Below are 47,161 nucleotides of genomic sequence, written 5' to 3'. Positions count from 1 at the left end.
CTCAATGTCCAGGAGCCGAAAGTGCTCACCTGCCAGCGGCCACTATCCACTACGGAGTCTGCCGGATGGCTTACTCCCAGCACTCATTAGGAGCCTGCCCATGACGCTCTGGCAGGAGGTGGAGCGGCTGCTCGGCACCGACCCCGAGTACGGCGACGCCGCCGCCGTCGAGCGGCGCGTGCTCGGGCGGCTGCGCGTCGGCCTGGCCCTGCTGGCCGAGCTGACCCCGCACAACGCCGAGCCGGTACGGCGCTGCGCGGCAGCGCCCGACGCGGACCTGCGGGTGCTGAGCCGCGACCCGGTGCTGCGCAGCGCGTTCGAGAGCGACCTGCAGACCCTCACCACACAGGGCCTGCGGACCGTCACCACGCAGGCGGACGACGGCCTGCTCCTGCCCGGCCTGCTGCCCGCCGACGCCGGCTACGCGGTGAGCCGCGCAGCCGCCGGCGGTTACGCGGCGAGTCGCGCGACCGGCGAGCCTTCGCGTTCGGCCTGGGTGTGGACGGAGACGACCCGCGGCACGAAAGATCCCGTCACGGCACGCCTGTGGTCCCTGCTCGACGAGCAGTTCCCCCGAGGGACGGCGGACGTCCCGATCACGCCCTCCGCCGCCGAGCTCGAGATGATCGACGAGGCGGCCGCCCTGCTCGCGGCGCTGATGCCGTCCGTCGGACCGGGCGTCCTCGCCAACGTCGGCATGATCGGCCTCGCGCGCGACGAGGGCGAGGACGGGCCGCTGCACTCCGTGTCCGGCGGCGACCGATTCCCCGCCACGGTCTTCATCGCCCCCGAGAAGCTGCAGAACGTCTGGGACGCGGCGGGAGCGCTGCTGCACGAGGCGCTCCACCTCGCCCTCTTCGAGATCATCCGCTGCGGCGCCGTGGTCTTCGACCACGTCGACGCCACCGCCGACGTCGTGCCGATCCCGTGGCGGCGCGAGGCCTGGTCGCTGATGCGGGTGCTGTTCGCCCTGCACGTGTACGTCCACCTCGCCGTCTACCACGGCCTGGCCCGCTCGGCGAGCCCCGAGATCACGAGCCGGTTCGGAGAGCCACCCGCGGACGCCGCACTCAGCCGCGCGACCTTCGGCGGCGCCCGCTACGCCACCCCCGAGCTGCGCGCCCGCCACCTCGCCGAGCAGCTCGCGCAGCGCTCCGGCCTGTTCACCGGCTACGGCCACCAGCTCATCGCCTGGCTGGTCAAGGCGCTCGACCTGCTCGCACCGCCCACGCCCGGAGGCGGGGACGGCACGACGTACCAGGCCGTCGCCCCCGTCGCCGCCGTGCCGATGCCCGAACAGCGCCGCCTCGTCGTGGCCCTCGCCGATCCGCCACGCGTGCGCTGGCTCAACCCGGCCGCCTGGCTCGTCTACCGCCTGTGCGACGACCGGGACAGCGCGGCGATCATCAAGGAGTACGCCGAGTCGGTCGCCGGCGTCGTCCCGCCCGCCGAGGCACTCCACCAGGCCGGCACGGCTTTGCGGGCGCTCGTGGACGACGGCCTGGTCGTCGCCCGCCACCTGTCCGGGTGAACGCGAACGGGGGCTCGATGGGATCAAGGGCGGTCGCCGCGGTGGTCGTCACGCGTATCCGAACATGTCCGTGAGGTGGCCGAAGCGGGCGTCGAACAGGGCCGAGTGACGGGCGGTGAACACCTCGCGCCACGCGCCGATCCGGCCCTTGTGGAAGGTGAACGACCGGCGGTCGAAGAGCTCGCCCACCACGGCCTCGGGGTCGGCGTCCGTGCCGGCCCAGCCGGCCACCCGCTCCACCGCGGCGAGCTGCCGGGCCCTGCTGCCGCCTCCCTCGGGGCCCGCCAGCTCCTCGAAGGCGACCTTGCAGACCTGCGGGTGGTGGTACCAGCTCACCGCCGCCTCGTAGTCGTGCAGCAGCGGGATCGTGGGATCGGTCAGCATGTACGTGATGCGGCTCTCCATGTCGGGCAGATTCGCGAGGATCGGCCCGAAGACGGCCGACTCGGGAAACCGCCGGAAGGTGATCCCGCTCTTCCCCGAGAAGAAATTGGCCATGGACACGAGCGCGTCCCGCGGATCGCGATGATTGAGCACCATCGCGGGCGCCTGCCGCGTCGTCCATTCGTTGAGGAATTTCTGATCCATCCGCCAGATGTCCAGTGAATGGAAAATCCAGCACAGCCGGGGCGCCGTCTGCCAGAACGGGCGGGTCCAGGCATCCTCACTCATGCGCAGCTCGAAGTCGATCTCCGGGCGGATGAGATCGACGTTCGAAAGGTTTCTCGCCGCCAGCCTGGTCTGCCAGATCCAGCCGAGCTGGATCAGCAGCCGGTCGGTACGCCGGATGAACTCCTTGGTGTCCTCCCTGACGTCGAGCGCGGCGAATTCGTCGGGGTGGAGGAACCGTTCTGCCAGCTCCAGCCGCTCCCGCAGACTGACGGCCGCCCGCCCGCTCTCCGGCGGCACCGGCTCGCCGTAGATGCCGTATCCCAGGGCGGTCATGAGCTTCTGGACGAGGTGGGTTCCGCTCTTGCGCGGCGAGACGACGATGACGCGTTCCTGTCGCATGGCCGTCAACCGGCGCAGGCCACGAGTTCGGCGATTTTCTGCATCGACATTTCTCTCCTCGAATCAGTGGGGTTCCCCACAAAGCTTTCCCGCCCGTGCGGAGCGGGTCCAGGAAACGCGGTGGACATTCGCGCACGCCGGTGAGGCCGATCCGATGCGCTGATGAGGACGGCGGGTTCTTGAGTGAGAGCCGGCGGTTCTCGCAACGGAAACGGGAGGCCCGATCACTCATGGACGACGCACAGGCACACCTCATGAACCCGATCCATCGCGAGCGGCCCAGACGTCCGGCCGTGCCGTTGTCCGTCCTCGACCTGGCGACGGTCAGCACGGGAACCGGCGCCGAAGCCGCGTTCCGCACCACCACGGAGGTGGCGAGAAGCGCGGAACGGCTGGGATATCGGCGCATGTGGCTCGGTGAGCACCACGGGATCCCGGACATCGCCAGTACGTCCCCGGCCGTCCTGATGGCTCACCTGGCGGCGCACACCACGACCATCCGGCTGGGTTCCGGCGGGGTCATGCTGCCCAACCACACCCCGCTCGCCGTCGCCGAGCAGTTCCTCACCCTGGAAGCGCTGCATCCCGGCCGGATCGACCTCGGAGTGGGGCGGGCACCGGGAGGACATCCCGCGGTCGCGCAGGCGCTGCGGCGCTCGGACGCCGGCTTCGGCGAGCAGGTGGAGCAACTGACGGGCTTCCTGTACGGCTCCTTCCCGGCCGGCCACCCGTACGCGGGCATCCAGGCCGCTCAAGGCGTGAGCGCGCCGCCCCTGTGGATCCTGGGAGCCAGTGAGCAGGGTGCGCGGCTGGCCGGGCGGCTCGGGCGGCCGTTCGCCTTCGCCTACCACCTCAGGCCCGGCGAGGCCGGGGCAGCCCTGGCCGCCTACCGCGAGTCGTTCCAGCCCTCCGGCGTGCTGGACCGGCCCTACATCATGGTCTCCGTCTGGGTCGTCGCGGGTGAGACCAGGCGGGATGCCCGTGCCATGGCACGGGCCGCAGGGCTGGCCATGGCACGGATGCGCAGCGGGCGGCCGACCGCGTTCCCGTCACCGGAGGAGGCGGCACGGCACGCGTTCGGCAGGGACGAGACGGAGATGCTGCGCGGCTGGCTCAGCACGGCGGCGTACGGCGACGCGAGTGAGGTCCGCGACGGCCTCGACCGGCTCGCCGAGAGCACAGGCGCCGACGAACTGATGCTCGTCACGCACGTCCACGGTCACCGGTCACGGCTGCGCACGCTGGAACTGGTCGCCGACGCCTGCGAACCGGCCCCCGTCCTCAGCTCGTGTCCTTCTTGATCTTGCGGGCCACGACCCGGGGCAGGCCGAGCGTACGCCCCTCATCGAGGGTGAACCTGCGGACCCAGGCCGCGCAGAAGTCCCGCCACCGGGGCTCGGCGGCCCGCGCGCCCAGTTCGTGCCACCGCCTCCAGTGCCGCCAGCCGTCGGGCAGCAGATCGGCGTGTTCGACCGTCATCAGGCCCGCCCGGGACAGGTGCTCCCGCCACCACCGCGGGCTGTGGAAGGCGTGGAAGTCCCACTTCCAGCCGTCGGCCAGATGCTCGGGGACCACGCCGTTCAGCTCCTCGGTCAGGCCCATCACCACGATGCCCAGCACACCTTCGGGGACGAGGAACTGCTGCAGGTAGGCGAGGTAGAGGTCGTCGGTGCCGAAATATTGGTAGGCGTCCAGGCTGATGACGACGTCGAAGTACTCGTGGGCGAACTTCAGGTCGTGCGCCTCGGCGTGGATCGGCATCACGCGCGCCTGCACGCCGGAGTCGATGATGCGCGCCCAGTTCTCCTCGGGGCGCACCCAGAGATCGGCGGCCACCACATCGACGCCGAACTCCTTGGCCAGGAAGATCGAGCTGGTCGCCCGTCCGCAGCCGAGGTCCAGCACCCGCATGCCGGGCCGCAGATCCAGCAGCTCGGCCAGGGATTCGGCGAGCCACAGCGGGTTGGGGCCCATGGCGTAACGGCCCTGCCACACCGGGTCGTAGGCGGCCGAGCGTGGGAACTGGGGATGGACGAGCATCTCGGCGGCCGTCGCCGGATCCGCGTCGTCAGCCAGCATGTCGGGTGCCTCCTCTTCCTGGTCATGCCGTCAGCAGTTGCTGGGTGGCGAGCTCCCGGTAGAGCGGGTTCGCCGTGAAGAGCTCGTCGTGCGAGCCGACGCCGGAGATCCGGCCCTCGTCGAGCACCACGATCTGGTCGGCGTGCAGCACCGTCGACAGCCGGTGCGCGACGACGACGAGCGTGTGCCGCCGGGAGACGGCCGCGATCGCCTCCCGCAGGGCCCGCTCGTTCACCGCGTCGAGGTTGCTCGTGGGTTCGTCGAGCAGCAGGATCGGCGGCGCGGCGATGAGCGTGCGGGCGATGGCCAGGCGCTGGCGCTCCCCGCCTGACAGCAGGACGCCGCCCTCGCCCACGGGGGTGTCCAGGCCGAGCGGGGAGCGTTCGACCAGGTGGGTCAGCCGGACGGTGCCGAGCACGGCCATGAGGCGATCGTCATCGGCGCCGGGCGCGGCCAGCAGCAGGTTGTCGCGGACGGTGCCGGCCAGCACCGGTGCGTCCTGCTCCACGTACCCCAGGTGGGCGCGCAACTCGTCGCGGGGCTGCTCTCTGACGTCCCTGCCCGCCACGAGGACGCGGCCTGAGGTGACGTCGTGGAAGCGTTCGATCAGCGCCAGCGCCGTCGACTTCCCGGCGCCGGACGGGCCGACCAGGGCCGTCTGCGTGCCGTACGGGACGGTGAAGCTCACCTCGCGCAGCGCGGGCGCCCCGCCGGGATAAGCGAAGCAGGCCCGCTCGAACCGGATAGCCGGCGCGGTCCGTGCGGGGAAGGACAGGAGCGGGCGGTCGGTGGCCGTCTCGGCGGGAAGCGCCAGGATCTCCTCGACGCGCTGCATCGCGCCGAGGCCGCTCTGCACCTCCGCGTACGCCGTCAGCGTCCGGGCGAGCGGCGCCATCAACAGGTAGAGGAACAGCGCGAACGCCGCCAGATCGCCGACCGGCATGGTGCCGGACGCGACCCGGAAGCCGCCCACGCCGATGACCAGCAGCAGGCCGATCTGGACCGCCGAGTTGATCAACGGGCCCAGCCGGGCGTTCAGACCGGCCAGGCGCAGACCGGCGGCGTAGGCCCGTTCGGCGTGGCCGGCCACGACGGCGGCCTCGCGGGTTTCCGCCCTGCTCGCCTTGATGGTCCTGACCGCCGAGATCGCTCGATCGATCGCCGAGGTCATCGTGCCGAGGCGATCCTGGACCTCGCGCGAGGCGTCGCGCACGCGTCGCGCGGTGAAGAAGCCGGCGAACAACCCGGCGAACGCCACCGTGGTGAACGCGAACATGATCGGGTCGAGCCAGGCCATCATGGCCGCGGCGCCGATCGTGATGACCGCGCCGCCGGCGATGTCGACCAGGCCCGAGGTGAGCGCGTACTGCATCGTCGCCGTGTCCGCCCCGGCCCGGGAGAGCAGATCGCCGGTTCTGCGCCGGTCGAACTCGGCGACCGGCAACCGCAGCAGGTGATCGACGAGGACCCGCCGGGTGGCCAGCACCATGCGGGCGCCGGCCCGGTGCAGCAGGTACGACCGTACGCCGCCGAGCACCGCGCCGGTCACGGTCAGGGTCACGAGCAGGACCACCAGGTGCCAGACCGACCGGCCCGTCTGGACGGCGGTCAGCACCGACCTGGCGACCATGGGCTGCGCCAGGGTGCCTGCGGCGCCGGCGAGCGACAACGCGAGCCCGGCGGCCAGCGTGCCGCGCTGCCCGCGGACGAAGGGGGCCAGCGTCCCGAAGACGGCCCGGATCACCGCGGCTCCCCGGCGTCCGGCAGGGCGAGGAGCGCGCGGGCGGTGAGCTGCCAGAGCTGGACGCTCAGCCTCTCCAGCGCCTGATCGATGCCCGTCAGGCGGTTGGCCTGCATGTGGGAGAGGCTTTCCAGGATGCGCTGCTCGGGCGCGTGCAACTTCCCGTCGGCGGCCAGCGTACGGGCGAGGTCGCCGGCGGCGCGCAGCGCGGGTTCCTGCCGAGCCAGGATCGCGTGCAGGGCGGGGGCGTGCTCGCTGGGCGGTACGTGCGGCGATGGATGCGCAGGGGCCAGGAGGCCGCACAGGTCACCGCGCAGCCGGCGGAACCGCCGGTGCACGGCATCGGGGACCGCGGCGGCGTGGCGGGCGCCCGCCGGCGGATCGGCTCCCCAGCTCCGGTAGAGGGAGTGCATCGCGAGCGCTCCCACGGTCGTGGCGTCCACCTCGCCGTGGGCGGTCAGATACCGAAGCAGCTCGATCGTCACCTCGCTGTTGGCGTGGAACGCCTCCTCGATCGCGTCGATGGCGTCCGGCCCGCCGTAGCGCTCGATCTCCCGCTCGTACGTCACGAAGGCCAGGTCGGAGGCCCACGCCGCGGTGATCATCCGGCGCGCCCACGCCGCGCACCCGGCCATCACCTCCATCGGGTCGGCGCCGGGGGCCGCGTGGAAGCGCAGCCTCAGGTGCGGCAGCGGATCGGCGTACCGGATGTAGAACCAGCGATCGATCAGCCGTTCGGCGGCGAGCGTGGCGGCCAGCTGCCGTACAGGACCGGTCAGGACGTCGTTCTGTTGCGTCACCGCGGTGTACAGCTTCAGGTACGACCAGTCCTCGCCGGGGTGCCGGCGTCGTTGGGCCGCGCGCCTGGCGGGCCGGCGGTCGTCCTGGACGTTCGCGGCGGCCGGGGACAGGACGGGCACGACCAGCTCCGACTGATAGCGGCGGCCCCGCGCGTCCTGCAGCCACAGGTCCGAGAAGTCCGGCAGCATCTCCTGCAGCGACAGCGCGTCGGGCTGTCCTGGCCTGCCGGTCGCTCGCAATCTGCGCCGCAGCTCGTCCACGCAGAGCGGGTGTTCGAGGTCGAGCAGCAACCTGTTGTCGTACTCGGCGAGATAGACGTGACGCGGCGCCTTCCAGTCTCGCCGCCAGCTCTGGACGGCGCCGAAGAAGGCGTCCGCGTCGTCCCCGGCGGCGGCGAACGTCTCCCGCCGGACCGTCCACTGCGCCGGGCTCACCACGATCCGTCCCCTGACCAGCCGCGGGCGGAACGGCGACGCCGCGAACGGACCCCAGTCGAACCCTGCGGGCAGGGTGAGCCGGTCAGTGGACAGCTCCACCAGTGCCCGGCAGACATTGGGCACCTGGTGCAGCGACAGCGCGTGGGACCGGGTGACCAGCAGCCGCTTGCCCAGCGTCGCGGAGCGCAGGTAGAACCCGTGCCCGTCCGCGCCGAGCAGGACGTCCTCCAGGGGGATCCGCCGGCCCGACGGCAGCGACGGGGTGGTGTTGACGCAGATCTCGAGCCCGCGCAGCGGGGCGTGAGTGGCCACGTTCAGCGCCCGCGCATGGCCCGCGACGTTGCGCAACTCGACGAACACGACGTCGGGCACCCGCTTCTCCTCGGCCCTGGCGAAGTCGCACATGGCCTGCACGTCCGCCTCCTCGAAGAGATGGGAGAACCGACCGAAACTCTGCAGGCCCTGGAACGCGGTCGGCGACAGGACCAGCCGCCACCGTCCTTCGTCGATGGCCTGGCGGGACGGCGCGGCGATGCTGAAGTACACATCGACGGACGGCGCCGGTCGGGAACGCGCGGCGTCATGGGGCCCGGCGGTCAAGGCGTCCAGCAGTCCGTCGGTCAGCTCGACGTCGAGACGGTCATGGCGCAGCGCGCCGGAGATCAGGTCGGCCAGCGTCCGATCCCGCGCCGGGTCGCCCTCCTCGGCGGGCGAGGGCAGCGGCACCATCCGCGCCGGCGCGCCGTAGCCGTTCGGGGCGTCGAGCCCCAGCTCCGGGCTGAGCACCTCGACCAGGGGGATCTCGGCGTCGGCCCCGTAGCGCTCCAGAAAGGCGCGGTGGTAGGCGGCGATGTGCGCGGGCCGCCGGCGCGCGCCGCCCAGCCGCATGAGCAGCTCGCCTGCTTCGGCCACCGCGTCGGCGACCTGGGCGGGCAGTCCACGGTCCGTCGTCGCCAGCGCGGTGTCCACCTGGTACGTCGTGCCGTCGAAGCCGGGTGTCATGGCCCGCTGGCAGGCGGTGAGCCGTTCGACCTCCGCCACGTCCGCCAGGCCGCGGGCCTCGTCGACGGCGTCGGCGAGTGCTCGGACCCGGCGCAGCCCGTCGGCCACCGGAGCGAAGGCGGCCGGCCCGGTCAGCCGTTTCACCAGGTGCAGCTCAGGCAGCGGCTCGGTCAGCGGCGGGGTGAGGGCGCTGGTGAGCACGCCCAGCTCCCACAGCTGGCCGAGCAGGCGGCGGATGCGCGTCTCACCTGCGCCGGGGAACCGCTGGAGCAGCTCGGCCACGAGGTCGCCGTAGCGCATCTCGTCGCCGGCCAGCCGCAGTGCCGCCTCGGCGGGTGGGGTGATGCGCAGGTTGGTCTGCTTGCCGCGGGTGGTCGTGCCTGTCCACTCGGTGAGTACGGCCCGGTCGGCCAGCCGGGAGAGCAGTGCGTTGGTCCTGACCGGTAGGTCGTCGCGTACCGTGTCGTCCTTGTCCAGTTGCTCGATGACCGCCGCCAGCCAGCCGGCGTCCGCGCGGGTGCGCGTCAGGCGTACCGGGTCGGCGGCGAGTGCCGCGGTCGCGGCCGGTCCGAACCTGCCCATGCTCACCGCGGAGAACAGGCCGTACGGGGTGGGGCGGGTGGACATCCTGGTCAGGTAACGCAGCAGAGCGGCGAAGGCCCGGTCGGCCTTCTTCTTCGCCGGCCCGGTCGCCCGTCCGGGCCCGCCCGCCTGCTCGACCCTGGTCAGCTCGTCGAGCAGGCTACGGCTGGCGGCGTGCAGGGCCTGCCGGACGCGGGGCCGGCGCGCGAGCTCCCAGAGCCGCCGGTGCGTGGCGTCCCGCCGGTCGTCCGCGCCGTCCTGGCCGCCGGTGAGGCCGAGGAAGGTCTGCGCGGGCAGGACGGGCGCGCGCAGCATGAAGAAGCCCGCAGGGGAGAACTCCGTGGCGGGATTGCGTTCGTGATCCTTCCGCGCTGGCATGCGTGGCCTCTCTGCTCTGGGTCAACGGATGAGGAGCGATCGTTGCCACTCGTCGTCGATCGAGCCGGACACCGTCCACAAAGCGAGGGGTACGCCGGCCGCGCCGTCGAGGAGATCGGGGTTGTCGGTGTAGACGTCAGGAGCCTGGAACTCCTTGACGAGGAGGGGGTTGGCCGCGTCGCAGGCGTCCAGCACGCGTTCGACGAGGGACGGCAGAGCGGATCGGGCGGCCACCGAGCCCGCCCGCGCGAACTTCCCGCAGACGATCAGAAGCCCGGACCAGCCATGACACAGGGACGCGCTGACGAGGTGGCCGTGACCGGCGAACACCCGCCGCAGCGCCGCCTCGAAGGCGTCCACCGCCGCCGCGCGCAGCGCCCTGTCCCCGAGCGCCTCGGCGGCGTCGAGCAGCGCCGAGGTGATGCCGGGCGTCCCGTAACACCAGGACTCGTGCCCCGCCTGCGGCGGCCGTTCCTGGATCGCGCCCGATGGGGTCAGCGCCAGCCACCGTGGCCAGCGCCGGCCGTACGCGTCGTGATCCGACGTCTCCAGCAGGAACGCCGCCACGTGCTCCACCGCGGGCCGCAGCCCGGGACGGCGGTGACCGCGCGCCCAGGCCAGGCTCAGCGCGGCCAGCGGACCAGCGAGACCGTGCGCCAGGCCGAGGTCGACATAGCCGTGCGGGAACTCCTCAGCCCGGTCCCTGCCGGGCATGAGCCGGGGCGGGACCTGCCACCGTGCCCTTCCTTCGCGGGGATCGCACATCCACACCAGGTCGTCGAGGAGCCTCGCGGCGGCCTCGCGTTCCCTGGAGCTCGGCTCCGTCAGGGACGTGAGGTAGCCCAGGACGCCCGCGGCGCCGGAGACGACGTCGTAGGTGCCGGGACTCACCCCGTCCCCGGCCCGCCGGCTCGGTGCCTGGAGAACCTGCTCCGACAGCGTCTCCCGGAGCCGGCGCAGCACCGGCAGGAGCCTGGGCTCGTCCGCGGCCAGCCGCTCGACGGCCAGAGTCATGCCGGTGGTCCCAGAGCCCAGGCCGGGCAGGATCAGGGGAGCCTTCCTGGTGTGGCGTGCCGCCTCCTGGATGAGGCGCAGGGCCGGCGCGCGCCTGGCGCCGGCCTCGCCGGTCAGTGCCGCCGCGGCGTAGCAGAGCACGAGCGCCATGCCGGCGTGACCTCCGTACAGGCCGGGGCCACCCCACTCGAACGGATACTTCGAGACCGCCTTGGTCCGGCGCACCGCTTCGGCCACCACCCGTTCGTCGGCCAGGCGCTCGACCATCACCTGCGTGGTCCGCCGGGCGCGCTCGGCGAGAGCCGGGGAAAGCCCCTCCTCGCCGTGGACGGCCGCATGTTCCGAGAAGAGGTCCGAAGCGGGCATTCATCGACTCCTCATGAACGAGTGCCTGGCGCCGGCCGCTGAGCACGCGTGGCCGTGGAGGCCACTAGCAGCCCTCGGTCTGCGTGGGGAACGGGCTGCACCCGTCGATGCTGCACAGGCCGCACGCGCTGGCGTTGCAGGTGTACCAGGAGCAGCTGAAGCCGGCCTCGGGCAGCGCGACGTCGGCGCCCACGGCGACGCGGATGTCGAGGTCGAACTCGTCGTCCTGGTCGGTCGTCCCGGTGACGAGGTCGAGTGTCGGTGCGGTCATGATCCACCTCACTGGCGTTGGAACAGAACACGGCGCAGCCTGCCAACGCCCGGCTTCACTTCGTCTTCACCGTCGCCTCGCGGGCGGAAAGGAATGTCCGCCGCCGGGTGCCCGGTGAATGACCTTCCGCTGTCCTGGTCCGGGCAGCCGGCGGACACCAGAATCGTGGCCAGGGGAAATCACCACACAAGGGGGCACGGTGCAGCGGCTGACGGTCAAGGTGCTCGGTCCGCTGGAGGTGACGGTCGGAGGACGTCCTGTCCGGCTGACGAGAAGCCGGCTGCGGACGTTGCTGGTGGCCCTGGCGCTGTCGGCGGGCAAGACGGTGTCCATGGACCGGCTGGCCGAGATGGTCTGGTCGGACGAGTTCCCGGCCAACAGCCGCAGGACCCTGCAGAACTACGCCGGGGGACTGCGCGGCGCCCTCGGGGGCCGCTGGATCGAGACGCGCCCCAACGGGCTCCTCCTGCGCGCCGCCGCCGACGACGTCGACGCGCTGCGCTTCGTACGCCTCGCGGAGCAGGCCGCGCACGCCCGCGACACCGAGACGGAACGCGGCCTGCTCGACGAAGCGATGGCGTTGTCCCGGGGCGAGCCGTTCGAGGACGTGCCGTCCCGGTGGCTGCACGATACCGAGGCGCCGCACCTGGCGGAGCGATGGCTGGCGGCGCTGGAACGGCGCGCCGACCTGGACGTCGCCGGCGGGCCCGCCGGCGACGTGCTCGCCGAGCTGAGCAAATGGGCCCCGCGCTACCCACTGCGCGAATCCCTGTGGCTGCGCCTGCTGAAGGCGCTGGACCGGCACGGACGACGGGCCGAGGCCCTCCAGCGGTACGAGGAGCTACGATCGCGCCTCGCGCACGAGCTAGGCATAGACCCGGGCCCCGAGCTGCGCCATCTGCACGCGAGCCTGCTCGCCGACCACCCCGCCCCGCCGCCACCTCGCCGCCCGCCCGCGCAGCACCGGTCGCTCACCGGGTCGATCGGCCGGTCCTTCGAGGCGGTGCCGCCGCGCGACCGCCTGGCCGACACCTCGGCCAGGCCGCCGGCCGGAGGCACCGCGGCACCGCCCATGAACCGGCCTCACCTGCGGCTCCGCGACCTCCCGGCCGGGCCCAGGACGGACGCGATCGAGCCGGGGGCCCTGCTGCGATCCTGGCGCGAGCGGGCGTCACTCACCCAGGAGATGCTGGCAGAGTCCACGGGACTGAGCGTGCGGACGATCAGCCGCCTGGAGACCGGGCCCGCCGCGAAACCCAGCCTCACGACACTGCGGATGCTGGCCGAGGCGCTGGCCCTGAGCGACGACGAGCAGGCCGTGCTCTCCGCGGCACTGTGCGGCGGGCCCGTCCGTACGCCGGGCGCCCGCCCGCCCGACCGCGCGCGCGACCGCGTCACCGTGCCCCGGCAGTTGCCCAGGAACGTCGCCGACTTCACCGGCAGGGACCGCGAGGTCGCCACCATGGTGCGGCTCGGCGAGGCCGGCAACGCGACCATCACCACCGTCGAAGGCATGCCAGGGATCGGCAAGACGGCGCTCGCCATCCGCGCCGCCCACCGGCTGGCCGACCGATTTCCCGACGGCCAGCTGTTCGTGCAACTGCACGGTCACACACCTGACCGGGCACCCGTCCAGCCGCACGACGCCCTGCACCGCGTGCTGCGCGCACTGGGACTGCCGGAAAATCGCGTCCCACCCCATATGGACGACCAGGTCGGTCTCTATCGCAGCCTGCTGGCCGACCGCAAGGTCCTGATCGTCCTCGACGACGCCCTCAGCGAGACGCAGGTCTCACCCCTGCTCCCCGGCAGCCCTCGCTGCCACGTCATCGTCACCGGCCGCCGCCGTCTCAGCGGGCTCGACGGGACACACGCCCTGTCCCTGGACGTCCTGCCGCTGACGGACGGGGTCACCATCTTCTCCCTGGTCGCCGGACGGGACCGCGTCGCCGGTACGCCGCCGCAGGTCCTGGCGAACATGGTGCGACGGTGTGGACTGCTCCCGCTGGCCCTTCGCCTCACAGCCGCCCGGCTGCGCTCCCACCCCAGGTGGACCGTCGGCCGCCTGCTCACCCGGCTGACCGCACCGCGGCAGCGGCTGTCCGAGCTGGCGGCAGGGGAGCGCAGCGTCGCCACCGCTTTCGAGATGTCCTATCGCCGGCTCACGGACGAGCACAGGCGCGCCTACCGCTTGCTCGGCACCCGCGCGCCGGTCGACTTCGGCGTCGAAGTGGCCGCCGCCCTCCTGGACACGAGCACGCCGGCCGCCGAGCACGCGCTGGAAGGGCTGCTGGACGGCCACCTGCTGTCGGAGCCCGTCCCTGGCCGGTACCGGTTCCACGACCTGGTCCGCGACCACGCCGCGTGCGTGATGGCGAGGGACGACCGCCCCGAGAGCGACACGGCCAAGAATGCCTCAGCATATGGTGTTGCGAGCTATCTGCCGGCATAGGTCCTGCCCCGAAGCGGTATGACTCCCCTTCGACAGCGGCAGCGGGGGCAGGGGCATGGGGGTAAGGACCTTTCTGGTCGTGGCGGCGATGTTCGGGGTGGTCGCCGGGCTGACGGCAGGCTGCGGTTCGGGCGGATCCGAAACGGGGGAGACAGGGGCCGGTGCTCCGGGTCAGGCGGGGCCGGGCGCGCGGCCGGTCATCACGCCCCCGGAAGAGCTCGTCTCCGAAGAGAACAGCGGGGATCTTCCTGAGGCCACGGCCCGGGTCGGCTTGGACTGCCAGCGAGAAGTGGGCAAGCGCGGCTCCGGTCTGGCGGCGAGGATGGATCAGGTGGCCAACTCCAGCAGCAGCACGAGCAGCCAGAAGGCGGTGGCGCTGGTCTGCGGGGCGGCGGTGGCCGCTAACGAGGGCAGGGACAAGGAAGCCCTCGCGAGAATCGACAAGGCTAAGACGTACTTGTCCGACGCTCCCTCATCCATACAGCGCCCATTGATGGCGTTCAGCGCCAGCGTCGAGGTGAAAAGCGCTGCCGCCGAGGGCCAGAATGAGCGGGCCGAAGCCGCTCTGCAGGATCTCGCCGAGCTTGGATACGAGCGGAACGACTTTCTGAAGATCGCCTGCTCGGTGGCCGCCGACCCCGCCGGCCTTCCCGAGTGCGCGACCGTGGCTCCCTCAGGCGGGGAGACCGAGACACCGCCCGATGAGCCGGAGACGCCGGAGACCACCGCACCTGAGACTCCCACCGGGGAAGTCAGCGAGACCGACGACGGCGCCACGCAGTCGCCGGACGAGGGCACGACCGAGGAGCCCGAGACAGAGGCCCCCGTGTCGCCGGACGGCAACGGTGACGACGGTCCGGCACCGGCCGAGTCGTAGACCTCTCCGTCCATGAGCACCTCTGCGGGTGACGGCGGGGAAGTCGCGCGGCTCTGGGGGATCGTGACGCACATCGTGACGCCGACCACGCTCGTGGCGGCGATCATGATGTACTTCGGGGCGGTACGCGCCAACACCATGTACGCGCAGTTCGGCGTGGACCAGAGCATGCTGGGCCTGTCGTTCCAGGACTACGTGCTGCGCAGCGTCACGCTGGCCGTCGAACCCCTGGTGCTGGTCCTGGTGGTCGTCCTCATCGCGCCACCGGTGCACGCCTGGCTGACGCGGGCCGCCGGGCGGCATCGCACCGCCGCGATGTGGGGCCTCGCGGTGGCGGCCGCGGTCGGAGCGGCGGGCACCGTGACGGGACTGCTCGGCCTGGCCGGATGGGCGGTGCTCCCGCGCTACTTCCTGCCGCTCTGCCTGGGCGCCGGCATCATCATCCTGGTCTACGCCGAGAGCCTGTACGGCCGGCTGAACGGGCACACGACCCCCGCCACCCGAGGGGTCGTGCGCCGTGCGGCCTGCGGGGCGTTGCTGCTGCTCCTGCTGTTGTGGTCGGTCACCGAGTACGCGCAGCAGAAAGGGTGGGAGGCCGCCGTCGCGTATCGGGCCGACACGGGGATGTTGCCGAGCACGGTCGTCTACGCGGCGCGGCGGCTCTTCCTGGAAGGTCCCGGGATCACCGAGACCACGCTGCCCGACCAGAACGCGATGTTCCGCTACCGCTACACCGGTCTGCGCCTGCTCATCCACTCCAACCAGCGCTACTTCCTGCTGCCCGCCTGCTGGGCGACGAGCCCGTGGGCGCGGGCGATCGCGCTGCCCGCGGACGGGTCGCTGCGGCTGGAGTTCCACGTGCTCAAGATGGCGCCGCCGGAGTGCCCGCCCGGGCAGTGAGCGCGGGCGGGCACTCCGCCCGGGCAGTGAGCGCGGGCGGTCAGCGCCCAGCGGTGGTCAGCCACGGGACACGACCTTCGGTGGTGAGGACGCCCAGCGGTGCTCAGTCATCGGACACGGCCTCGATGGTGTGGGCGTCCGGCGTTGTTCAGTCACCGGAGACGACCTCGACCTCGTACATGCGGGCCACGTCCAGCGGGTTCCCCGACGGGTCGGAGATCGCGAGGCGCACCTGGTCGGCCGTCACCGAGGCGGGGACGCGGACGGTGTTCGGGGTGTTCCCGGTGATCGTGGCGACACGCTGCCAGCCGGACGCGGTGTGCGCCTCGACGGCCAAGGAGCGCACGACGCCCGTGCCGGGGACGGGAGCCTTGCCGTAGCCGGAGCGCACGCGGATCTCGCTGATCGCGTACGAGCGGCCGAGCTCCACCGTGAGCACCGGCGTGGTGTCGTCCTCGGCGGAGCCCCACCGGCTGTCGTCGGAGCAGCGGCCGTCCACGGCCTTGCCGCCCTCGGCCCCGGCGCGCAGCACGGACGACACGGTCACGGAGGCGTACGGCGCGACGTTCCGGCCGCCGGAGCCGGTCGCGAGCAGCCGGTCGGCGATCTCCGAGAACGGCCCGTCGCGCCCGAGGTGCCCGCCGCGATCGTCGAGAAGCTGCTCACCCCCCGTGCTCATCGGCGAGGACCCCACCCGGATCCGCCCGCTCTGGGACAGGCTGACCGGCCTCATGCGCGAGCGCGGCCACCTCACCGGGCATTAGGCCGACGCGCTGGCCGCCGTGGACATCGCCCTGTGGGACCTCACCGGCCGGCTCACCGACCGAGCGGCCGGCTCACCGGCCGCTCGGTCGCCTCCCTGCTCGCGGCGCGTTCAGGGAGAACGTCCCCGTGTACGTCAGCGGCCGGCCCCGCCCCACCGACGCCGAGCGCGCCGAGCCGGCGGGGGAGTGGGCCGCCAAGGGCGCCACCATGGTCAAGCTGCACCTCGGTCACGGCTGCTGAAGAAAGCTGGTACGCAACGCGCAGGAGAACCCCGCCGACGACACCTCGACGATGTCGTCCGCCAAGAGCACCTGCGTCTGGGAGTCGGGCGAGCAGTCGACCGGCAAGGTCGAGCAGAAACGCGACCTCGAATGAACTCGATCAAGGACGTCGCCGGCAACTGGCACCCCGCACCACCAGCAAGTGACGCCCCCGGCACCTCACCGCATGCTGATGGGAATGTTGATGATATCAATGGTATTGACGCTGATACTATCGCTGATATCGTTCCTTTGTTGTCGTTGGAAACATCCAGGGGAGCGTCAGCATGTCAGAACGCCTGAAGATCATCGCAGTGGAAGAGACCGTCGTCGTGCCCGCCGTCCTCGAGGCGTACGAGCGAACCGGGTCGCCGCGGATCCCCGCCCGCGGCTTCGGCGACGACCCGGTCGCGAAGAACCTGCGCGACGTCGGCGCCCAGCGGCTGGCCCACATGGACGACCAGGGCATCGACGTCGCCGTCCTGTCCCTGGCCTCGCCCGGCGTACAGGACCTGCCCGAGGCGGACGCGATCGCGGTGGCTCGCGATGCCAACGACCAGCTCGCGGAGATCGTCGCAGCGCGTCCCGACCGGTTCCAGGCGTTCGCCGCGATCCCCACCCAAAAGCCCGCCGCCGCAGCGGCCGAGCTGGAGCGGGCGGTGCGCGAGCTGGGCTTCCCCGGCGCCATGCTGTACGGCCGCACCGCGGACAAACTGGCCGACCACCCCGATAACGACGAGCTATACGCCACCGCCGAGCGCCTCGGCGTGCCGCTGCACTTCCACCCGCAGACCCCGGTCAAGCCCGTGATCGACGCCTACTACTCCGATCTCGGCCCCATCGGCCCCGCACTGGCCGGAGCGGCGATCGGCTGGTACTACGACCTGGGCGTCCAGTACCTGCGGATGATCTTCTCGGGCGTCTTCGACCGGTTCCCCGGCCTGCAGGTGATCGCCGGGCACTGGGGCGAGGTCGTCCTGTTCTACCTCGACCACATCGGCTTCTTCGCCCAGGCAGGGGGCCTGCCGAGGCCGCTCGCCGACTACTTCGAGCGGAACTTCTGGGTCGCCGGCAGCGGCACCGTCAGCAGCCGCTACCTGCGCTGGACCGCCGAGGTCGTCGGTACCGACCGCATGCTGTACTCCACCGACTACCCCTACACCTACGGCGCACGTCCCGGCGGCTTCCCCTATGTCGACACCAGTAACGGCGCCGCCCGCGCCTTCCTGGAGGACGCTCCCTTCACCGGCGAGCAGAAGGCCGACATCGCCCACCGCAACTGGGAACGCCTCGCGGCCTGATTTGGGGACCAAAGGCCCATCTACCTGGGACGTCCTCCCGCTGCGGCTTCCCCGGGTCGAGACCGATACTGGAAGTAAGGGACGGAACGGCCCGAGGAGATGCGATGACCAGGCAGATCGTGGTCGGCGTCGACGGATCCGCGGCGGCTCGCGCGGCGGTGGACTGGGCGGCGCTCGACGCCGGGCGGCGGGGGCTGGAACTGCGGCTGGTGCACGTGTGCGAGCAGTGGTCGCACAGCGAGGGTGTCGGGTCCTGCTCCGGGGCGCTGGAGGCCGCCGCCGATCGGGCGCGTGGCCTGGCCGGCGGCGTCAAGGTGACGGCGGACCTGCGGCCGGGCAACGTCGTCGAGGAGCTGATAGGCGAGTCCGCGACGGCCGACAGTCTCGTGCTGGGCAGCCGCGGCCTCGGCGGGTTCAAGGGCATGCTGCTCGGCTCGGTGAGCAACGCGGTCGCCGGGCACGCGACGGGCCCGGTCGTGGTGATCCGCGGCCCGCACCCGGTGGAGCACCGGCGGATCGTGGTCGGCTACGACGGCTCCGAGCATGCGCGGGCGGCCATGGAGTACGCCATCGAGCAGGCCAGGGTCCGCTGGTCCGAGCTGCACGTGGTGACGGCCTGGCAGATACCGGCCTTCTCCCCGTACGCCGTCGGCTACAGCATCCTGATCGAGGAGATCGTGCAGGCGGAGCCGCGCAGAGCACGCGAGCTGGTCGAGCCGTGGCGCGACGCCAACCCCGACCTGGTGGTGTCCGACGAGCAGCCGTGCGACCATCCCGTCACCGCCCTGGCCAGGGCGGCCAAGGCGGCCGATCTCGTGGTGGTGGGCTCGCGGGGGCTCGGCGGGTTCGCCTCGGCGCTGCTCGGCTCGGTCAGTCACGCCGTGCTGCACCACGCGACCTGCCCGGTCGCCGTGGTCCGTCCGGTCAAGGAGTGACCGTCACCCGGCCGGGCGGAGGCGTACGCAGCAGTGCTCCTGGCTCGGCTCCAGCCGGGCCGCGAAGCCGGGCTCGGGGAGACCTTCGAGCAGACCCGCGACCAGGCTGAGGTTCATGCCGCAGACCAGGGCGGTGTGCCGCTCGGCGAGGCTGCGGAACGGGCAGTTGGCCAGGGCGATCGCGCCGTCGCAGGCGCGCGGCTCGAAGCCCAGAGCCTCCAGGGTAGGCATGACGCCGGCGGTGGCGTCGCGGCCGAGGGCCCGGCCCAGGTCGCGGGCGCGGCGGTCGAGCACGGTACGAGGCGCCTCTCCCGTGGCCTCCGACTCCTGGAGGGCGTCGGCGAGCAGGTGGGCGGCGGTCTCGTAGCGGCGGTCGGGCAGGGAGACGGCGATCTGCCCGGGAGCGCGGCGGTAGAGCTTGGCGGGACGGCCGGCGCCGGGCCCCGACCGGCCGGTGCGGCGCTGGTAGACGGCTTCGAGCAGCCCTCCCTCGACCAGCTTCTCCAGATGGAAGGAGACGGTGTTGCGCGGCGCCTGTACGGCGTCGGCCGCCTCGTCGCGGCTCACCGGCTCCGGCTGGCGCACCACGTATTCATAGAGGCGGCGCCGTGTCGGCTCGTCCAGCGCCGCGATGGCGGAGATGCCGTCGGCTTCGCCCATTCTAAAACCCACTCCTGTTGACGAAATTATCGTGTCCCTTCTAATGTTAACGAAACTTGTCGATAGAAGAGGGGGCGGCATGAGCGAGTCCGTGGTGGAGGAGGCCGGCGACGCCGAGCGCCGGTCGCGGCGCCTGCGGGTGGTCAGGGGCGGGGGAGTGGACCTGGAGGCCGCCCAGCGAGCGGTGACCGACCTGCTGACCGCGCTGGGCCGCGACGTCGAGTCCGAGCACCTGGCAGACACGCCGAAGCGGGTCGCGCGCGCCTACGCTGAAATGCTGGAGCCGCGCGAGTTCGACCTGACGACCTTCCCCAACGAGGAGGGCTACGACGAGCTCGTGCTGGTCCGCGACATCCCCGTGCAGTCGTTGTGCGAGCACCATCTGCTGCCCTTCCAGGGCGTGGCGCACGTGGGTTACCTGCCGGGCGACCGTATCTTGGGGCTGTCGAAGCTCGCGCGGGTGGTCGAGCTGTTCGCCCGCGACCTGCAGGTGCAGGAGCGGCTGACCAAGCAGGTCGCCGACTGGCTCCAGCAGCACCTGTCGCCGAAGGGGGTCGGCGTGGTGATCGAGGCCGAGCACCTGTGCATGTCGATGCGCGGCGTACGCGTGCCGGGGTCCCGCACGGTCACCTCGGCCCTGAAGGGGACGCTGCGCGAGGACGCGAGGTCCCGGCAGGAGTTCTTCGCGCTGACCGGTCAGTCCCATACCTGACGAGCAGACAGGAGATCGACGATGGCGGCATTCGTGATCGTGGGCGGCGGCCTGGCCGCGGCCAAGGCGGCCGAGGCGCTGCGCGAGGAGGGGTTCGACGGCGAGATCGTGCTCGTGGGACGGGAACCGCACCTGCCCTACGAACGCCCGCCGCTGTCGAAGGGCTACCTCCAGGGCAGCGACGAACGGGACAAGATCTTCGTCCACGACGCTGACTGGTACCGCGAGCACGACGTGGACGTCCGTACCGGCGTCTCCGTCACCGCCGTCGACCCGGCCGCGCACGAGGTGACGCTGTCCGGCGGCGAACGGCTCCGCTACGACAAGCTCCTGCTCGCCACCGGCGCCCAGCCGCGCCGCCTGACCGTGCCGGGCCACGAGCGCGTGCTGTACCTGCGTACTGTGGACGACTCCGACCGGCTGCGCGGCACCTTCTCCACGGCGCGCAAGGTCGCGATCATCGGCGCCGGCTGGATCGGCCTGGAGACCGCCGCCGCGGCCCGCGCGGCCGGCGCCGAGGTCACCGTCATCGAGCAGGGGCAGCAGCCGCTGCTGTCCGCCCTCGGCCCCGAGATCGGCGCCGTCTTCGCCGACCTGCACCGCGAGCACGGCGTGGACCTGCGGCTTGGCGCCCGCCTCGCCGAGGTCACCGAGACCGGCGTACGCCTGGCCGACGGCACCGCCATCGACGCGGACGCCGTGCTGGCCGGCATCGGCGCCGTCCCCGACATCGAGCTGGCCGCCGCCGCGGGCCTCACCATCGACAACGGGGTCAAGGTGGGGGCGGACCTGCGGACCAGTGATCCCGACATCTACGCCGCCGGCGACGTCGCCAACGCCCACCACCCCCGCCTGGGTTACCACGTGCGGGTCGAACACTGGGCCAACGCCCTCAACCAGCCCTCCGTCGCCGCCCGCGCCATGCTCGGCCGCCCGGCCGCCTACGACGAACCGCCCTACTTCTACACCGACCAGTACGACCTGGGCATGGAGTACCTCGGCCATGTCCCGCCCGGCACTCCTCACGACGTCGTCATCCGCGGTGATCTCAGCGGGCGGGAGTTCCTCGCGTTCTGGCTGCGGGACGACCGGGTGATCGCGGCGATGAACGTCAATATCTGGGACCAGGGCGACCACCTCAAAGCCCTCGTCCTCGCACAAACCCCCGTGGACCGCGCAGCCCTCGCCGACCCCAAGGTCCCGCTGGAAAAGCTGGTGCGCTCGTGACGCCGTTCACGGCCGGTGCGGGTGGCGCCACCGCTCGTCGGCCCGCTCCCAGGCCGGCTCCCACTCGGCGTACCGGGTAGGGGCCGTCCACCGCCGCCAGATCCCGATCGCGGCCAGCGCCACGCCGGCGGTGGCCGCCACGATCAGCCGACCCGTGATGACACCTCGCAGCAGCAGGATCGCGCCATCACCACCGGCCGCTCCGAGGGAATCTCGGTGAACGAGACGCGAGCCGGAGGAGCGTCCTGAAGCATCGTGGCCGCCGCAACCCCGACATCAACGCATCCATCGGCACCTCCCCGCCGTTCATCGTGCGGGTCATCGGCACGGCAGGGCAGAGCCTTACGGCTCCCTGAGACGGGACCTTCGCCATCCCGGCTGGTACAGAACCACCGGGATCATCCGGAGGGGGGCAGGATCTCGTCGTCCGCGTGCGTGCCGAACTCGGCGACGCGCACTTCCGCGATGTGCTCGTACCGGGTGATCCGGTCGGTCCACTCCGTGTCGACGCCGAACGCGACCTGCGCGAAGCCCACCCGGCTGACGGCCTCGGCCAGGCCGGGATCGCCGGGGGCCAGCAACCGTACCGGAGCGTCGAGCGCGATGGTGTGCGGCGGTACGAAGTACTCGTCCGGGACGACGGTACGCGCGTGGACGAGCGCGCCGACAGCCACGACCGCGCCGGCCCCCAGCCGCGCGGACTGCAGGACCGTCGCCGAGGTCGCCACGTAGACGCACCTGCCGACCTCGCAGCCCAGCAGCGTGGCCTGCGGGCCCACGAAGACGTGGTCGCCGACGAGCACCGGCTGGTCGCCGGCGACCGCGGACCCGCGCAGGACCGCGTTCTCGCAGATCACCGCCGCCTCCCCGACCTCGATCCGCGACCCCTCCGCATCGAGCACCGCGCCGTACATCACCCGCGCCCTGGGCCCCACCCGGACGTCACCGACGAGCGTGGCCGTCGGGGCGACGTAGGCGGTGGGATGGACCTGCGGTTGACGCCCGCGGTGCCGGATGCGGATTCCCTGCGGTTCAGCGATCACCAGCGGATTCTCCTCTGCCGGGCCGGGACCATGCTGGCGGCTTTCGGACGTCTCGTTCGCTCGGCGAGTACGCATGATCAAGGGAGCGACCGGTCGGCTGACCCGGTGGCAGATGCCCGAGGACGGGCGCAGGAGCTCATTTACGGCGCCGACGGCAAGCTGAGCAAGGTGCCCGGGAGTAGGCGGCCGGTCGCTGACGTTCGAAAGCGCACGCCTGCGCCTCGCGACATCAGGTCACCTCAGCGATAACGTCGCGAAGGTACTGAACGGCGAGTTCTTCGGCGTGATGATGGCGTTGGATCACCGCTCCGGTGTCATCGAGCCACCGCCGGTAGAGCGCGACATTGGCGAGGAACGCCTGACCGATCTCATGCTGGTCGTAACCGCAGAGAGTTGCCTGAAGGTCGCGTGCCTCCTCCGGCGCGATGGACTCGAGATGACGCACGCCCCGGGGGATGGCACCCACTCGGCGAGCAGCCAGTGGACCCAGCACCGTCTCGCGCAGGTAATTGAGAAAGCCGATGGCCTCGAACAGCTCACCGCGGGCTAGCTTCGTCGCGCCGTAGTGCACCCAGATCCAGAACCGGTCCTCGATCCACTGCAGGTCAAGGGGCTGGCTCACCGGCGGATGCTCCGCGAGCGTCTTGACCAGGTGGCCCTGTCGATCCCACAGGACGACAGGATCGTCGGCACGCTTGGCGAAGTCGGAGGCCCGCACGAACTTGAAATCCACATGCAGCAGGGGCGGTCCGACGAGCGTGATGATCAAACGGGGTTCTCCGACATGCTCTCCGGTGAATCCGGCCACCAGCTCAGTCCATGTATCGATCAGCGCGAGCCGTTCCTTCATGACCGCGTCGAACGCCTCGTCGTCGATGACCACGATCAGATCCACATCGGAGTAAGCGTCGGCATGACCTCCCGCAATCGACCCCGCGATGGCCACACCGGTCACCCGGGCATCATGCCGGATTCGAGGGACCACATCGCTGAGGAATCGGCGGTGCAAGGTGGGGGCGTCCATAGTGTTCCTTCGTGATCGGAGCAAAGTCTTGCAACGTATCACACAGTTGAATGGGGGGGCTCTAGTGGGCGGTCAGTACGACGGCCGGCCGCTGGAGGCGGCGTTCTCAATGCGGTCGCGGCGCGATGAACCGGTCGAGGGCTTCGCTCCGGCTTTACGGCAGGAGCACGGTCCCAGCGCCGGTAATCACGTTGCGGGATCCATGACGGGCCGGGCATGCTGGGTCGATCGAGCGGCGGAGAGCGCTGCCTGGACCAAGGAGGGCTGACGGATGGTCATCACTGCGCTGCGGCATGTCCGCATCAGGCCCACCTCTTTGTTCAGGAGCACACCCGTTGTCTTCCGCGTACGAACCCTCTGATACCTACTCCGACCTCCACTCCCCGCGGTCCGGATTCACCGGTGACGAGTTCCAACCAGATCCGGCGGCGGCCTTCGTCTTCACGTTCCATCCGGTCGACGAGGAGCTGGGCCCAGATCAGCGGTGGTCCACCTGGCTGGAGGTCGAGCGCGGTTCTCGCGGCCCGGAACCCCGCCCCTCGTGGGTTGTGACGGAACAGGCTGCGATCGACACCGAGCTCGGCGTCCTCAAAACCGGCAAGGAAGCCGACGTATTCCTGATCGAGCGGGCCGTCGAAGCCATCGGCGACAACCCGGCGAAGTCCTCGCTGCTGGCCGCGAAGCGGTACCGCACCGAGGAACACCGGTCCTTCCACCGCAGCGCGTCGTACGTCGAAGGCCGCCATACCCGCAACAGCCGTGACAGCCGGGCGATGGCGAAGAAGACCTCGCACGGCCGCGGCGTCGCGGCCGGTCAGTGGGCATACGCTGAATGGGACGCCCTCAACCGGTTGTGGAAGGCCGGCGTCCCGGTGCCGTATCCCGTGCAGGTGGACGGCACCGAGCTGCTGATGGAGTTCATCGACGACGGCGAGGGCGGTGCCGCGCCCCGGCTCGCCCAGGTCCGGCCGTCGAAGGAGCTGCTCGGCGGGTACTTCGAGCAGCTCCGCGACGGCATGCGTGAGCTGGCTCGCGCGGGGCTCGCGCACGGCGACCTCTCACCGTACAACGTCCTCGCGCAGGACGAGCGGATCGTGATGATCGACCTGCCCCAGGTCGTCGACATCGTCGGCAATCCGATGGGCATGGACTTCCTGATGCGCGACTGCCACAACATGGCGACCTGGTTCACGAATCGCGGGCTCGAGATCGACGAACAGGAGCTGTTCGCCGACCTGCTCACGATGGTGTTCTGATCGCCATATGCACGACAACACACTCGGACACCGACAGGTCCATCCGGAACCTACAGCGGTGCGGCGGAGTCGGTGACGAGCAGTGGCTGACCGAGACCGTGGGCGAGCGGCTGGTGGCAGCCTTTGGGGTGCCGGTGAACCAGAGGGTGGTTTCGTAGCGGTCGGGGTCGCTCGGCCGGATCAGCCCGGCATCCGACGCTGGTGGGATCATGCGGGTGGTCATGATCGCTTTCGAATTCTGATCGTTTCGCGTCGATCTGCGCGCTGTGAGCTCCAGGCCGACCCGACGGCGACGAGCACGACGATGCTGATCAGGGCGAGTGACACCGTCGCGGACTTCCGCCCAGGGAGTTCCATCGCGTTCCGGAAGATCTCGCCGGCACCATGGAAGGCGAAAGCGGTCGCGCCACAGCCGAAGACGAGCCCGGCGACACCGACGACAGCGGTGACGGCTTTGCCGACGTCCGCTGGGAGGAATCGCGCGAGGCTGGCGCACAGCAAGCCGACGACAACGACATCGGCAACGGCTGTGATCATTACGGTGGCGCCGAGCACGGCGTTGTCCCCGTAGCGCTCGAATTGGTCCCACGTTCCGCCGGCATCAGGGAGTCCGGCGACGCCGAGCGCCGTCATGACTGCCATCGCCAACGCGAACACCATCGGCGCGGCAACGCCTAGGGGCGACCACTTCTTCGACCAGGTCGGCAGGATCTTGGTGTCGCGCCGCACGTGGACTGTGGTTGCGGGCTGCTCACCTGCAATACCCCCTGCCATGGCCAGAGCTTCGTCCGCCGTCGGCCTGCGGGCCGGGTCCTTGTCCAGTAGCCGGGTGATGAGCTGCGTGAGCGGCCCGGTTCGCCGCGGCGCCGCGGCCTCCTCCAGTAGCACCGCGGCCAACGTCGCTTCCTGGGTATCGCGGCGGAACGGTGAGACGCCCTCGACGGCCTGGTAAAGGGTCACGCCGAGGGAGAACAGATCCCCAGCGGGGAGGCCGTCGGCGCCGCGCAGCCGCTCGGGCGCCGTGTACTCGGCCGAGCCGATGAGCATCCCGGTGGCGGTCAGCGCGGTGTCGGTGGTGTGGACCGCGGTCCCGAAGTCAGTGAGCAGGACCTTCCCGTTCTCGGCGAGCATGACGTTGGCCGGTTTGATGTCGCGGTGCACGACACCTTCCCGGTGTGCTGCGCCGATCGCCCTCAACAGCGCCGCGGCCACTTCGACGGCCCTGCCCATCGGAAGCGGTCCGTGCTTCTGCATGTGCTCGCTCAGCGAGCAGCCATCGACGAGTTCCATGACGATCCAAGGAAGGCCGTCGTCGATGACGACGTCGTGGATCGCGACGATGCCGTCATGCCTGCGTAACCGGGCGGCATTGCGGGCCTCGCGCGTGGCGCGCGCCAGCCGCTCGGCTCGTTCGCTTTCCGGCATCCCTGTCGGCAGCTGCAGTTCCTTGATCGCAACGTCCACGTCGAGGGTCTCGTCGCGGGCCCGCCAGACCCGCCCGAAGCCACCGGACCCCAGTTCGGCGGCAAGCTGGTAGCGCCCGCCGACCACGTCCCCGGCCTGCTTCGCAGTCATGCCCCGTCTCCTGCCATCGTGCTTGGCATAAACAGTTGATCAGGGTACAGCCGCCGTCATCGGGTGCAGACGTGTCGGGCGTGCACACACCGGCACGCGCCGGGCAATGTCGGCGGGTCACTCGCCCAAGCTCGACCAGAGAAAGACTTCGGTGCCCCGCTGCCCACCCCCGGCTGGTGGTGCGGGCCCCACAGGCCGCGGCGGATGGCTTCGCCGCGCCACCATCGAGCTCCCCGGGAGCGGTGACGGGCCCCGTTCGGCCGGTGCCGAGCAGGCCGGCGCCGACCTGCGCCGGGCCATGGAGGCCGCCGACCTCATCGTCGTGCTCGACCGGGGCGGCGTCGTCGAGGTCGGCACCCACAATGAGCCGCGCCGACGGCCTGTACGCCGAGCTGTTCCGCCTGCGGGCCCGCTACTTCGTCTAAGGCTTGATCGCCAGGCCCCCGTACGCCCAGGCGTGCCCGCCGGGGATCTCCTCCTGGTATTCGGTGAGGTCCGGCCGCCAGGTCACCACCTCGACGAGGCCCGGCTCCAGCAGGTTCCAGCCGTCGAAGAAGCGCATCGTCTCGTCATGGCTGCGCGGCACCATGGGCGCGGAGCTCTTGTCGTACGGCTTGGTGAACTCCTCGCGGCTCAGGTGGTCGGCGAAGTCCATGGTGATGTGCGACAGCAGCAGGTGGCTGCCGCTGGGCACCGCGGCCTTGAGCTGCTCCACCACCCCGTACGGGTTCTCCTCGTCGGTGACGAAGTGCAGGATGCCCGCCAGGATGACGGCCATGGGACGGGTGAAGTCGAGCAGATCCCGGACCGCCGGGTCGTTCAGGATCTTCTCCGGCTCGCGCAGGTCCGCCTCGATCATCTCCGTGGCGCCCGCCGGGTCGCCGGTCAGCAGGGCGCGGCCGTGCACCGAGACGATCGGGTCGTTGTCCACGTACGCCACCCGCGCCTCGGGCACCGCCCGCTGGGCGATCACGTGGGTGGGATCCTGGGTCGGCAGGCCGGTGCCGATGTCCAGGAACTGGGTGACGCCCGCCTCAGCCGCCAGATGCCGTACGGCCCGGCCCACGAAGGCACGATGGGCGCGTACCCCCTCCCGCGTGCCCGGCGACAGCTTGATGAGCGCCTCGGCGGCCTCCCGGTCGGAGGCGAAGTTGTCCTTGCCGCCCAGTAAGTAGTCGTAGATGCGCGCGGGGTGCGGGATGTGCGGATTGATGCGCGCTGCCGGGGCGTCGGCGTACTCGGGGTCCTGCGGGTCCGTCTGTCTGTCGGTGTTCGTCATCCTTCTCTTCCTGCTGGATCGACGACTACCGCCGGGCCTGACGGGGGGCCGGGGCGAGCTTCGCCGAAGGGTTACTTGCCTGCTTTCAGGTGTTTCCTTCCTACCCGGCCCGACGTTACGGCGCGGGCCTTCCCGAGAATGATGCGAACCTCCGGGTCAGTACAGCCGAGCCGAGGTATCTGGCGATCTACGCCTCGGGCTCCGTGACGGTCAGTTGTTCGTAGGACGGCTTCATCGCGGGGTAGTAGTCGTCGAACTCCGGCTTGGCGGAGCCGTCGTGGGAGGCCGCCAGCAGGTCGAGGTAGTACTCCCAGCCGGGGCCGATCTCGCCGATGCCCTCGGCACTGGCCAGGTGCTGGACGAAGCGCAGCTCGGTGCCGCCGCCCGCCTTCGACAGCAGGAGTTCGAGGTGCCAGGAGCCGGCCGCGTCCTTGGCGGTGATCTCCAGCCGGCGGGGTGGCTCGCACGCTTCGATGCGCATCTCGGCCCAGGGAGCCTTCTCCTCGAACACCAGCTGGACCCGGATCGTCCGGCCGGGGCCTGCCTCGCCCTCCCACGGGCCGAACCAGCGCGCCGTGCGCTCCGGCTCGGTGACGCTGGCCCACACGTCCTCGGCGGGCGCGCGGAACGTCCGGGTGAGGACGAGGTCGACGCCGTCGTCCGCGCGGAAGAGCTTGCCGGTGGGGAAGCGGTTCATGCTGTTTCTCCCTTGCTGTCGGTCTCGCTGCCTGTCTTGGCGCTGTTCGTACGGCGTTCGCGGCGCGTCCGGTAGACCTCGGTCTCCAGAGCGTCGAAGCGGTGCTCCCAGCCGGAGGGTTCAAGGAACTGGGCCAGCCAGCCGGCCAGCTCGGTGAACCGCTCCGCGTCGAGCGTGTAGAGGCGTTGCCGGCCGACGAGCTCCGCCCTGACCAGTCCGCTCTCCCGGAGCACGCGCAGGTGGCGGCTCACGGCGGGGCGGCTGATCGAGAAGCGCTCGGCGATCTCGCCGGCCGAGAGCCGCCCGTCTTTGAGCATCACCAGGATCTGCCGCCGCACCTGATCCGCGATCGCCCCTGCCACCTCGTCCACGCCAGAAAGCGTAACCTACTGGTTACGCGTTCTCAAGAGGTCGATCCGGTGGCTGCTGGTGGAACCGTCTCGGTCACGCCGCGTCATCGCGGCCAGAGGTCTTGAGGGTCACCTTCGAGGACCAGGCCGCCGCACTCGCCGGATTCCACGAATCGTTTCCTCAAATGACGGGCGTAGGGCTGGCCTGCAGACTGAAACCGTCCGGTCGGCCGGGCGATAGCCTGACCCGGCTCGACGCCTGGCTTGCAGGAACGCCACTGGCTGCCACTCGTACCTCTCGGTTCGCTGCCTTGCGGCCCCAGCATGATGTCCCCTGGGCCGGTTGATCGATCGCTCAGGGGCTGACAGAACGCTCCGTGTCATCGAGGAAAGAAGCTGACCTGAAAGGGGCCTAGTGTCGGCGGCACATTCCGGCACGCAAGGAGGCATCCGAAATGACTGTCAAGGCCATTCCCGAGGGCTACGCCACCGTCACGCCGTGGATCATTTCCCGCGACACGGCCGGAGTCATCGACTACATCCGCAAGGCGTTCGGCGCCGAAGAACTGGGCCGGGTGACCGACCCGCGCGGGGTTATCGGGCACGCGGAGGTCCGTATCGGCGATGCGATCGTGATGCTGTTCGACGGTGACCCGAGTTGGCCGGCGACGCCCGCGTTCCTCCGGCTGTACGTCGAGGACGCCCGTGCAGTGCACCGCCAGGCAATTGAGGCGGGTGGCGTCTCCATCTCGGAGGTCACCCACCTGGCCTTCGGCGACCTGGTCGGGCGGGTGCGTGACCCCTTTGGCAACGTGTGGTGGATCCAGACCCACATCGAGGACGTGGCGCCCGAAGAGATGGAGCGGCGCGCCGGAGACCCGGAGTTCACCGCAGCGATGGAGTACATGCAGCGCCCCGAGACCGAGATCTTTCCCAGAGACTGACGAGTGCGGGCCGGGCGTTCTCTCGACGATTCAAGGCCTGGCGAGCACTTTGAACGCCTCCTGAACCCTTGATCGGCCCCGGGATCACAGAGGTGATCACAGGGGCCGTTTCCGTTCTGTCTACTTCGCCAACGGTGTCCACAAGGTCGGCGGGGGCCGGCCGCCGCCCCGCTCATCGGGTGACCAGCCCGAGGGGCGGCGGAGGAGTCCCAGCCACGCACGATCAGGAACGTCTACGGCTTGGACGTTCGGCTCAGCGGCGTGACCCCAGTCGCTCGCCGGTAGGTAGTTGTGCACATCGTCCCGAATCAGTGCCCTGAGGTCACCTCAGTCGCCCCCGTCGTCGGACAGGAGGCGATCGGTGATGGCCTTGAGCGTCCTGGCGTCGTGCGGGCCGAGCCGGTCCAGCAGGTGACGGCGAGTGGCCTTCTCCAGCGTCGGCAACGTGGCATTGATCGCGTTTCTGCCTTCCGGGCGCAGCGCGACCTCCATGCCGTTCGGCACCTTGTCGCGGGCCACGTAGTCACGATCGGCCATCCGGGTCAGCAGGTGCGACAGCCGTGTCCGGTCCCAGTTGAGGGCGGCGGCGAGGGCGTTCTGCCGCAGGCTCCCGCCGGACTCGTGCAGGCAGACCAGGACGCTCAGTTCCGCCTCGGAGAGGCCGGACGCCGCTGTGGTCTCGGCGACGACGGCGGCACGTACCAGCTCATGAGCGCGCTTCCAGCGCAGCCACAGCTCGGTCGCCTCGCTCCCGCCAACTGTTGACATGTCAACACTGCCCTCTCTAGTGTTCGAACCCGACCATACGGCTCATGCGAAGGACATCACCGATGCTCGATGCTCGACGGCACTATGCCAGCCTGCGCCTGGTGGCGCTGCTTCCGCTCGTCCTGTTCCTGCCCGCCGTGATCGCCTTCTTCACGGACCCGGACGTGGCGTGGGGAGAGTACCTGGGCGTCTTCTTCCACCTCTCGATCCTCTTCCTGGTCTCCCGCCTGGAGGCGGCATCCTGGGCCAAAGCGGCGGGCTACGGCTGGGTGGCGCTCGACGTCCTCACCGGCATCCTGATGATCAACGGGGTCGACCACGACACGGCCTGGGCGGTCCGGCTCGGCGGCCACGTACTCGCCGGTGTCTGGATCGTGGCGAGTTCCCTGGTCAGCCACTCCTGGCCGGTCCGCGTGGTCGGCGTCGTCACGGGCGTCTGGCTCGGCGGCTACTCCTTCGTCGGCACTCAGCTCGCCGAGGAGTACCTGCGCCCGGCCGGAATCATGATCCTCGTCTGGTTCGCCCTCCTGGCGACGTTCCACCGCGACAGTCCGGGCCGCCCGGCGGCGTCGGCCGTCCACGCGGCGGTCTGACGGTCTTTACTCCGGGCCGTTTCCCCTGCAAGCTCGGTACCTCATGTGATCGTCGAAGGGAGCGTCGTGCCGTTCGCGCCGTCGTGGGAGTCGCTGGAGGGCCGCGAGACGCCGGAGTGGTTCCCGCGGGCCAAGTTCGGCCTGTGGGCGCACTGGGGGCCGCAGTGCCAGCCGGGGTTCGGCGACTGGTACGCCCGCAACATGTACCTCCCGGGCACGGACGCCTTCCGCTTCCACCGCGAGCGTTACGGGCATCCGTCGCAGTTCGGGTTCAAGGACGTCATCAACGAGTGGAAGGCGTCCCGCTGGGACCCGGAGGAACTCGTCGCCCTGTACGCGCGTACCGGCGCCCGGTACTTCGTCGCGATGGCCAACCACCACGACAACCTCGACCTGTGGGACAGCCCGCACCACGCCTGGAACTCGGTCCGGGTGGGCCCGCACCGCGACATCGTCGGCGAGTGGGCCGCCGCCGCGCGCTCGCACGGGCTGCGGTTCGGGGTGAGCGTGCACGCCGCGCACGCCTGGTCCTGGTACGAGCCGAGCCAGGGCGCCGACCCCGACGGGCCGCTGGCGGGCGTACCGTACGACGGGCGGCTCACCAAGGCGGACGGCGCCGGCACCTGGTGGGAAGGGCTCGACCCGCAGGAGCTGTACGCGCAGGACCACCGGCCGATCCCCGGCTTCGACCAGCCGAAGACCATCAACCACCACTGGGACTGGCCCGACCCCGAGCACCGCCCGGACACCGCCTACCAGGCGAACTTCAAGGCCAGAACCCTGCAACTGGCCCGAACGTACCGGCCTGACCTGGTCTACTTCGACGACACCGTGCTCCCGCTGCACCAGTGCGGCCCGGTCGGCTTGGAGATCGCCGCAGAGCTGTACAACCTCGGCGAAGACATGATCGTCTGCGGCAAGATTCTCGACGAACGCCGGCGCCGCGCCCTGACCTGGGACGTCGAACGCGGCGCGAGCGACCGCATCGAACCGCATCCCTGGCAGACCTGCACCTGCCTCGGCTCCTGGCACTACGACGCGCGCCGGCTCGCCGGGCACACCTACAAGAGCGTGGCCCAGGTGGTCGGCATGCTCGCCGACGTGGTCAGCAAGAACGGCAACCTGCTGCTCAGCGTACCGATCACCGGCGACGGCGAGATCGACGACGACGAACGCGCCATCCTGGCCGGCATCGGCGACTGGCTCGCCGTCAACGGCGAAGCGATCTTCGACACCGTCCCCTGGAAGGTCTTCGGCGAGGGCCCCTCGGCCGACAACCCACCCGCGCTGCGGGACCAGGGCTTCAACGAGGGCGGCACGATGACCGCCGCCGACATCCGCTACACCACCACCGACACCGCCCTCTACGCCACCGCCCTCGCCCGCCCTGACGGCCCGGTGGTCCTGCGCCGTCTGGGGCGTGCGGCGGGCCTGCTCGACCGCCAGATCACCGGCGTCCACGCCCTCGGCGACGATCGCCCTGTACGGTGGCGGCACGAGGATCAAGCCCTCATCATCGAGTCCCCAGCCCAGGTCCACCGCATCGACCTCACCTCATGAACATCAAACAACGCCCCGGCACCCCATTCGCCGGCACCCTCACCTACATCGACCATGAGTACAGCATCGATTTCATACACTCAGAACCTGATCAATATCTGGATCGCACGCCAGACGGAGTCCTGTGTCGCCATCAACACTCTGCAAATCGAGGTAGGACTGCCCCGCTATGAAGCCCTGCACGTCTGGGGCTACTTCCCGAAGATATCGTGGACGACAGCGGCGCTGCCGATCCCTCGCAGCACCCCCGGCGTGGTGCAATTCGTAGGGAGCACGTTCCAGCGGAGTATCGCGTACGGGGTCTCAGACGAAGACTCGTGGCGAAGGGAATTTGATCCCAGGTCGGGATGGATTCGCGTCGCACCGGAGGGTGCTTCCGCGGAACACCTGACGGAGATCGCCGACGGCGTACTCATCGGAGCGGCTGACGGACAGCTCAGCTCGATCTGGATGCGACCGCTTTTCGCTTGACCGAAGGAGAGAAGCCTCAGTGGGGATCGCTCACGAACGTGTACCACGGGCCCCACACGGGCGATGAGTCGCCCGGCCTCCGGTCAGGGCTGTAGAAGTACGCACGGTGAGTGCCGCTCAGGTGGAAGACCACCGCGTCACCGTCCCGGAAGACCGTGTCGAACGTCAGGACGCCGATCGTCCGGCGCCCGAGCACCTCGTCCTTCCCCAACGTGCGAGCGACGGCCTCCATCTGGGGAGCCGACCGAGCGAACCGATCGTCCGAGGCGATGGTGAACCAGACGACCCCGGTGAGAAGGAGAGCCCCTGCCAGGAGCACCGCTGCCCACCGTAAAACCGGGCCACGGACGGACATGCGTCTCATGGGAACATCCTGACATCCACGGGGCGGAAGTGATGCGGGAAGCGCGGAAGGTGCAGCCAGGGTGAAGCGAAGGGCTGCCCGGCCCTCGAGGAGCAGGGTGCGGGTCAGTCTCCGGGCGTTCCCGCCATGAAGAAGGGCGCGTCGGACAGGATGTACCTTTCATTGACGTAGATGTGCTGCGTGATGGCGCCCTCGCAGGGGTGCTGCGAATTACCGGAGACGATGGCGTTATCCCGCAGTGTGTTCCAAAACTTCACATTCTGCAGAGGAGGGTCGTAAATCATGGCACCCCCGTGCGGATGTAAGAGCCATTCATGGCCGGCCATCATGAACTCGGTGGCGGCGTGCGCGGGAAGGGTGGTGTTCGCGCAGGTCACGACGGTGAGGGCGAGGGATAGGAAAAGGGCACGGATTGCGGAACTTACGGGCGATACGCGCGATGCCGCCTACTTTCTTCTGGGAGACGGAAAAGAGACCCCCGTGTTTGCCAGGACGCCGAAGCCCTTAATCCATGGGAGGCCAGGTTGGCCGCCAGGATAATCGTCCGCATATTTCCAATGGAAATCGCCATAAAGCCGGTAAGCGCATTCCGAGCTTCCTGTCAACCTCTTGACAAGCCTTACGGTCGCGTCAACACTCGGCGGCAGCACCGCCTGAAACATCTCCGTAAAACCGGTTCGGACTGCCCGCCCATCGCGATGTTAGCGCTAACAGATCCTGAGAGGCGATCCCCATGACAGCGACCCAAGCACGCCGATCGCTGATCCCCTTCCTGGTGGCCGCGCTCGCCGCCCTGGCGGGCCTCGTCCTGACCGCTCCACCGGCCCAGGCCGCCACCAGCCAGTTCCGGGGCATGAACTGGGCCGTGCTGGGCGACAACTTCAGCACCGGCCCCCTCGTCGTGCAGGGCCTGAGCCAGTCCGACAGCTACGCCACCGTGCGGGCCAAGGCCGACAGCCTCTACGACGACATGGCCGCCACCATGGGCGTCAACACCGTCCGACTGCCCGTCAACACCCACACGGTCGCTGCCACATCCTGGTGGAACGCCTACCGCGGCGCGATCGACGCCGCCACCGCCCGAGGGTTCAAAGTCATCCTCGCCTACTGGGAGGACGGCGCCGCCTCCGGAGGCAGGATCACCGACCTGGCCGCCTGGAACGCCATGTGGTCCGCCGTGACCGGCGCCTACGGCTCCAACGGCAACGTCTACTTCGAGCCGATGAACGAGCCGCACGGCTACAGCTCCGCCGAGTGGCGCGACGTGGCGGCTGGCTGGCTGGCCCAGCACACCGCGGCCCCGCCGGCACGGGTGCTCATCGGCGGCACCGGCTACAGCCAGGACCTGCGGGACGTCTGCAACGACAGCCGTTTCGGCGCGACCCTGCTGTCCTTCCACCACTACGCCTTCTTCTACAGCCCCATGACCTACGACGCCTTCCGCAGTCACATCCAGACCCGCCTGGGCGGCTGCGCCTCCCGCGCGGTCGCGACCGAGTTCGGCGCGCCGATGTCGACCGGTCTCGACTACGCCGACGCGGGCAGCGCCGACAACTTCGTGCGCCACATCCGCGCCATGGCGCAGGTCATGCGGGACAACCAGATGGGCGGCACCTACTGGCCCGCGCTCGGCGGCAAGCCCGGCGACATCGGCTACGACTGGTACTCGATGTACGCGCTGAGCGGCAGCGGCACCGACCTGCGCCTGACGGTCCGCAACGCCTCCGGCGCCGACCGGATCCGCTACGGCTGGGGCGACACCATCACCCCGACACCGCCCCCGTCCTACTACACGGTCGCCGCGCGCCACAGCGGCAAGGTCATGGACGTGCAGCAGCCGAACACCGCCGACGGCGCGCGCGTCGGCCAGTACGCCGCCAACGGCGCCGCCTGGCAGCAGTGGCGCTTCCAGGACGCCGGCGGCGGCTACTGGCGCCTCATCAGCCGGCACAGCGGCAAGTGCCTCGACGTGGTGAGCGCCTCGACCGCCGACGGCGCCGAGCTCATCCAATACACCTGCGGCAGCGGCGCCAACCAGCAGTTCCAGATGGTCGCCGCCGGCGGCTACTTCGAGCTGCGGGCCCGGCACAGCGGCAAGTGCGTGGACGTGCCGGCCTCCTCGACCGCCGACGGCGTCGTCCTGAAGCAGTACGCGTGCAACGGCGGCGCCAACCAGCAGTGGTCCCGCACACCCGTCACCGGGTGATGACGCCGGGTGCGGCAGCCGGCCAGGGTGTAGCCGGCCGACACGTACGACGTGGCCGAGCAGCTCGGCGGGTAGGAGCGGGTCTGCCCAGCGCGTAAGGCCGGCCACGGGCGTACATGCATCTCATACGATCATCCTGTTGTCTTCCGCCCAACCGCTCCCTCCGATCTGGTTGCGGGAGTGCGAGGGGCGCCCGCCACCACCTCGAGGACAGAGGTCGTATGGGCATCCGCTGATTTTGTGGTGATAGGTATGGAGCGGCGCTTGTTGACCGCGAAGCTTGGACGACTGCTGGACGAGAGGGCGCAGAGATTCAGTCAGGAATGGATTGATATCGCAGCTAAGACGGTCGTCCCTATCCCGGGAACTGTGCGCGGCGACGGTTCCCTTCCCCATCGGGTGTGTTCTGCGGCCGGCCGGTTGGGCGCAACCTATGCCTGGGGTGCTCCGATCGTAGGGGGCCGAGTTATCGATGGCTTGTTGTTCCGCGTGGAGATGTCACCGGACGTGCTTTCGGTCAAGATCCCTGAGCACCATGAAGGAATCGTCTTGGCCATGCCGGACATGGACAACGCCATCCTCTCGACTGCGGGAGGATACTCCCTGGTTGCGGGGAGTCACGCCTTTGTCCGTGCCTGCCTGGATTGCGGGATCGACGAAGCCCGAGTGCGATTCCTTCGGTATGCTCGCCGGCTGGCCGATGCCAACCCCAGCGTCATGGCCGTGGCAATGGAGCATCCTCCCCGCTGGCGATCGTGGCGATCGCCACGCGAGGTGCACCCTGAGTCGAACACTGCGCAACAACTCCACCTCATGGAGTCGTTCACCGAAAGAACCTTGCCGGCTTCGCGATTCGTCCTGAGCTGGCTGTCGGCACGATCGAAGGCGGTGGACGACGGCGAACGGACTCATGCGCACTTTGAGGCGCTCATGAACGAAGTCTTCTACACACTGGATGACTATCCTGCGGACCCAGACCTTCGCGAAGAGGGCGACATCTCAGAAGAAGAGCTCCGCGACCTTGTGAACGAGACGCTGCGGCGACTCAAATCTCTTGACTGACCGTCGGCTCGCTACGCGCGAGGCGCTCGAAATCGCCATTCTCCACCAGTTCGGCCAAGCTGCGAGTTCCAGGGAAGTGTGCATCGCCGCGAGGGCCCGATAGAGTCTCACGTTCGCCGATGGCGAGACGATGCCGTTCGGTGTAGGGTCGGCCGCCGAAGCGCTTGCCATTCACCGCGAAGGAGCGATCAAAATGCTGTCGGGGAAACCGGCCGATGGTGACGCATATTTTAGCTGGGTGGACGATGGGTTCAAGGTCGACATCCTGCTCGATGGAATGTCGATGCAGCGGCCCTGGAAGTCGGCGACTCCATCATCACGTTGCCCACTGGTGAGCGGTACAGCGCCCTGCTCATCACGCTGGACCAGATATCGCGGATAATGGACCGCCATCAGCAGTCCGGCGAGAACCTTTCCGGCCGATACTTCGGTACGCCCGATCTGATTGTCGATGTCATCCGTGACATTGTGACTTCAGGAGACCTGCCGACCTGGTGTCCGAGAATTCGTGGAAACGATCAACTCGATTTGCTGGAGATGTAGGCTCGGACATGCGAATAGTCGGGCCATGAATGAAGAGTTGGTGGCGGAGCGCATGTCTGCCTTCGGCATGCGGTTCCTCGGTCTCAAGCGTGGAACGGGTATTCCTACCCGCCTTACAGGCGTCGTGACCTGTGCCGGCGGGAACGATGGGCGGCATGACCGTATTATCAGCCTGGAAGATGAGGACCGAGTCACCAGGTTCAATGCCGAATGGTATGAGCTGGCGACGGAATACAAGTTGTTGTCTGCTGACCGCCAGTTTCTGGTGGCGCTGACGCCGGCCATTGATCCGGTCTTCGCCCAGGCGCGTGAGGCGACTGATGACTGGGAAGATCCTGCTTGGTGGGAATACACGTGGGGGTTGGTGGAGCTGGAGGAGAGTTGGGATATCGCGGGAGCTGGTGCAGCGTCCGGCGTTCTCGGATCGACGTACGGTGAGCCCGCGTTTGTCATGTCCTCCCTGGATGGGTCGGTCTTTGTTGCGGGAACTCGATGGGAAGACAGTATCGGCGTTGCAGTCGTGCCCGAGCCTTACCGCTCCTCGACGCTTCGTAAACTGGCCCGTCGTAATCTTGACGTAGGCAGGATCACGGAGGAAGAGGAGAAGGACCTGCGGGTGTGGCTCGCCGTTGATCATTGAATGCATGACGTTCCCGAGCCGCCCTTCGTGAGCGGTACGGGTGGTGGCGGCGGGTTGAGCAGCATGGCCAGGCCGATCCAGGATGGTGCATTTCATGCAGCCCGCGTCCTCGGCGGCCAGGCGGCGCAGCAGGCCGCAGTCTCGCAGCGCTCCTGGCAGCTTGTAGCACCCGGGCACTGTCCCCGGCGCGGGCGGCCGCAGGCCCAGGTTGGACGGAGCGTCGAGCAACGCTGGTCGTCGGTCCATCACTGCCTCACTGGCGTATACGCGTTCGGTGGAGTTCATCCCCAGACGCCTCCGTCGGTGCGGGCGGCGTCGTGATCGAGCTCCGCGAGTCCGTCTACCGTACGTTCTCGGCCCGGCGTCGCGCTCTCGTCGTCATGCACGGCAGGGGCAGGTGCGGCGTCTCGGACGACGTCGATGGTCCAACCGGCGGCGACGGCGGTCATGCCCGCCACCACGGTCACCAGCGGCGCGGCGACGGACGCCACGGCCCCCGCCGTCAGCGGGACGTCCATCACGGTACGCCCCCGCGCGTCCTTGACGACGATCCGCCGCACATGTCCCTCGCGCAGCAGGGTCTTCAGCGTGCCGGCGACGCGATCTTCCCTGGCAGCCGTCATGGTGACGCCCTCCTTCTCGTCGTCCTGCCTCCAGCCTCGTACGAGCAGGCGGCGGCGGGGGAGGGCGGAAAGCCTCTGAGAACGGGGACCTTCGTCCCGACGCACCAGCGCCGCGACATCGTCGCCATCGAAGGGAACCCGCGCGGGAGGAGCAACCACATGTGATGGGGCGGCCTCGCCTGTGCGCACGGCCTCGAGACGAACGCGGCCCTACGGGCGGCCGGCCTTGTCCAGGTGCCGTTCGGGTGCGTCCGCGGCCGGGAGTGGCAGGCGGCGGATCGCGATGATGGCGGCGTCGTCGTGGAGATGCCCGCCCGTGTAGGTGAGGAGATCGTCGCGGAGCCGCTTCAGCAACCCTTGCGGAGTCTCCTGCGTCCACGAGCCCATCCGCTCAGCCAGCGGATAGAAGACGCCCGCCGCATCGCGGGCCTCGCTGACCCCGTCGGTGTAGAGCAGCAGGAGATCACCCTCCTCGAACCGGAACGAGCAGACGGAGGGCTGCTGGTCGCAGAGCTGTCCGAGGCCGAGGGGAGGCAGTGGAGGGTCGCACGTCAGCGGGGAGACGCGGCCATCGCGGACCAGCAGCGGCGGCGGGTGGCCGCAGCTCACCATGCCGAGCAAGGGCTCGTCATCGGCGATGTCCAGCGCGACCGCGGTGACGAAGCTCTCCTCGCCCTCCTGACTCTCCTCGGGAAACTGGTACGGGCTGAACTCGGCGCTGTCCTCCAGATCCGCGACGAGTTCGGCCAGGGGCAGGCCCCGGCGGGCGGCCTCGCGGAACGCGCCGACGAGTGCGGCGGCGTCGGCGATGGCGGGCAGGCCCTTGCCGCGGGCATCGCCGATGATGAGGCGGGTGGCGCGCTCGGTGCGTACGGCGCCGTACAGATCGCCGCCGATGCGGGCCTCGGCCGCGGCGGCGAGATAGACGCCGGCGATCCGGAGCGGGCCGAGCACCTCGGGCAGCGGCCGCAGCAGGGCCAGCTGCGCGGCCTCCGCCACCGAGCGCACCTGCGCCAGAACCCGTCGCTCCCGGTCCCTGACCAGGCAGAACAGCACCACGAACACGGAGACCACGACCATGGCGACCAGCTCCGCCCTCATGCCGTCAGTCCCCAGCGAGCCGTTACGGGTGCCGATCAACGTCTCGCCCGCGATAGCGAGCAGCGCTATCACGCCGGTGAACCACGCTCCGTCGAACGACGCCGTGATCGCGGGCGCCGCCACCAGCAGGGGGCCGAAGTGGAAGTGGCTCGGGGACAGCAGGTCCGCGGCCATGATCACCAAGATCATGCCCAGCGGGATGACGGCCAGCGCACGATTCCGCATCACCTGCCGCGCCCGCACATGTGGATGTCCCCCATATGCCACACCTTCTGTTTACAGGATGAAAAGTGGGCACTGAGCTGCATATAACAGGACTTGGGGGGCTACAGACAGTCCTTCTACCATCGCCGCATGAGGTGGGCGCAACTGGACCCAGACGCCGTCGGCGGCACCGTCCGCCGCCCCGAGTGACTGTGAACCGCAGGGCTTCCGCTGGCTGAGCCGCCACAGGGCGAAGACGATCCGGATCGACCAGGCGAACAGCAGCACACCGCCGTCATCGTCCCGGAACCGGACCCCGGCTGGCTCGACGCCCGCCTCCACGCCCGCTTCGACGCTCGCCTGGAAGCCATCGACCACCCCGCCCACGGGCTCGGCCTGCCCTGGAAAGCCGCGCTGTCCGAGGCCACCGCCTTCCAACCGGCGACCTTCCGGCCGGACAGCGTCACCCGCGCGGAGGTGACGCACCGCACATGGTCACACCGTCACAAAATCCGCATCAGCGACATCTCCCTGGATAGCGCGGCGACGCTCGCGCCACATCGCATGCCCAGAACGAAAAGGAAGTTCACCCATGAACGAATACCTGTCACAACTGAAGGTCGCCCTGATCACCGGCGCGAACAAGGGCATCGGCCGCGCCACAGCCGAACTGCTGGCCGCACAGGGGATGACCGTCCTGATCGGCGCTCGTGACCCGCATCGCGGCGAGGAGACCGCGGCGGCGATCGGTGCCACGGGAGGCGACGCGCACGCGATCGAACTGGACGTCACCAACCCGTCCACCGTCCAGGCAGCCGCCTCCTGGATCGGCGACCGCTTCGGCCGCCTGGACGTGCTGGTCAACAATGCCGGCATCACCGGATCAGGCCAGGCCGCGCCGCAGGACGCCCTCGACCGCATCCCCAGTGCCGTCGACGTGTAACTGGTCCGCGAGGTGTTCGACACCAACGTCCTCGGAGTGATCACCGTGACGAACGCGATGCTCCCGCTGCTGCGGCGATCCCCGGCCGCCCGGATCGTCAACCTCTCCAGCCACGCCGCTTCGCTGGCGCTGACCGCCGAGATCGATGGGCCCATGTCGGGGCTGCCCTCAGCGGCCTACTCGCCGTCCAAGACCGCGCTGAACGCGCTGACCCTGCAGTACGCCAACGAGCTGCGCAAGGAGAACATCCTGGTCAACGCCGCGGCCCCCGGTTACGTCGACACCGACATCAACGGCCACAGCGGCTTCCTCACCCCGGCGCAGGGCGCGGCCGTGGTGGTACGCCTGGCCACGCTCAGCGAAGGCGGCCCCACCGGCGGGTTCTTCAGCGACGACGGCCCACTGCCCTGGTAGCGATCAGGCAAGGGGGCGCGGTCGACCCTGAGAACGGTCCGGGTCAGTGTCCGCCGGAACATCGGCAGGAAGTCGACCAGGAACGCCCTCTCACTGCCACCGTCAACCCCGACCGCCCACCATTCCAACGTGATCGGAACCCACTCCTCCGCCCAGCCACAAGGCCGGCCGTCTGGCAGCGGCTGCATGATGTGCTGCTCGGTCGGTTGCGGGCCGCCGACGCACCCGACTTCTCCCGGGCTGCGGTGGACTCCTCGCAGATCAGAGCGTTGAAAGGGGGACACAGACCGGCCCGTCCCCGGTCGATCGGGGCGGGCTGGCAGCGAACATCACCTGATCACCTACGCCACCTTAGCCAACCGCAACGACGTCACCCAGGGGGGACGAGCCGCCCATGCGTAGGGGTCGGCGAACACCTCGACGCGCTCCCCGCGTGCCACGCGGAAGCGCCAGGGTTGCGTGCTGAGGACGGACGGCGCCTGCCCGGCCGCCACCAGCAGCCGCCGGACGCCGAGCTCGGTAGCGAGTGAAGCGGACATCACACACCTCCTGCCTCTGACGCCGCCCATCCGCTCCTGCCGAGGTGAGTGCCGCAGGGCTCTGCCGCCGTGCCGAACGTCCTTGCCGGCCGTTCCGGCGGTTCTGCGCAGGGCCGCCTGCGACGACGACCCGCCGGGGCACAGTACGCGACGTTCAGGGCGTCGCTGTGAGGAGGCGGGATGCCGTTGCGGTGGTCGCCTCCGAGTGGCTGATGGCGGACAGTTTGGTGGCCAGGTCGGTGAGGGCGCGGGCCATGGCTGCCTCGTCGCCGACCTCGGGGGCGGACGGGTCGCGGTGTGCGCGGCCCAGGCCGTCGACTCGTCCGCCTCCTCTGGTGATCAATACCGCGCGTACGGACGTGTCGTCTCCGTCCTCGGTGACGAAGACCTGCACGGTCCACTGCTTGCGGTCCATCGCCGTCACCACGAACGGCCCGGCACCGGCGAGCCGGCGAGCTCGCTGATGTCGCGTTGCGTGACGACGGCGAGTTTGTCGGCGAGGTCGGCCAGCGCGCGCGAGGCCGCCAGCTCGTCGCCGATCTCCGGCACCGACGGGTCGGTCGGGTTCCGCCGGGCGTGGCCTTCGCCTGTCAGGCGGTCCTCGCCGTCCCGGGTGGTCAGCACCGCTCGGGCGTACGTGGCGTCGCCCTCCTCGGTGAGGTGGATCTGTACGGTCCACTTCTTCGCTTCCATCGTCGCCCCCTTCATCGCGATGGGTGCATCTACCCCCATTCCACTCCTCCACCTGCCCATAGGACAGGGGCGAATGTCCCTATCTCGTCGTGACGTCCATCAGAGCATCAGGAGGAGGAGAAGGATCGTCACGGCCCCGAGCGCGCTGACCACGGGGTGACGGTCGAGCCAGGCCAGCGAGCGGTCGATGAGCGAGAACATGGTGGTGGGCGGTTCGGGGGCGAGCGTGCTGAGCGTCCTGACCCGGGCGACGAACGCGGGATCGCCGCGGGTGAGACGCCCCTCGATTCGAAGCAGACTGAGATGTTCCTGCCAGCTGAGCCGCATGCTCCTCACCACCGTTCGGGGGTTTCTGTCAGGATCGGCGGTAGGGCAGGCCGCCGGGTGGAGGCCAAAGTCCTTTCGGTGCGGGACCATGGTCCTCCGTCACGTACGGTGCCAGCGGATGCCGAGCACGGAGGCGGTCACCAGGACGGCGCCGGCGATCATCACGATGACGGAGCCGCCCACCGCGCCGCCGGTCCAGTGCCAGATCGCCTCCGGTACGGCGATGGTGAACCCGATGACGCCGGCCACGAGCAGCACCCAGGCGCGTTCCCGCCGGTACAGCAGCAGGCAGGCCACCGCGATGGCCGCCGTCATCGTGTACGCCCACACCGCCCCGGCATCCTGCTGCCCGCCGATCAGGGCGATGACCGCGCCGAGCCCCAGTCCGAGCGGCCGTTGCCCGATCACGCCGGCCAGCACCAGCGTCGTCCACACCACCCCCAGGACGACCAGCGACAGGCCGGCCGCCAGCGCAGAACCCCCGGTGAGGTCGTCGGCGAGCGACCCCACGGTCAGCGCGGCGAAGAACGCGCACGCCAGGGCAAGGGGCGCGGTGCGCGCCAAGGCGTACCCCAGCACGCCCACCAGCAGCCCTACGGCGCCCGCGATCGCGGAGACGTCCACGAGCTCGGCAGCGGCCAGCGCGGCCGTGACCGAGGCCAGCGCCACCGACACCGATCCGGTACGACTCCGCGCCGTGGCCGCACGCTCCCGCGACCGGGCGCCGGGGTCGGACGGCGGGGTGGCGCGCTCCCGCGACCGGGCGCCGAGCAGGATGATTCCGGCGGTCAGCAGCGCGACCGTGGCCGCCAGCAGGATCGCCATGTGCGCCACCTTCGACAGGTCAGCCCACGACGTGGCGACCAGGGAGAGGGCCCCGGCCAGCACCAGGCCGCCGCCGACGTACCCCGCCACCTCCGCCCAACGCGCCCGCGCCGGCGCCGCGCTCTCCCGGAGCGCCTCGCGCACGGCCATCGCCTGTTCGGCGGAGATCACGCCGTCGCGGACGAGCCGGGCCAGCGCTTCGTCGGGTGTGCCGGGCATCGGGCCCTCCTTCACGTGCGGCCACCTTGCCAAGGCTCCTGCCCCAGGTCGCACGGCACCCACCAGCAGCACGACGTCAGGACGTGTCGATGAGCCGATCGAAGGACAGACCGCTGGAGCCCTCGCCGCGGCCGAGCCCGCGGCGGGCGCTGAGCCAGACCGACACCCGGCCGTTGCGCCAGCGGGTGCGGTTGAAGGCCAGCGTCAGCAGGGTGCCGGACGGCGTCACCTCCTCCTCGTGCACGAAGTACGGCTGTCCGCCGTCGAGCCCTTCGCGCAGCAGGCTCGTACGAGGCCGCACCAGCCGCCCGTCCACGGCGTCCGGCATGGCGGCCCGCTGCAGCCGGATGGCCCGGTTGCTGCCGGGGACGTGGACGGGGATGAAGGGAATCCAGTTCTCCGGGACACTGCTCATCGCCTGGTAAGCGATGGGAGCGCGTGGCGGGTCCGCAGGAGGCACGGGACGGAACCGCTGCCGGTGCGCGAGGATCTCCGCGACGACCTCGCTGCCCCGCCGCCCTTCCCCGGTAGGCAGCCGGACGACCTTCTCCAGGCCCCACACCATGTTGGCGTTCTCGTCCCGGACGAGCGACACCTCCTCTAGGACCGGCCCCTCGGCGACCTTCGGAACGGTCGGCGGCAGGAACATGGAGGTGTCGGCCGCGACGTCCTGCGTGCCGATCGTGTCGAGGGTGAACATCGACCACCGCTGCCAGTCCTCGTCCTGCCCGGCGCCGGCCGGCGTGATCCACAGTCGTTGCCCGAAGACGTCGGTGACCGCGAGCCCGCGGATGGCGGCCAGCGTGCCGGCCGGCAGGTCGCAGGGCAGCTGGAGCCAGTCGTTGCTGTAGACGAGCGCGAACTCGAGGAAGATCAGCCGGGCCAGGTCCGTACGGTCGGGCTGGACGCCGGCGAAGTTGGTCCGCCCGTCCTCGACGGCCCACCAGCGTGGCAGCGGCATGCCGGAGTAGCGGACGGGCGCGGGGAAGACGGTCCGGTTGATGGGCTGGTGGGCGGGGGCCGTCCCGCCCAGGGGGCCGGCCGGGTCGACGGAGAACGCGTGCCAGTCGAGGTGCCCGCCGGGATACTCCTGCGCCGTCAGCACCTTCTCGCCGCCGGTGGACGCGGCGGCGATGGAGAAGCGGTGTTCGAGGCGGGAGGCGTCCCACGCGGAGTCGGCGCCAGGCTGGTCGAACAGCCCGTCGAACCAGCGGACGAGGTACGCGCCGAGATCGGCCAGCTGCGGGCGCACCAGGAGCGTGCCGGAGATGCCGTCCCAGGCGTTGCCGCCGCTCTTCAGGTGCCGGTAGAACGCGTACCCGTCCATGCGGCGGTCCGCGACGGCCTGCAGGTACGACCAGACCTCCGCGTGGGCGGCGCGGGAGCTGTCGGCGTCCGCGTCGGGGTCGGGCGCGGCGATCCGGTACTTACTGACGTAGTCGTCGCGCAGGTGCTGCACAGCCAGGTGCCGGCCGAGGAGCTTGAGCCAGCGCCGGCCGATGATCAGGCGTAGGTCGTAGGAGACGGGATCGGCTCCGGCCGCGAACGGCACGGCACGCCGTTCGGCCAGCGCCTCCAGCGGCCGGTCTCCTGGAAGGTCCTGGGCCGGGCCCGACCCGGCCCGGAAGCGGGAGGGGGTCGCGGTGGCGACGGAGTAGGTGGCGGTGACGGCCGTACCCGCGTCAGAGCCGCGGAACTCGCCGAGCTGCCACTGCCGGGTGAGCAGCCACAGCGGGTCGCGGACCTCGGCGCGCAGGGCGCGGTCGAACGCGGCGGTGCGCGGCCTGCCCTCGATCCTGTTCCACAGGCCGACGGTGGGGAAGGCGCGGTCGGTCAGCGCTTTGCGCAGGTCCTCGATGCGCGGCGGCTCAGCCATGGGACTTTCCTCGCAGGTTCGAGATCGCGAGATCGGTGCTGATGGTGATCGGCTGGCGGGTCGCCGACAGCACGGTCGCGGGGAGCAGGTGGGCGTAGGCGGTGTCGTCGAGGTGCCCTGGTTCCACGGCGCGCGTCCTGGCCAGGTCGAGGGTCTCGGTGATGGCGGCGATCACGTCGTCGCCGTTCCAGGTGCCCGTCCTGGCCGGCGGGGTGACGAGCAGCATCGCCTGCGGCGGCTCGGAGTCGGGATTGTCGTAGTGGAGGGCGATCGCGGTGGTCTCCTTGTCCGCCGGGATGACCTCGGTCCATTCGTCGAGCAGGAGCCCGCTGTGCAGGTTGCCGCCCAGCAGCGGTTCCGGCGCGTAGTGCGCGGTGAACAGCAGGCGGTCCTCATCGACCGTGGCGCCTGGCGCGAACGTCATGCCGAGCCAGGTGTCGTTCTGGCGGTAGGGGAGCTGGATGGGCACCAGCTCGGGTTCGTCCCAGCCGAGCAGGTCGCCGAGCAGGCCGCCGGGGCCGCGCAACGCGTCGGCGATGATCACGGCCTGCTCCCACAGCCGGGGCTTGTCCCGTACGCGGGCGATCCCGTGCAGCCAGTCGTCCACGGGGACGTCCCGCCTGGAGTCCTGCACCAGATGGCTCAGCAGCTTGCCGCTGTCGTTGCGGGCCTTCTTCCAGTCGGTGTGGAGCTGGGCGGGAGCGGTGAACTCGGGCACCACGAGGACGTCGTCGCCGAGCATGGCCCGCAGCGCGTCGGTCGCGGCGAGCGCGCGGTCGGAGCCGGTGACCGCTTCGTCGTAGGCGTCCAGGGCCTTGCCGGCGGCGGCGAGCCGCTCGACGACCTCGGCGTGCAGCGCCCGGGCGCGGGCCAGCAGGTCCGCGCCGAAGGCGACGGCCCGGTCGTGGAAGGGGGTCAGGTCGAGGCCGGTCCGGTCGAAGTCGGTCAGCGGCAGGAGCGCGGCGACGTCGGTGAGCAGCCCGCTGAGCGTCTTCTTCGTGGTCTTGGCGATGTTCCGCAACGCGGTCAGCCGGGTGTTGAAGGCCGAGCGCCTGGAGCCGACGATCGTGCGCAGCTGGGCGGGCGTGGCGGGGCGCGGCGTGGCCGGTCTGGTGGTGAGCAGCCATTCGGCGCGCTGCAGAAGGCGGAAGCGCTCGTCGGCCGTCGCCGAGGACGGCAGCCGGTCGTAGGCGGCGATCAGTTCGTCGGCCGCGGCGAGCGACTCGCCCATGCGGACGGCGGTCGCCGCCACCGCGTCCAGCACTTCGCGGAACATGATGCGCCGCCACAGCGTCATCTCGCCCCAGCCGCTGCGCACCATGCCGAACCCGCCGGCGGTGGAGATCAGGTTCGCGTACCCGGTCAGGAAGGTGTCGATGCCGTTGAGGACGGCCATGCGGTTCGGCTCGGCGGGCGCGGGCGGGAACAGCGGGGACAGGGTGGCGAGGTAGCCGGCGGTGTCCTGGCGCAGCCGGTCGAGCGACGTGCGCACGGCGGCGGGCCGGTTCCTCGGCAGATCGACGGCGGTGTCGATGGAGCGGTCGACGGGCTGCGCGCCCGCGGCGGGCAGCAGGTCCGTCGGCCGTAGCGGCCGTGAGGTGGTGATCAGCGAGCGCAGCGCGGTGACGAGCGGCGAGATCTCGAAGAAGGTCAGCTTGCCGGGCACCCGCTCGGTGTGGTGGATGGTCAGCTCGGCGTCGGGCCTGGGCTGGTCCTTGGC

General features: G+C 70.2%; 45 protein-coding genes and 2 pseudogenes (1 of these 47 only partly in view). 19 read left to right on the top strand and 28 right to left on the bottom strand.

What is annotated here, in order from left to right:
* Nucleotides 1-100: 100 nt before the first annotated feature.
* Entirely contained in the window at nucleotides 101-1,531 is a 1,431-nt protein-coding gene (locus tag AB0K28_RS43920) for an HEXXH motif-containing putative peptide modification protein (RefSeq protein WP_364382430.1), read from the top strand.
* Nucleotides 1,532-1,579: 48 nt separating this feature from the next.
* On the opposite strand, the gene AB0K28_RS43915 is transcribed toward AB0K28_RS43920, so the two are convergent.
* The gene (locus tag AB0K28_RS43915; protein WP_345408822.1) at nucleotides 1,580-2,542 is read right to left on the bottom strand and encodes a hypothetical protein; all 963 of its coding nucleotides are present in this window, start codon (nucleotides 2,540-2,542) and stop codon (nucleotides 1,580-1,582) included.
* A gap of 230 nt (nucleotides 2,543-2,772) precedes the next feature.
* On the opposite strand from AB0K28_RS43915, the gene AB0K28_RS43910 reads away from it, so the two are divergent.
* Complete coding sequence (locus AB0K28_RS43910; protein WP_364382427.1) at nucleotides 2,773-3,843, top strand: LLM class flavin-dependent oxidoreductase; 1,071 nt, start codon at nucleotides 2,773-2,775, stop codon at nucleotides 3,841-3,843.
* Here AB0K28_RS43910 and AB0K28_RS43905 read toward each other — a convergent pair.
* The 5 genes from AB0K28_RS43905 to AB0K28_RS43885 form a co-directional block, all read right to left on the bottom strand.
* A complete protein-coding gene (locus AB0K28_RS43905) occupies nucleotides 3,824-4,621 on the bottom strand; it encodes a methyltransferase domain-containing protein (RefSeq protein ID WP_364382424.1) in 798 nt (265 codons plus the stop codon). The genes AB0K28_RS43910 and AB0K28_RS43905 overlap by 20 nt on opposite strands.
* 22 nt (nucleotides 4,622-4,643) lie before the next feature.
* Nucleotides 4,644-6,365: an ABC transporter ATP-binding protein gene (locus tag AB0K28_RS43900; protein ID WP_364382421.1), complete on the bottom strand. Its 1,722-nt coding sequence runs from the start codon at nucleotides 6,363-6,365 to the stop codon at nucleotides 4,644-4,646.
* Nucleotides 6,362-9,562, bottom strand: coding sequence for a lantibiotic dehydratase (locus AB0K28_RS43895; protein WP_364382418.1), 3,201 nt, complete (start codon nucleotides 9,560-9,562; stop codon nucleotides 6,362-6,364). Before AB0K28_RS43895 ends, AB0K28_RS43900 begins: the two co-directional genes overlap by 4 nt.
* Before the next feature lie 21 nt (nucleotides 9,563-9,583).
* Nucleotides 9,584-10,942 (bottom strand): lanthionine synthetase C family protein, encoded by a 1,359-nt coding sequence (locus AB0K28_RS43890; RefSeq protein ID WP_364382415.1) that lies wholly within the window; start codon nucleotides 10,940-10,942, stop codon nucleotides 9,584-9,586.
* A gap of 64 nt (nucleotides 10,943-11,006) precedes the next feature.
* Nucleotides 11,007-11,213 (bottom strand): FDLD family class I lanthipeptide, encoded by a 207-nt coding sequence (locus AB0K28_RS43885; protein WP_345408814.1) that lies wholly within the window; start codon nucleotides 11,211-11,213, stop codon nucleotides 11,007-11,009.
* A 199-nt stretch (nucleotides 11,214-11,412) separates the two neighbouring features.
* Between AB0K28_RS43885 and AB0K28_RS43880 the strand changes: the two genes are divergently transcribed.
* The 3 genes from AB0K28_RS43880 (at nucleotide 11,413) to AB0K28_RS43870 (ending at nucleotide 15,442) form a co-directional block, all read left to right on the top strand.
* Nucleotides 11,413-13,665, top strand: coding sequence for a BTAD domain-containing putative transcriptional regulator (locus tag AB0K28_RS43880; protein ID WP_364382411.1), 2,253 nt, complete (start codon nucleotides 11,413-11,415; stop codon nucleotides 13,663-13,665).
* 79 nt (nucleotides 13,666-13,744) lie between these two features.
* Nucleotides 13,745-14,542: a hypothetical protein gene (locus AB0K28_RS43875; RefSeq protein WP_364382408.1), complete on the top strand. Its 798-nt coding sequence runs from the start codon at nucleotides 13,745-13,747 to the stop codon at nucleotides 14,540-14,542.
* 12 nt (nucleotides 14,543-14,554) lie between these two features.
* Nucleotides 14,555-15,442: a hypothetical protein gene (locus AB0K28_RS43870; protein WP_364382405.1), complete on the top strand. Its 888-nt coding sequence runs from the start codon at nucleotides 14,555-14,557 to the stop codon at nucleotides 15,440-15,442.
* Nucleotides 15,443-15,590: 148 nt separating this feature from the next.
* Here AB0K28_RS43870 and AB0K28_RS43865 read toward each other — a convergent pair whose 3' ends face one another.
* Nucleotides 15,591-16,121, bottom strand: a complete 531-nt coding sequence (locus AB0K28_RS43865) for a discoidin domain-containing protein (RefSeq protein ID WP_364382402.1) — start codon at nucleotides 16,119-16,121, stop codon at nucleotides 15,591-15,593.
* 633 nt (nucleotides 16,122-16,754) lie between these two features.
* On the opposite strand from AB0K28_RS43865, the gene AB0K28_RS43860 reads away from it, so the two are divergent.
* Together AB0K28_RS43860 and AB0K28_RS43855 are read left to right on the top strand one after the other, a co-directional pair.
* Nucleotides 16,755-17,768, top strand: a complete 1,014-nt coding sequence (locus AB0K28_RS43860; protein ID WP_364382399.1) for an amidohydrolase family protein — start codon at nucleotides 16,755-16,757, stop codon at nucleotides 17,766-17,768.
* A gap of 104 nt (nucleotides 17,769-17,872) precedes the next feature.
* Nucleotides 17,873-18,703 carry a universal stress protein gene (locus AB0K28_RS43855; RefSeq protein WP_364382396.1) on the top strand — a complete coding sequence of 277 codons (831 nt, stop codon included), beginning with the start codon at nucleotides 17,873-17,875 and terminating at the stop codon, nucleotides 18,701-18,703.
* Nucleotides 18,704-18,706: 3 nt separating this feature from the next.
* On the opposite strand, the gene AB0K28_RS43850 is transcribed toward AB0K28_RS43855, so the two are convergent.
* Entirely contained in the window at nucleotides 18,707-19,363 is a 657-nt protein-coding gene (locus AB0K28_RS43850) for a helix-turn-helix domain-containing protein (RefSeq protein WP_364382393.1), read from the bottom strand.
* 79 nt (nucleotides 19,364-19,442) lie between these two features.
* Between AB0K28_RS43850 and folE the strand changes: the two genes are divergently transcribed.
* Complete coding sequence (gene folE / locus AB0K28_RS43845; RefSeq protein WP_345408794.1) at nucleotides 19,443-20,075, top strand: GTP cyclohydrolase I FolE; 633 nt, start codon at nucleotides 19,443-19,445, stop codon at nucleotides 20,073-20,075.
* Between the two features lie 21 nt (nucleotides 20,076-20,096).
* The gene (locus AB0K28_RS43840; RefSeq protein ID WP_364382390.1) at nucleotides 20,097-21,302 is read left to right on the top strand and encodes an FAD-dependent oxidoreductase; all 1,206 of its coding nucleotides are present in this window, start codon (nucleotides 20,097-20,099) and stop codon (nucleotides 21,300-21,302) included.
* Between the two features lie 6 nt (nucleotides 21,303-21,308).
* On the opposite strand, the gene AB0K28_RS43835 is transcribed toward AB0K28_RS43840, so the two are convergent.
* From AB0K28_RS43835 to AB0K28_RS43825, 3 genes are all read right to left on the bottom strand, one after another.
* The gene (locus AB0K28_RS43835; RefSeq protein ID WP_364382387.1) at nucleotides 21,309-21,443 is read right to left on the bottom strand and encodes a hypothetical protein; all 135 of its coding nucleotides are present in this window, start codon (nucleotides 21,441-21,443) and stop codon (nucleotides 21,309-21,311) included.
* 257 nt (nucleotides 21,444-21,700) lie between these two features.
* The gene (locus AB0K28_RS43830) at nucleotides 21,701-22,345 is read right to left on the bottom strand and encodes an acyltransferase (RefSeq protein ID WP_364382384.1); all 645 of its coding nucleotides are present in this window, start codon (nucleotides 22,343-22,345) and stop codon (nucleotides 21,701-21,703) included.
* A gap of 229 nt (nucleotides 22,346-22,574) precedes the next feature.
* Nucleotides 22,575-23,369, bottom strand: coding sequence for a nucleotidyltransferase domain-containing protein (locus tag AB0K28_RS43825; RefSeq protein WP_364382381.1), 795 nt, complete (start codon nucleotides 23,367-23,369; stop codon nucleotides 22,575-22,577).
* 335 nt (nucleotides 23,370-23,704) lie between these two features.
* Here AB0K28_RS43825 and AB0K28_RS43820 point away from each other — a divergent pair, with 335 nt between their 5' ends.
* Nucleotides 23,705-24,625: an RIO1 family regulatory kinase/ATPase gene (locus tag AB0K28_RS43820; RefSeq protein WP_364382378.1), complete on the top strand. Its 921-nt coding sequence runs from the start codon at nucleotides 23,705-23,707 to the stop codon at nucleotides 24,623-24,625.
* 219 nt (nucleotides 24,626-24,844) lie between these two features.
* Here AB0K28_RS43820 and AB0K28_RS43815 read toward each other — a convergent pair whose 3' ends face one another.
* The 4 genes from AB0K28_RS43815 to AB0K28_RS43800 form a co-directional block, all read right to left on the bottom strand.
* Nucleotides 24,845-26,200 (bottom strand): serine/threonine-protein kinase, encoded by a 1,356-nt coding sequence (locus tag AB0K28_RS43815; RefSeq protein WP_364382375.1) that lies wholly within the window; start codon nucleotides 26,198-26,200, stop codon nucleotides 24,845-24,847.
* 421 nt (nucleotides 26,201-26,621) lie between these two features.
* On the bottom strand, nucleotides 26,622-27,479 hold the full coding sequence (locus AB0K28_RS43810) for an SAM-dependent methyltransferase (RefSeq protein ID WP_364382372.1): 858 nt from the start codon (nucleotides 27,477-27,479) through the stop codon (nucleotides 26,622-26,624).
* Nucleotides 27,480-27,666: 187 nt separating this feature from the next.
* Nucleotides 27,667-28,176 carry an SRPBCC family protein gene (locus tag AB0K28_RS43805; RefSeq protein ID WP_364382369.1) on the bottom strand — a complete coding sequence of 170 codons (510 nt, stop codon included), beginning with the start codon at nucleotides 28,174-28,176 and terminating at the stop codon, nucleotides 27,667-27,669.
* Nucleotides 28,173-28,547 (bottom strand): metalloregulator ArsR/SmtB family transcription factor, encoded by a 375-nt coding sequence (locus AB0K28_RS43800; RefSeq protein WP_345408772.1) that lies wholly within the window; start codon nucleotides 28,545-28,547, stop codon nucleotides 28,173-28,175. The genes AB0K28_RS43805 and AB0K28_RS43800 overlap by 4 nt, the downstream gene beginning before the upstream one ends.
* Nucleotides 28,548-28,981: 434 nt before the next feature.
* On the opposite strand from AB0K28_RS43800, the gene AB0K28_RS43795 reads away from it, so the two are divergent.
* Nucleotides 28,982-29,470, top strand: a complete 489-nt coding sequence (locus AB0K28_RS43795; protein WP_364382365.1) for a VOC family protein — start codon at nucleotides 28,982-28,984, stop codon at nucleotides 29,468-29,470.
* 327 nt (nucleotides 29,471-29,797) lie between these two features.
* Here the strand turns inward: AB0K28_RS43795 and AB0K28_RS43790 are convergent, their stop codons facing one another.
* Entirely contained in the window at nucleotides 29,798-30,238 is a 441-nt protein-coding gene (locus tag AB0K28_RS43790; RefSeq protein ID WP_364382362.1) for a MarR family winged helix-turn-helix transcriptional regulator, read from the bottom strand.
* 62 nt (nucleotides 30,239-30,300) lie between these two features.
* Here AB0K28_RS43790 and AB0K28_RS43785 point away from each other — a divergent pair, with 62 nt between their 5' ends.
* Nucleotides 30,301-30,831 carry a hypothetical protein gene (locus tag AB0K28_RS43785; RefSeq protein WP_364382359.1) on the top strand — a complete coding sequence of 177 codons (531 nt, stop codon included), beginning with the start codon at nucleotides 30,301-30,303 and terminating at the stop codon, nucleotides 30,829-30,831.
* A 45-nt stretch (nucleotides 30,832-30,876) separates the two neighbouring features.
* Nucleotides 30,877-32,391, top strand: coding sequence for an alpha-L-fucosidase (locus tag AB0K28_RS43780; protein ID WP_364382356.1), 1,515 nt, complete (start codon nucleotides 30,877-30,879; stop codon nucleotides 32,389-32,391).
* Nucleotides 32,392-32,878: 487 nt separating this feature from the next.
* On the opposite strand, the gene AB0K28_RS43775 is transcribed toward AB0K28_RS43780, so the two are convergent.
* Both AB0K28_RS43775 and AB0K28_RS43770 read right to left on the bottom strand, forming a co-directional pair.
* Complete coding sequence (locus AB0K28_RS43775; RefSeq protein ID WP_364382353.1) at nucleotides 32,879-33,094, bottom strand: hypothetical protein; 216 nt, start codon at nucleotides 33,092-33,094, stop codon at nucleotides 32,879-32,881.
* A gap of 236 nt (nucleotides 33,095-33,330) precedes the next feature.
* Nucleotides 33,331-33,603 carry a hypothetical protein gene (locus AB0K28_RS43770; RefSeq protein ID WP_364382350.1) on the bottom strand — a complete coding sequence of 91 codons (273 nt, stop codon included), beginning with the start codon at nucleotides 33,601-33,603 and terminating at the stop codon, nucleotides 33,331-33,333.
* 356 nt (nucleotides 33,604-33,959) lie between these two features.
* Here AB0K28_RS43770 and AB0K28_RS43765 point away from each other — a divergent pair, with 356 nt between their 5' ends.
* The 4 genes from AB0K28_RS43765 (at nucleotide 33,960) to AB0K28_RS43750 (ending at nucleotide 37,677) form a co-directional block, all read left to right on the top strand.
* Nucleotides 33,960-35,432: an RICIN domain-containing protein gene (locus AB0K28_RS43765; RefSeq protein ID WP_364382347.1), complete on the top strand. Its 1,473-nt coding sequence runs from the start codon at nucleotides 33,960-33,962 to the stop codon at nucleotides 35,430-35,432.
* Between the two features lie 252 nt (nucleotides 35,433-35,684).
* A complete protein-coding gene (locus AB0K28_RS43760) occupies nucleotides 35,685-36,494 on the top strand; it encodes a colicin immunity domain-containing protein (protein ID WP_364382344.1) in 810 nt (269 codons plus the stop codon).
* 321 nt (nucleotides 36,495-36,815) lie between these two features.
* Nucleotides 36,816-37,037, top strand: a complete 222-nt coding sequence (locus tag AB0K28_RS43755; protein WP_364382341.1) for a hypothetical protein — start codon at nucleotides 36,816-36,818, stop codon at nucleotides 37,035-37,037.
* A 25-nt stretch (nucleotides 37,038-37,062) separates the two neighbouring features.
* The gene (locus tag AB0K28_RS43750; protein WP_364382338.1) at nucleotides 37,063-37,677 is read left to right on the top strand and encodes a hypothetical protein; all 615 of its coding nucleotides are present in this window, start codon (nucleotides 37,063-37,065) and stop codon (nucleotides 37,675-37,677) included.
* A 281-nt stretch (nucleotides 37,678-37,958) separates the two neighbouring features.
* On the opposite strand, the gene AB0K28_RS43745 is transcribed toward AB0K28_RS43750, so the two are convergent.
* The 3 genes from AB0K28_RS43745 to AB0K28_RS43735 all read right to left on the bottom strand — a co-directional run bounded on the left by AB0K28_RS43745 (nucleotide 37,959) and on the right by AB0K28_RS43735 (nucleotide 40,043).
* Nucleotides 37,959-38,300: a DUF4342 domain-containing protein gene (locus AB0K28_RS43745; protein ID WP_364382335.1), complete on the bottom strand. Its 342-nt coding sequence runs from the start codon at nucleotides 38,298-38,300 to the stop codon at nucleotides 37,959-37,961.
* Nucleotides 38,301-38,510: 210 nt separating this feature from the next.
* Nucleotides 38,511-39,626 (bottom strand): PP2C family protein-serine/threonine phosphatase, encoded by a 1,116-nt coding sequence (locus AB0K28_RS43740; RefSeq protein ID WP_364382332.1) that lies wholly within the window; start codon nucleotides 39,624-39,626, stop codon nucleotides 38,511-38,513.
* Nucleotides 39,627-39,677: 51 nt separating this feature from the next.
* Entirely contained in the window at nucleotides 39,678-40,043 is a 366-nt protein-coding gene (locus AB0K28_RS43735) for a hypothetical protein (RefSeq protein ID WP_364382329.1), read from the bottom strand.
* A 154-nt stretch (nucleotides 40,044-40,197) separates the two neighbouring features.
* Between AB0K28_RS43735 and AB0K28_RS43730 the strand changes: the two are divergent.
* Together AB0K28_RS43730 and AB0K28_RS43725 are read left to right on the top strand one after the other, a co-directional pair.
* Nucleotides 40,198-40,962 (top strand): annotated as a pseudogene (locus tag AB0K28_RS43730) (SDR family oxidoreductase).
* A gap of 170 nt (nucleotides 40,963-41,132) precedes the next feature.
* A pseudogene (locus tag AB0K28_RS43725) lies at nucleotides 41,133-41,310 on the top strand (IS5/IS1182 family transposase); the annotation flags it as partial.
* On the opposite strand, the gene AB0K28_RS43720 reads toward AB0K28_RS43725, so the two are convergent.
* From AB0K28_RS43720 to AB0K28_RS43690, 7 genes are all read right to left on the bottom strand, one after another.
* Nucleotides 41,304-41,501, bottom strand: a complete 198-nt coding sequence (locus AB0K28_RS43720; protein WP_364382326.1) for a hypothetical protein — start codon at nucleotides 41,499-41,501, stop codon at nucleotides 41,304-41,306. The pseudogene AB0K28_RS43725 and the gene AB0K28_RS43720 overlap by 7 nt on opposite strands.
* A gap of 154 nt (nucleotides 41,502-41,655) precedes the next feature.
* Entirely contained in the window at nucleotides 41,656-41,916 is a 261-nt protein-coding gene (locus tag AB0K28_RS43715) for a dsRBD fold-containing protein (RefSeq protein ID WP_364382323.1), read from the bottom strand.
* 5 nt (nucleotides 41,917-41,921) lie between these two features.
* Nucleotides 41,922-42,194: a DUF1876 domain-containing protein gene (locus AB0K28_RS43710; RefSeq protein ID WP_345408724.1), complete on the bottom strand. Its 273-nt coding sequence runs from the start codon at nucleotides 42,192-42,194 to the stop codon at nucleotides 41,922-41,924.
* Nucleotides 42,195-42,293: 99 nt separating this feature from the next.
* Complete coding sequence (locus tag AB0K28_RS43705; RefSeq protein WP_364382320.1) at nucleotides 42,294-42,521, bottom strand: hypothetical protein; 228 nt, start codon at nucleotides 42,519-42,521, stop codon at nucleotides 42,294-42,296.
* 99 nt (nucleotides 42,522-42,620) lie between these two features.
* Nucleotides 42,621-43,565: a DUF2157 domain-containing protein gene (locus tag AB0K28_RS43700; RefSeq protein ID WP_364382317.1), complete on the bottom strand. Its 945-nt coding sequence runs from the start codon at nucleotides 43,563-43,565 to the stop codon at nucleotides 42,621-42,623.
* 76 nt (nucleotides 43,566-43,641) lie between these two features.
* A complete protein-coding gene (locus AB0K28_RS43695; RefSeq protein WP_364382314.1) occupies nucleotides 43,642-45,441 on the bottom strand; it encodes a hypothetical protein in 1,800 nt (599 codons plus the stop codon).
* On the bottom strand, nucleotides 45,434-47,161 hold the 3' end of the coding sequence (locus tag AB0K28_RS43690) for a hypothetical protein (protein WP_364382311.1). The gene runs 3,543 nt beyond the window's last position; only the last 1,728 of its 5,271 coding nucleotides appear in the window; its start codon lies beyond the right edge, outside the window; it ends in the stop codon at nucleotides 45,434-45,436. The genes AB0K28_RS43695 and AB0K28_RS43690 overlap by 8 nt, the downstream gene beginning before the upstream one ends.

This window comes from Nonomuraea sp. NPDC049504 (assembly GCF_040676845.1).
GTDB classification, from domain to species: domain Bacteria; phylum Actinomycetota; class Actinomycetes; order Streptosporangiales; family Streptosporangiaceae; genus Nonomuraea; species Nonomuraea salmonea.
Note: the sequence above shows the minus strand (reverse complement) of the source record. Positions and strands in the feature narration are given on the sequence as shown.

Bases quoted from the DNA above. Each gene is read 5' to 3' on its own strand.
- AB0K28_RS43920 (WP_364382430.1), top strand. From the start codon at position 101: ATGACGCTCTGGCAGGAGGTGGAGCGGCTGCTCGGCACCGACCCCGAG.
- AB0K28_RS43915 (WP_345408822.1), bottom strand. From the start codon at position 2,542: ATGCGACAGGAACGCGTCATCGTCGTCTCGCCGCGCAAGAGCGGAACC.
- AB0K28_RS43910 (WP_364382427.1), top strand. From the start codon at position 2,773: ATGGACGACGCACAGGCACACCTCATGAACCCGATCCATCGCGAGCGG.
- AB0K28_RS43905 (WP_364382424.1), bottom strand. From the start codon at position 4,621: ATGCTGGCTGACGACGCGGATCCGGCGACGGCCGCCGAGATGCTCGTC.
- AB0K28_RS43895 (WP_364382418.1), bottom strand. From the start codon at position 9,562: ATGCCAGCGCGGAAGGATCACGAACGCAATCCCGCCACGGAGTTCTCC.
- AB0K28_RS43890 (WP_364382415.1), bottom strand. From the start codon at position 10,942: ATGCCCGCTTCGGACCTCTTCTCGGAACATGCGGCCGTCCACGGCGAG.
- AB0K28_RS43885 (WP_345408814.1), bottom strand. From the start codon at position 11,213: ATGACCGCACCGACACTCGACCTCGTCACCGGGACGACCGACCAGGAC.
- AB0K28_RS43870 (WP_364382405.1), top strand. From the start codon at position 14,555: ATGAGCACCTCTGCGGGTGACGGCGGGGAAGTCGCGCGGCTCTGGGGG.
- AB0K28_RS43865 (WP_364382402.1), bottom strand. From the start codon at position 16,121: ATGAGCACGGGGGGTGAGCAGCTTCTCGACGATCGCGGCGGGCACCTC.
- AB0K28_RS43860 (WP_364382399.1), top strand. From the start codon at position 16,755: ATGTCAGAACGCCTGAAGATCATCGCAGTGGAAGAGACCGTCGTCGTG.
- AB0K28_RS43855 (WP_364382396.1), top strand. From the start codon at position 17,873: ATGACCAGGCAGATCGTGGTCGGCGTCGACGGATCCGCGGCGGCTCGC.
- AB0K28_RS43850 (WP_364382393.1), bottom strand. From the start codon at position 19,363: ATGGGCGAAGCCGACGGCATCTCCGCCATCGCGGCGCTGGACGAGCCG.
- folE (WP_345408794.1), top strand. From the start codon at position 19,443: ATGAGCGAGTCCGTGGTGGAGGAGGCCGGCGACGCCGAGCGCCGGTCG.
- AB0K28_RS43840 (WP_364382390.1), top strand. From the start codon at position 20,097: ATGGCGGCATTCGTGATCGTGGGCGGCGGCCTGGCCGCGGCCAAGGCG.
- AB0K28_RS43825 (WP_364382381.1), bottom strand. From the start codon at position 23,369: ATGGACGCCCCCACCTTGCACCGCCGATTCCTCAGCGATGTGGTCCCT.
- AB0K28_RS43815 (WP_364382375.1), bottom strand. From the start codon at position 26,200: ATGACTGCGAAGCAGGCCGGGGACGTGGTCGGCGGGCGCTACCAGCTT.
- AB0K28_RS43810 (WP_364382372.1), bottom strand. From the start codon at position 27,479: ATGACGAACACCGACAGACAGACGGACCCGCAGGACCCCGAGTACGCC.
- AB0K28_RS43805 (WP_364382369.1), bottom strand. From the start codon at position 28,176: ATGAACCGCTTCCCCACCGGCAAGCTCTTCCGCGCGGACGACGGCGTC.
- AB0K28_RS43795 (WP_364382365.1), top strand. From the start codon at position 28,982: ATGACTGTCAAGGCCATTCCCGAGGGCTACGCCACCGTCACGCCGTGG.
- AB0K28_RS43790 (WP_364382362.1), bottom strand. From the start codon at position 30,238: ATGTCAACAGTTGGCGGGAGCGAGGCGACCGAGCTGTGGCTGCGCTGG.
- AB0K28_RS43785 (WP_364382359.1), top strand. From the start codon at position 30,301: ATGCTCGATGCTCGACGGCACTATGCCAGCCTGCGCCTGGTGGCGCTG.
- AB0K28_RS43775 (WP_364382353.1), bottom strand. From the start codon at position 33,094: ATGGAGGCCGTCGCTCGCACGTTGGGGAAGGACGAGGTGCTCGGGCGC.
- AB0K28_RS43765 (WP_364382347.1), top strand. From the start codon at position 33,960: ATGACAGCGACCCAAGCACGCCGATCGCTGATCCCCTTCCTGGTGGCC.
- AB0K28_RS43760 (WP_364382344.1), top strand. From the start codon at position 35,685: ATGGAGCGGCGCTTGTTGACCGCGAAGCTTGGACGACTGCTGGACGAG.
- AB0K28_RS43750 (WP_364382338.1), top strand. From the start codon at position 37,063: ATGAATGAAGAGTTGGTGGCGGAGCGCATGTCTGCCTTCGGCATGCGG.
- AB0K28_RS43745 (WP_364382335.1), bottom strand. From the start codon at position 38,300: ATGACGGCTGCCAGGGAAGATCGCGTCGCCGGCACGCTGAAGACCCTG.
- AB0K28_RS43740 (WP_364382332.1), bottom strand. From the start codon at position 39,626: ATGCGGAATCGTGCGCTGGCCGTCATCCCGCTGGGCATGATCTTGGTG.
- AB0K28_RS43720 (WP_364382326.1), bottom strand. From the start codon at position 41,501: ATGTCCGCTTCACTCGCTACCGAGCTCGGCGTCCGGCGGCTGCTGGTG.
- AB0K28_RS43715 (WP_364382323.1), bottom strand. From the start codon at position 41,916: ATGGACCGCAAGCAGTGGACCGTGCAGGTCTTCGTCACCGAGGACGGA.
- AB0K28_RS43710 (WP_345408724.1), bottom strand. From the start codon at position 42,194: ATGGAAGCGAAGAAGTGGACCGTACAGATCCACCTCACCGAGGAGGGC.
- AB0K28_RS43705 (WP_364382320.1), bottom strand. From the start codon at position 42,521: ATGCGGCTCAGCTGGCAGGAACATCTCAGTCTGCTTCGAATCGAGGGG.
- AB0K28_RS43700 (WP_364382317.1), bottom strand. From the start codon at position 43,565: ATGCCCGGCACACCCGACGAAGCGCTGGCCCGGCTCGTCCGCGACGGC.
- AB0K28_RS43695 (WP_364382314.1), bottom strand. From the start codon at position 45,441: ATGGCTGAGCCGCCGCGCATCGAGGACCTGCGCAAAGCGCTGACCGAC.